This is a genomic window from Rhizobium pantanalense (genome assembly GCF_030182525.1).
Classification (GTDB): domain Bacteria; phylum Pseudomonadota; class Alphaproteobacteria; order Rhizobiales; family Rhizobiaceae; genus Rhizobium.
This window is the reverse complement of the sequence record NZ_JAQJCH010000011.1, coordinates 115,344-173,014: the sequence shown is the minus strand read 5'-3', so window position 1 is coordinate 173,014 and position 57,671 is coordinate 115,344. Positions and strand designations below refer to the sequence as shown.

The 57,671-nt window shown below is 58.7% G+C and carries 52 protein-coding genes and 3 pseudogenes (2 of these 55 cut by a window edge); 42 read left to right on the top strand and 13 right to left on the bottom strand.

All coding sequences use genetic code 11. The features are described from left to right. Both PH558_RS26425 and PH558_RS26420 read right to left on the bottom strand, forming a co-directional pair. On the bottom strand, positions 1-286 hold the 5' end (the start) of the coding sequence (locus PH558_RS26425; protein WP_004129783.1) for a FadR/GntR family transcriptional regulator. Its footprint begins 416 nt before the window's first position; 286 of the gene's 702 nt are visible here — the first part of the coding sequence; its start codon is at positions 284-286; its stop codon lies beyond the left edge, outside the window. Positions 287-386: 100 nt separating this feature from the next. Continuing rightward, on the bottom strand, positions 387-1,181 hold the full coding sequence (locus PH558_RS26420; RefSeq protein WP_004129782.1) for an SDR family NAD(P)-dependent oxidoreductase: 795 nt from the start codon (positions 1,179-1,181) through the stop codon (positions 387-389). Positions 1,182-1,332: 151 nt separating this feature from the next. Between PH558_RS26420 and PH558_RS26415 the strand changes: the two genes are divergently transcribed. The 12 genes from PH558_RS26415 to PH558_RS26360 all read left to right on the top strand — a co-directional run bounded on the left by PH558_RS26415 (position 1,333) and on the right by PH558_RS26360 (position 14,372). Further along, entirely contained in the window at positions 1,333-2,685 is a 1,353-nt protein-coding gene (locus PH558_RS26415) for a four-carbon acid sugar kinase family protein (RefSeq protein ID WP_179613281.1), read from the top strand. Positions 2,686-2,695: 10 nt separating this feature from the next. After that, positions 2,696-3,583 (top strand): beta-keto acid cleavage family enzyme, encoded by an 888-nt coding sequence (locus PH558_RS26410; protein ID WP_179613280.1) that lies wholly within the window; start codon positions 2,696-2,698, stop codon positions 3,581-3,583. A 69-nt stretch (positions 3,584-3,652) separates the two neighbouring features. Next, positions 3,653-5,185 carry a sugar ABC transporter ATP-binding protein gene (locus tag PH558_RS26405; protein WP_037135825.1) on the top strand — a complete coding sequence of 511 codons (1,533 nt, stop codon included), beginning with the start codon at positions 3,653-3,655 and terminating at the stop codon, positions 5,183-5,185. Between the two features lie 38 nt (positions 5,186-5,223). Beyond that, the gene (locus PH558_RS26400) at positions 5,224-6,186 is read left to right on the top strand and encodes an ABC transporter permease (protein ID WP_004129777.1); all 963 of its coding nucleotides are present in this window, start codon (positions 5,224-5,226) and stop codon (positions 6,184-6,186) included. 95 nt (positions 6,187-6,281) lie between these two features. Next, on the top strand, positions 6,282-7,280 hold the full coding sequence (locus PH558_RS26395; RefSeq protein WP_051264136.1) for a substrate-binding domain-containing protein: 999 nt from the start codon (positions 6,282-6,284) through the stop codon (positions 7,278-7,280). A gap of 64 nt (positions 7,281-7,344) precedes the next feature. After that, positions 7,345-8,379: an aldo/keto reductase gene (locus PH558_RS26390; protein ID WP_013984674.1), complete on the top strand. Its 1,035-nt coding sequence runs from the start codon at positions 7,345-7,347 to the stop codon at positions 8,377-8,379. A 5-nt stretch (positions 8,380-8,384) separates the two neighbouring features. Next, positions 8,385-9,668 carry a 3-oxo-isoapionate-4-phosphate decarboxylase OiaX gene (gene oiaX / locus PH558_RS26385; RefSeq protein WP_013984675.1) on the top strand — a complete coding sequence of 428 codons (1,284 nt, stop codon included), beginning with the start codon at positions 8,385-8,387 and terminating at the stop codon, positions 9,666-9,668. 3 nt (positions 9,669-9,671) lie between these two features. Continuing rightward, complete coding sequence (locus PH558_RS26380; RefSeq protein ID WP_179613279.1) at positions 9,672-10,652, top strand: aldo/keto reductase; 981 nt, start codon at positions 9,672-9,674, stop codon at positions 10,650-10,652. Between the two features lie 121 nt (positions 10,653-10,773). After that, positions 10,774-11,730, top strand: coding sequence for an L-threonylcarbamoyladenylate synthase (locus PH558_RS26375; RefSeq protein WP_013984677.1), 957 nt, complete (start codon positions 10,774-10,776; stop codon positions 11,728-11,730). Positions 11,731-11,987: 257 nt separating this feature from the next. After that, positions 11,988-13,031, top strand: coding sequence for an aldo/keto reductase (locus PH558_RS26370; RefSeq protein WP_179613278.1), 1,044 nt, complete (start codon positions 11,988-11,990; stop codon positions 13,029-13,031). After that, positions 13,028-13,534 (top strand): hypothetical protein, encoded by a 507-nt coding sequence (locus tag PH558_RS26365; RefSeq protein WP_234705240.1) that lies wholly within the window; start codon positions 13,028-13,030, stop codon positions 13,532-13,534. Before PH558_RS26370 ends, PH558_RS26365 begins: the two co-directional genes overlap by 4 nt. Continuing rightward, complete coding sequence (locus PH558_RS26360) at positions 13,506-14,372, top strand: N-acyl homoserine lactonase family protein (RefSeq protein ID WP_179613277.1); 867 nt, start codon at positions 13,506-13,508, stop codon at positions 14,370-14,372. Before PH558_RS26365 ends, PH558_RS26360 begins: the two co-directional genes overlap by 29 nt. A 105-nt stretch (positions 14,373-14,477) precedes the next feature. Here PH558_RS26360 and PH558_RS26355 read toward each other — a convergent pair. Then, a pseudogene (locus tag PH558_RS26355) lies at positions 14,478-14,643 on the bottom strand (Re/Si-specific NAD(P)(+) transhydrogenase subunit alpha); the annotation flags it as partial. 223 nt (positions 14,644-14,866) lie between these two features. On the opposite strand from PH558_RS26355, the gene PH558_RS26350 reads away from it, so the two are divergent. After that, on the top strand, positions 14,867-15,640 hold the full coding sequence (locus PH558_RS26350; protein WP_179613276.1) for a DeoR/GlpR family DNA-binding transcription regulator: 774 nt from the start codon (positions 14,867-14,869) through the stop codon (positions 15,638-15,640). 112 nt (positions 15,641-15,752) lie between these two features. Here PH558_RS26350 and PH558_RS26345 read toward each other — a convergent pair whose 3' ends face one another. Then, on the bottom strand, positions 15,753-16,454 hold the full coding sequence (locus PH558_RS26345; RefSeq protein WP_028003124.1) for a RibD family protein: 702 nt from the start codon (positions 16,452-16,454) through the stop codon (positions 15,753-15,755). A 31-nt stretch (positions 16,455-16,485) separates the two neighbouring features. After that, positions 16,486-17,337, bottom strand: coding sequence for an SDR family NAD(P)-dependent oxidoreductase (locus PH558_RS26340; protein WP_028003123.1), 852 nt, complete (start codon positions 17,335-17,337; stop codon positions 16,486-16,488). Positions 17,338-17,786: 449 nt separating this feature from the next. Between PH558_RS26340 and PH558_RS26335 the strand changes: the two genes are divergently transcribed. From PH558_RS26335 to PH558_RS26230, 22 genes are all read left to right on the top strand, one after another. Further along, positions 17,787-18,569 carry an SDR family NAD(P)-dependent oxidoreductase gene (locus tag PH558_RS26335; protein ID WP_179613275.1) on the top strand — a complete coding sequence of 261 codons (783 nt, stop codon included), beginning with the start codon at positions 17,787-17,789 and terminating at the stop codon, positions 18,567-18,569. An 11-nt stretch (positions 18,570-18,580) separates the two neighbouring features. After that, positions 18,581-19,324, top strand: a complete 744-nt coding sequence (locus PH558_RS26330) for an SDR family oxidoreductase (protein WP_028753503.1) — start codon at positions 18,581-18,583, stop codon at positions 19,322-19,324. Between the two features lie 344 nt (positions 19,325-19,668). Next, positions 19,669-20,574: a LysR family transcriptional regulator gene (locus tag PH558_RS26325; RefSeq protein ID WP_028753502.1), complete on the top strand. Its 906-nt coding sequence runs from the start codon at positions 19,669-19,671 to the stop codon at positions 20,572-20,574. A 299-nt stretch (positions 20,575-20,873) separates the two neighbouring features. Beyond that, positions 20,874-22,376, top strand: coding sequence for an aminoacyl-histidine dipeptidase (locus PH558_RS26320; protein ID WP_179613274.1), 1,503 nt, complete (start codon positions 20,874-20,876; stop codon positions 22,374-22,376). A gap of 9 nt (positions 22,377-22,385) precedes the next feature. Then, positions 22,386-22,853: a cupin domain-containing protein gene (locus PH558_RS26315; RefSeq protein WP_179613273.1), complete on the top strand. Its 468-nt coding sequence runs from the start codon at positions 22,386-22,388 to the stop codon at positions 22,851-22,853. Beyond that, positions 22,853-23,257 (top strand): cupin domain-containing protein, encoded by a 405-nt coding sequence (locus tag PH558_RS26310; protein ID WP_028753499.1) that lies wholly within the window; start codon positions 22,853-22,855, stop codon positions 23,255-23,257. Before PH558_RS26315 ends, PH558_RS26310 begins: the two co-directional genes overlap by 1 nt. Before the next feature lie 91 nt (positions 23,258-23,348). After that, positions 23,349-24,419 (top strand): sugar ABC transporter substrate-binding protein, encoded by a 1,071-nt coding sequence (locus tag PH558_RS26305; protein ID WP_179613272.1) that lies wholly within the window; start codon positions 23,349-23,351, stop codon positions 24,417-24,419. A 59-nt stretch (positions 24,420-24,478) separates the two neighbouring features. Continuing rightward, positions 24,479-26,014 carry a sugar ABC transporter ATP-binding protein gene (locus PH558_RS26300; RefSeq protein WP_179613271.1) on the top strand — a complete coding sequence of 512 codons (1,536 nt, stop codon included), beginning with the start codon at positions 24,479-24,481 and terminating at the stop codon, positions 26,012-26,014. Next, positions 26,007-26,981 (top strand): ABC transporter permease, encoded by a 975-nt coding sequence (locus tag PH558_RS26295; protein WP_028753496.1) that lies wholly within the window; start codon positions 26,007-26,009, stop codon positions 26,979-26,981. Before PH558_RS26300 ends, PH558_RS26295 begins: the two co-directional genes overlap by 8 nt. 10 nt (positions 26,982-26,991) lie before the next feature. Further along, positions 26,992-27,696: an L-ribulose-5-phosphate 4-epimerase AraD gene (araD, locus tag PH558_RS26290; RefSeq protein ID WP_179613270.1), complete on the top strand. Its 705-nt coding sequence runs from the start codon at positions 26,992-26,994 to the stop codon at positions 27,694-27,696. 7 nt (positions 27,697-27,703) lie between these two features. Then, positions 27,704-29,320 carry a ribulokinase gene (locus tag PH558_RS26285; protein ID WP_097607814.1) on the top strand — a complete coding sequence of 539 codons (1,617 nt, stop codon included), beginning with the start codon at positions 27,704-27,706 and terminating at the stop codon, positions 29,318-29,320. A gap of 43 nt (positions 29,321-29,363) precedes the next feature. Next, positions 29,364-30,281 carry a LysR substrate-binding domain-containing protein gene (locus tag PH558_RS26280; protein WP_179613269.1) on the top strand — a complete coding sequence of 306 codons (918 nt, stop codon included), beginning with the start codon at positions 29,364-29,366 and terminating at the stop codon, positions 30,279-30,281. Positions 30,282-30,704: 423 nt separating this feature from the next. Next, positions 30,705-31,388, top strand: a complete 684-nt coding sequence (locus PH558_RS26275; RefSeq protein WP_015341888.1) for a GntR family transcriptional regulator — start codon at positions 30,705-30,707, stop codon at positions 31,386-31,388. 88 nt (positions 31,389-31,476) lie between these two features. Then, positions 31,477-32,364: an NAD(P)-dependent oxidoreductase gene (locus PH558_RS26270; RefSeq protein ID WP_015341889.1), complete on the top strand. Its 888-nt coding sequence runs from the start codon at positions 31,477-31,479 to the stop codon at positions 32,362-32,364. A 91-nt stretch (positions 32,365-32,455) separates the two neighbouring features. Further along, positions 32,456-32,884 carry a carboxymuconolactone decarboxylase family protein gene (locus PH558_RS26265; protein WP_004129705.1) on the top strand — a complete coding sequence of 143 codons (429 nt, stop codon included), beginning with the start codon at positions 32,456-32,458 and terminating at the stop codon, positions 32,882-32,884. A 79-nt stretch (positions 32,885-32,963) separates the two neighbouring features. Beyond that, entirely contained in the window at positions 32,964-33,347 is a 384-nt protein-coding gene (locus PH558_RS26260) for a hypothetical protein (RefSeq protein WP_004129699.1), read from the top strand. Next, positions 33,344-34,240: an alpha/beta fold hydrolase gene (locus tag PH558_RS26255; protein ID WP_004129697.1), complete on the top strand. Its 897-nt coding sequence runs from the start codon at positions 33,344-33,346 to the stop codon at positions 34,238-34,240. The genes PH558_RS26260 and PH558_RS26255 overlap by 4 nt, the downstream gene beginning before the upstream one ends. A gap of 25 nt (positions 34,241-34,265) precedes the next feature. After that, positions 34,266-35,432 carry an ABC transporter substrate-binding protein gene (locus PH558_RS26250; RefSeq protein ID WP_015341890.1) on the top strand — a complete coding sequence of 389 codons (1,167 nt, stop codon included), beginning with the start codon at positions 34,266-34,268 and terminating at the stop codon, positions 35,430-35,432. 90 nt (positions 35,433-35,522) lie between these two features. Then, the gene (locus PH558_RS26245; RefSeq protein WP_015341891.1) at positions 35,523-37,076 is read left to right on the top strand and encodes a sugar ABC transporter ATP-binding protein; all 1,554 of its coding nucleotides are present in this window, start codon (positions 35,523-35,525) and stop codon (positions 37,074-37,076) included. Next, positions 37,073-38,047 (top strand): ABC transporter permease, encoded by a 975-nt coding sequence (locus PH558_RS26240; protein WP_015341892.1) that lies wholly within the window; start codon positions 37,073-37,075, stop codon positions 38,045-38,047. Before PH558_RS26245 ends, PH558_RS26240 begins: the two co-directional genes overlap by 4 nt. A gap of 12 nt (positions 38,048-38,059) precedes the next feature. Continuing rightward, positions 38,060-39,079 (top strand): ABC transporter permease, encoded by a 1,020-nt coding sequence (locus PH558_RS26235; protein ID WP_004129685.1) that lies wholly within the window; start codon positions 38,060-38,062, stop codon positions 39,077-39,079. 23 nt (positions 39,080-39,102) lie between these two features. Continuing rightward, the gene (locus tag PH558_RS26230; protein ID WP_015341893.1) at positions 39,103-40,590 is read left to right on the top strand and encodes an NAD-dependent succinate-semialdehyde dehydrogenase; all 1,488 of its coding nucleotides are present in this window, start codon (positions 39,103-39,105) and stop codon (positions 40,588-40,590) included. A gap of 764 nt (positions 40,591-41,354) precedes the next feature. Here PH558_RS26230 and PH558_RS26225 read toward each other — a convergent pair. After that, the gene (locus tag PH558_RS26225; protein ID WP_179613267.1) at positions 41,355-42,461 is read right to left on the bottom strand and encodes an NAD(P)-dependent alcohol dehydrogenase; all 1,107 of its coding nucleotides are present in this window, start codon (positions 42,459-42,461) and stop codon (positions 41,355-41,357) included. Positions 42,462-43,128: 667 nt separating this feature from the next. Here PH558_RS26225 and PH558_RS26220 point away from each other — a divergent pair. From PH558_RS26220 to PH558_RS26190, 7 genes are all read left to right on the top strand, one after another. Further along, positions 43,129-44,217, top strand: a complete 1,089-nt coding sequence (locus tag PH558_RS26220; protein ID WP_004129668.1) for an ABC transporter substrate-binding protein — start codon at positions 43,129-43,131, stop codon at positions 44,215-44,217. Positions 44,218-44,272: 55 nt separating this feature from the next. Continuing rightward, a complete protein-coding gene (locus PH558_RS26215) occupies positions 44,273-45,799 on the top strand; it encodes a sugar ABC transporter ATP-binding protein (RefSeq protein ID WP_179613266.1) in 1,527 nt (508 codons plus the stop codon). A 9-nt stretch (positions 45,800-45,808) separates the two neighbouring features. Further along, entirely contained in the window at positions 45,809-46,750 is a 942-nt protein-coding gene (locus tag PH558_RS26210) for an ABC transporter permease (RefSeq protein ID WP_004129665.1), read from the top strand. A gap of 5 nt (positions 46,751-46,755) precedes the next feature. Beyond that, positions 46,756-47,754, top strand: a complete 999-nt coding sequence (locus PH558_RS26205) for an ABC transporter permease subunit (protein WP_179613322.1) — start codon at positions 46,756-46,758, stop codon at positions 47,752-47,754. Between the two features lie 62 nt (positions 47,755-47,816). Continuing rightward, a complete protein-coding gene (locus PH558_RS26200) occupies positions 47,817-48,917 on the top strand; it encodes an NAD(P)-dependent alcohol dehydrogenase (RefSeq protein ID WP_015341899.1) in 1,101 nt (366 codons plus the stop codon). Positions 48,918-48,928: 11 nt separating this feature from the next. Continuing rightward, positions 48,929-49,240, top strand: a complete 312-nt coding sequence (locus PH558_RS26195) for a putative quinol monooxygenase (protein WP_015341900.1) — start codon at positions 48,929-48,931, stop codon at positions 49,238-49,240. 75 nt (positions 49,241-49,315) lie between these two features. Continuing rightward, positions 49,316-50,578, top strand: a complete 1,263-nt coding sequence (locus PH558_RS26190) for an NAD(P)/FAD-dependent oxidoreductase (RefSeq protein ID WP_179613265.1) — start codon at positions 49,316-49,318, stop codon at positions 50,576-50,578. Positions 50,579-51,663: 1,085 nt separating this feature from the next. Here PH558_RS26190 and PH558_RS26185 read toward each other — a convergent pair. From PH558_RS26185 to PH558_RS26155, 7 genes and pseudogenes are all read right to left on the bottom strand, one after another. Further along, a pseudogene (locus PH558_RS26185) lies at positions 51,664-52,143 on the bottom strand (hypothetical protein). Between the two features lie 219 nt (positions 52,144-52,362). Continuing rightward, positions 52,363-52,962 (bottom strand): annotated as a pseudogene (ribB, locus tag PH558_RS26180) (3,4-dihydroxy-2-butanone-4-phosphate synthase); the annotation flags it as partial. A gap of 15 nt (positions 52,963-52,977) precedes the next feature. Continuing rightward, positions 52,978-53,487 carry an NADPH-dependent FMN reductase gene (locus tag PH558_RS26175; RefSeq protein WP_015341905.1) on the bottom strand — a complete coding sequence of 170 codons (510 nt, stop codon included), beginning with the start codon at positions 53,485-53,487 and terminating at the stop codon, positions 52,978-52,980. 16 nt (positions 53,488-53,503) lie between these two features. Continuing rightward, positions 53,504-54,517: an ABC transporter permease gene (locus PH558_RS26170; RefSeq protein ID WP_015341906.1), complete on the bottom strand. Its 1,014-nt coding sequence runs from the start codon at positions 54,515-54,517 to the stop codon at positions 53,504-53,506. 12 nt (positions 54,518-54,529) lie between these two features. Beyond that, positions 54,530-55,498, bottom strand: coding sequence for an ABC transporter permease (locus PH558_RS26165; protein ID WP_015341907.1), 969 nt, complete (start codon positions 55,496-55,498; stop codon positions 54,530-54,532). Then, complete coding sequence (locus tag PH558_RS26160; RefSeq protein WP_179613264.1) at positions 55,498-57,057, bottom strand: sugar ABC transporter ATP-binding protein; 1,560 nt, start codon at positions 57,055-57,057, stop codon at positions 55,498-55,500. Before PH558_RS26160 ends, PH558_RS26165 begins: the two co-directional genes overlap by 1 nt. Positions 57,058-57,562: 505 nt before the next feature. Beyond that, positions 57,563-57,671 carry the 3' portion of a GFA family protein gene (locus PH558_RS26155; RefSeq protein WP_285207398.1) on the bottom strand. 290 nt of this gene lie beyond the right edge of the window, so 109 of the gene's 399 nt are visible here — the last part of the coding sequence; its start codon lies off the right edge, out of view; it ends in the stop codon at positions 57,563-57,565.

Genomic DNA, 57,671 nt, shown 5'->3' with positions numbered 1-57,671 from the left:
AGCTCTGAAGATAGAGCTGAAACATCGCGAGCGGCATCGCCGGAAGGCCTTCGTCCTTACGGATGTAATTTCCAAAGCCATGACGCGTCTCGACAAGACCCGAGACCGCGAGCGTTTTGATCGCCTCTCTGATTGGAGTGCGACTGATCCCGAGAAGCTGGGCCAGCTCTTTTTCATTGGGAAGTTTGTCACCAGGCCCGAGGTTGCCTTTGGCAATTTCGCCCGTAATGTAGTCGAGCGCTATGTCCAGCCGGCTTGGGATTTTCTTTGGGTCAACAGACAGCATTCCTGGTCACGCTCCAATCAGAAATCGAAAAGGTACGAGGTCATACCGCGTTTTACCGCTTGCGACAAATGCCGAACGTCGAACTGGCCACTTCTCCAGGTTATTCGCTGATTTGTCCCAGCCGCTTCGAGGCTTTTGGATCGAATGGGAACATGAGGCCAGCGGCCAGGAAGCCGCCGTCGACGTTCAGGGTGTGCCCCGTAATATAGGCAGCATCGTCGCTCGCCAGGAACACCGCGGCATCAGCGATTTCCGATGGTTCGCCATAACGGCGTTGCGGAACTAGCCGATGATAGGCGTCACGCGTTTCGACCGTGTGCATGACTTTCGAGACCTCGGTCAATATCGGGCCCGGTGCGATGTTATTCACGTTGATTCCCGATTCCGCGAGTTCGACCGCCATAACCTTCGTGAGGAGTTCGACGCCGGCCTTTGAGGCTCCATAGGCCGAACGTCCGACACCGCCCTTCTGACCGGACAGCGAAGCGATATTGATGATCCGCCCATAGCCTTTGGCGGCCATGATCCGAGCAAAGGCTTGCGCCACGAGGAATGTTCCGGTCAGATTGATCCGGACGACGCGTTCGAATTCCTCCCTTGAGCTTTCGAGAAACAGAGTGGTTGCGCCCACGCCCGCGTTGTTCACGAGTATGTCGACCGTGCCGAACCGGCCAATCGTTTCCTTAACGATCGTCTCAACGTCTTCGTTGACCGAAATATCGGCGCGGACGGCCAAAGCCCGCTCCCCAAGCCGCTCGGCGGCTTCGTTCGCCACTTCCAGATCGCGGTCGACGATAACGACATTCGCGCCTTCGCGAACATAGGCTTCAGCGATTGCCAGTCCGATGCCCCGGCCAGCGCCCGTCACCACGGCAGTGCGTCCAGAAAGTCTCATCTCGTCGTCCTCCAATTTTCTCGATATGAGGTATAAGGTATAAGGTATGACCTTGACAGAGTTATGAGCTGCTTCTATGAGTATTGTCAAGAGTGAAGCCCGGCTGATGTATGGAGGAAGATATCCTCGGCCGGGATATTGGGAGGATCCGATGACATCAGCTGGCAAGCTCAAGGCCGTGTTTTACGGCGACGACTTCACGGGTTCTTCCGAAAACCTGGCGCAGTTCCATCGCAGTGGTGTGAAGGGAAAACTCTATCTCGCACGCCCTTCAGCACAGACGGCGTCAACAGATGCTCTGTCTTATGATGTGCTTGGCTTCGCCGGTACCGCTAGGGCGTTGTCCGGCGTCGAGCTCGACGAGGAGCTTGACAGCGCGTTTTCGATCATGCGCACCCTCAACAGTCCGCTTATCCAATATAAGATCTGTTCGACGTTCGACTCGTCGCCCACCGTTGGAAGCTATGGTGCTGTTCTGGCGCGCGCTGCGGCTCACTTCGGCAAGAGGGACGTTCCAGTCCTCGCCGCGACCCCGGACTTCGGGCGCTACACCTGTTTCGGAAATCATTTCGCGCGCTTTGCCGACAGGATTGAGCGGCTCGACCGGCACCCGAGCATGTCGCGCCACCCCAGGACGCCGATGCACGAGGCGGATCTGCGCATGCATCTGGCTGGGCAGACAGATAAGGAATTCGTCAACGTCACGCTTCCCGCAATCCGGAACCGCTCGGCAATGGAGGAGCGTGTCTTCAAGGCCTTCCAAGAGGGGGCAGGGGTCATTTTCGATGGGCTCGAAAATGCGGATCTTGCGGCTGTCGCCGATCTGCTCTGGGCGCGGTATCCGACACGTCCGATGTTCGCGCTTGCAGCTCAAGGCTTGGCGCAACAACTCGGCGCTCTTTGGGCCCGCTTGGGCCTGCTATCGTCGGCGGAGCCCGTCAAGACGGAGATTGCCGGCGTCGAAAATCTACTCGTCTTATCAGGTAGTTGCGCCCTGCAAACCGGGCGCCAGATTGCGGTGGCCGAAGCTTCCGGGTGGAACCTTGTCCACTTGGATGTCTCGACAGTCCGGTCCGATGATGATGCTGAGGCAGTTGCGCGGGAGGCTGCTTTGAAGGCGATCGAGAGCCTTGTGCGCGGTCGATCTACAATCATCTACACGGCTCGCGGGGAAACCGGCCGTCTGGCCGGCAGCGATGTTCCCGCGGAACGCTTGGGCGCCATCTACTGTGACGTTGCGCGTGCCGTGCGCCGCGCGGTTTCCTTGCCGCGGATCGTGTTTTCGGGCGGTGACAGTTCGAGCTATGCGGTGCGGACAATCGGCGCCGAAGCGCTCGAGATCGCCGTTTTTGACGAAGTTCAAAATTGCCATGTCTGCCGCCTGGATGCGCCGGGCGACGCCGAAGTCGATGGCCTCGAAGTCATGCTGAAGGGCGGGCAGATTGGTGCCGATGACTTCTTCCTGCGGGCAAAGGCGGGCACCTCGGGTTATCTGGCGGCGTAAGGAGCAAAAGATGCAAAAGAAAATCATCCTCGAAGCCAGGGTCAACGAGTACGCGCCGCGCACATCCAACCCTAATATCCCATACACCGCCGACGAGATCGTTGAGGCCGCCGTTGCAGCCCGCAAGGCGGGAGCGGCGATTCTCCACTATCATGCCAGGACAGCCGACGGCGGTGCGACAAACACCGTTGAGGCAAACGCCGAAATCATCCGCGAAGTCAGGCAGGCGACCGATCTACTCATCCTTCCCACGATCGGCTTTATCTCGAATGATGCCGACGCCATGAAGCGCATCGACACGGTCGCAACCCTGGCATTGGACCCTGCTACGAAGCCCGATATTGCGCCCATCGATACCGGCTCGGCCAATCTCGAGCTTTGGGATGCCGAGACGCGCAGGTTCGAAAATCCAGAACGTTTGTATCTCAACACGACCGAAAGTCTCGCGCACTACGCGCGTACCTTGGCCGAAAAGGGCGTAAAGCCGAAGCTGGTTTCCTGGTCTGTTGGGTTCACGCGCCGCGCGATCGCTCTGATGGACGCGGGCCTTGTGAGGGGGCCGGCCTACTTTCTCCTCCACCTGACGGGAGGGCGATACATTACCGGGCATCCGCCGACCGAGGCGGGTCTCATGGCGCATCTTGCATTTCTGCCCGACGACCGGCCGATCGAATGGACGGTCAATTGCCTTGGGGGCAATCTTTTGAACATTGCTCCTGCGATCTGCCGTCTGGGCGGCCACATGGCTATTGGAATAGGCGACTATCCCTATCGCGAGTTCGGCACACCCACGAACGCGGAAGTCATATCGCGCGCTGTTGAGATTGCCCAAAAGGTCGGACGTGAGCCGGCTACACCTCAGGAGGCACGCGCGATCCTCGAACTGGACGCCGCGTAGAACCAATACGGCATGCGATCCGCACACACGCGGCATAGATTTCGATTTTACGAGGTATGACGTCATATCATGGTCAACGCAACTGAGAAGATAACAGTTCAGAGAACCGCGCAGTCGTCTTCGGCACGCGTGGTTCTGCGGGCCGAGGGCGTGGAAAAGTCGTTCAACGGCGTCCCAGCGCTCGTTGATGGCCGACTAACTCTAAAGGCCGGGACCGTCCATGCCTTGTGCGGCGGTAATGGCGCCGGCAAGTCGACATTCCTCAACATCACGATGGGACTGCTCCGCCGCGATGGAGGGATAGTGGAGATCGATGGCGAGCAGGTCGACTTCAAAAGCGCCGCTGACGCCTTGCGTCACGGCATCGCGATCATCACGCAGGAGCTTTCCCCCGTCCCCGAGATGACCGTCGCCGAGAACCTTTACCTTGGCCGCGAGCCGAAGCGACTTGGCGTGCTCGTCGATTTTAGCCAGATGCGCAGGGACGCCCAGGCATTCCTCGATGAACTCGGCTTTGAAGTCGACGCTGCCAAGAAGATGGGGGAGCTGAGCCTCGCCCAGATTCAGCTCGTCGAAATTGCGAAGGCTCTCAGCTATCGGGCACATATCGTCATCATGGACGAGCCGACATCTGCTATCGGCGAACACGAAGTCCATGTCTTGTTCAACGCGCTCCGCAAGATCACCGCGCGCGGTTCCGCAATTATCTACGTGTCTCACAAACTCACCGAAATCTTCGAGATCGCGGATGAGTACACAGTCTTCCGCGACGGCCGTTTCATCGAGACTGGAAACATCAAAGACATCGACCGCCGTCATCTTGTGACACAGATCGTCGGCCGTGAAGTCAAGCTGGTCGAGAAGGGCAAGCCTCTCGAAGACGCGCCAATCCTGCTTTCGGTCTCGAACTTGGCGCGCGGGCCTCATTTCCGAGACATCTCGCTAGACGTGGCGTCCGGCGAAGTGGTCGGAATCTACGGGCTGCTTGGGTCCGGACGAACCGAGTTCCTCGAGACAATATTCGGGCTGCACTCACCAACGGGAGGCGAAGTTGTCTTCAACGGCGGTAAGGTCAAGCCAGGCAGTCCTAAGGACGCAATTCAACGTGGAATGGCGATGGTGACCGAGGATCGCAAGGACAGTGGTCTCGTGCTCTCGGCATCGATCGCCCACAACATCACGCTTTCATCGCTGGCCTTGATGGCCATCAGCGGTTTCATCCGCGGGGACAAAGAGCGCAGCGCAGTTCAAGACATGATCGTCTCACAGAGGATCAAGTCGGCGTCGCCAGATGTTGCCGTCGAAACTCTGTCAGGGGGCAACCAACAAAAAGTCGTGCTGGCCCGGTGCCTTCTGACAAATCCAAAGCTTCTCATTTGCGACGAACCGACGCGTGGCATCGACGAAGGTTCCAAGCAGGAGATCTACGCGTTCCTGCGAGACTTCGCGGCAAAGGGCAACGGCGTCCTCGTGGTCTCCTCGGAGGCACCGGAGATCATGCAGCTCAGCGACAGGATCGCGATTTTCAAACAGGGGCAGCTCCTCAGCATCATCGACGGTGCCGAAGCAACGCAACAGACGCTTATGGACATGGCGAGCTGATGAGCGGTCATAGCCCCATTCACGGGAGGACTTGAGTAATGAATACCATCGCTGCGGCGAAGCCCGGAAACTTCCGCGCCGGGGAAATGATCAGGCAGTTCAGCATCGTTCTCGTGTTTTTCCTGATCGTCGCGTTCTTCGCGTTCGCGAACCAGTACTTCATGACATGGTTGAATTGGCTGAATCTCGTTCGCCAGTCGTCGATCAACGGCATTCTGGCGATCGGAGTGACCTTCGTCATCCTTACTAAGGGCATCGACCTATCGGTCGGCTCCGTAATGGCGCTCGCGGGCATGATCGCCGCCAGCCTCGTAACGGAGACCAACGAGCAGTTCGTGCTTTTCGGTATCTTTGCGGGTCTCGCGGCGGGAGCCGGCCTCGGCTTGGTGAACGGCGTGCTTGTTGCCGCGGTCAAGGTCCCGCCGTTCGTAGTGACGCTTGGCATGTTGAGCGTGGCCCGCGGTCTCACCTTGATCTTTTCGGAAGGACGCCCCATCCCGAATCTGTCGGATCCCTTCAAGTGGATCGGCTCCGGGCAGATCATGTATATCCCGGTACCGATCGTCATCCTGTTCGTCGTGTTCCTGATTGGATGGACCGTTTTAAACTATACGACTTTCGGCCGTTATGTGTACGCAGTTGGCGGCAACGAGAAGGCGGCTCGCACGAGCGGCATTTCCACCAAGGTGATCGTCGGTGCGACCTATGTGATCTCGGGCCTCCTGGCTGGTCTTGCGGGGCTTGTCCTGACGGCTCGCACCACCGCTGCGCTGCCGCAAGCGGGCATCGGTTATGAGCTTGACGCGATCGCCGCCGTCGTGATCGGCGGGACGAGCCTTGCGGGCGGCCGCGGATCGCTGCTCGGCACACTGATCGGCGCGCTCATCATCGGCACGATCAACAACGGCATGGACCTCATGGGCGTGTCTTCATACTACCAGCAAGTCCTCAAGGGCACGATCATCGTGGTCGCGGTCATCGCCGACCAAATCCGCAAATAAGACCAATCCCGAAATTGCCGCCGGGGAAGGCCGGCGACAATGTCCGGCCCAGCGTGTCGCGTCCGGACGTATCTTAAACCAGAGGAGAATATGAAATGCAGATGTCTAGGAGGAACCTGCTCAATGCGGGTGTGGGTATGGCAATCGCCGTAGCGACGTTGGCTGGCGGGAACTTCGCCTTCGCGCAGGACAAAATTCGGATCGCGGCTCTCTCGTTCGGTGAGTCCGGCGAGTACATGAAGGCTTGGTCGACGGAAATCCAGAACCATCCCGCCGTCAAATCGGGCGAGGTCGAGATCACCGTTTTCGACGGCAAGTATGATCCACTGACACAGGCGAACCAGATCGACACAGCGATCACCCAACAATTCAACGCGATCATCATGTCACCGTTCGACCTCGAGGCCTCGGCGCCGCCGATCGAAAAGGCCGCCGAAGCGAAAATCCCGCTTATCGTGTCGGCGCTCAAGACCAAGTCGACGAAATACACCGCGTCCATCATCGTTAACGATACCGAAGGCGGCCAGATCATCGCTGAGGAACTCGCCAAGCGCCTTCCGAACGGCGGCAACGTCGTCCTCATGGAGGGTCCGATCGGCCAGTCGGCCCAGATCGAGCGCCGCGCAGGCATCGACGCTGGTCTCGCCAAGTTCCCGAACCTCAAGCTCATCGAAGACAAGACAGGCAACTGGAGCCGCGCCGAGGGTCAGGCGCTCATGGAGAACTGGTTGCTCGCACACCCGGGTGAGATCAACGGCGTCCTTGCGGAAAACGACGAGATGGCGCTTGGCGCGATCGAAGCCATGAAGAGCGCCGGCATCGATCTCAAGACCGTTCCCGTTCTTGCGATCGACGGCATTCCGGACGCAAAGCGCGCCGTGAAGAAGGGCGAGATGGCGGTCAGCCTCTACAAGTACGCCCGCGCCGAAGGCCAGGGCGCGGTCGACCTCGCACTGCGGGCGATCAAGGGCGAGAGCTACAAGCCGCAGTCCGAAATCTGGGGCTCGCTGATGGAATGGAAGGGCGGCACCGAGAAGGACTACGTCGTGCCGTGGCTCGTGCTCGATTCCACCAATGTCGAGAAGTACATGTAATCGGACAACGGCGGACGGCCCATACGGCCGTCCGCCTTACACCAGGGAAATAGGATCGACCATCATGTTGAAGAGAAAAGTTGGAAAGACCGATGTGACGCTGACCTCGCTAGGGCTGGGTACCTCGCCGCTCGGTGGGTGCAATGTCGATGTGAGCTTCCAGACTTTCGAGGCGGTCGTCCTCAAGGCATACGACTTGGGTGTCCGCTATTTCGACACCGCGCCCCTTTACGGCCTTGGAAAGTCCGAGCATTCCCTCGGCCATGTCCTTCGCAACAACGATCTCATCGGCAAGGTCGTGGTCAGCACCAAGGCGGGGCGGATACTCAAGCCGGAAAGCCGCGCAAAGCGCGCCGAGAGCCTTTACGGCATCGACTGGGTGAAGGCGCTGCCATTCGTCGATGACTACGACTATTCCTATGACGGCATCATGCGCGCTTTCGAAGATAGCCAGCAGCGCCTGGGTATGGACCACATTGACATCCTCTATCTCCACGACGTGAGCGGCGAATGGCACCGCGAGGCGTATAGCACCCACCTTTCGGCGCTGAGATCGAGCGGTTACAAGGCGTGTGACGAGCTGCGCAGCACAGGCTCCGTGAAGGCCATCGGCCTCGGCGTCAATGAAACCGCGTCGGTCCTGCAGGTGGCAGAGGAATTTGATCTCGACTGCTCCATGGTCGCCGGGCGCTACACCCTGCTCAACCACGGCGCTCTCGACCATTTCTATCCAGAAATGCAGCGTCGCGGCATCGGTATCATTGCGGCTGGCATCTACAACTCCGGCATCCTCGCCGAGGGTAGCAAGTCGATGACAACCACCCGCACCTACGATTGCCAGCCCGCGCCTGAAGCGATCGTCCGCAAGGTCGAGGCGCTCGAAGCCGTCTGCGAGCGCCATGGCGTCTCGCTTGCGACTGCAGCGACACAATTTGTCTACGCACATCCTGCAGTGACCGCAGTGGTACAGGGAGCGCTGGCGCCCGAACACGTCGCCGCAAACGTCGCCGCGATCTCGACGCCGGTTCCGGCTGCGTTCTGGGCCGACCTGAAGTCGTCCGGCCTCATCCCTGAAGCCGCGCCAGTTCCGGAGGCATGATAGCGATGGATCTGGCTCAGCGCAGGCCCTCGGACATTCTGGTCACCTATCGGATTGAGACCGCCGGGAGCGCTGAGGCCTTGGCGGTCAAGATCGGAAGCGACCAGTCGACGGGTACATTTGTTGACCTGCCCGGAGAGACGCCGCAACTGAAGGCGCGCGCGGCCGCGCGCGTGGTCGCTTTCGAGAAACTGGACTCTGTCGAGGTTCCCTCGCTCCCTGCAGCGGGCGAAGTCTTCAACCGAGCGGAGACAACAATCGCCTATCCCCTGGAGGCCGTCGGAACTGACCTCGCGGCAGTCACCACGGTTGCATTGGGCGGGGTCTGGTCGATCAAGGAATTCACCGGGCTGAGGGTCATCGGCCTGCAGCTGCCTCCAGAGTTTGAAGGCGTCTACCCGGGGCCTCAATTTGGGATCGAAGGCTCCCGGCGTCTGACCGGCGTCTACAATAGGCCAATCATCGGCACGATCATCAAGCCCGCGCTCGGCCTCACCCCGGACGAAACGGCGCAGGTGGTTGCTGAACTCGTCGCGTCCGGTGTCGACTTCATCAAGGACGACGAGAAACTGATGTCGCCACCGTACTCCTCGTTGGAGGCGCGGGTGAAAGCGATCATGCCGATCATCCGGGATCAGGAGCAGCGCACCGGCAAGAAGGTGATGTATGCCTTCGGCATTTCCGACGTCGATCCCGACGAGATGGTTCGCAAGCACGACTTGGTCGTGCGCGAGGGTGGAAACGCCGCTGTCATCAACATCAATTCGATCGGCATGGGCGCTTTTCTGTTCCTGCGTCGGCGGTCGTCCCTTGTCTTGCACGCCCATCGCAACGGCTGGGATCTTCTCACCCGACATCCTGGTCTTGGGTTCGATTTCTCGGTCTACCAACAGCTTTGGCGACTTCTCGGCGTCGACCAATTCCAGATCAACGGCATTGCCGCCAAATACTGGGAGCCGGACGCGTCTTTCGTTCAGTCGTTCCATGATCTCCAGAAACCGATCTTCAGTGATGCCGACCGCCCGTTACCGGTCGTTTGTTCGGGTCAATGGGGTGGACAGGCGCCTGAGACCTATCGAAGGACGGAGCAGACGCTTGACCACCTTTACCTTTGTGGTGGTGGCGTCGTCAGCCATCCCGGCGGGCCGTCGGCGGGTGTCAGAGCGGTTCGTGCGGCCTGGGATGCCGCGGTCGCCGGAATCGATCTCCATGAATATGCCAAATCTCATCCAGAGCTGGCGCAGTCGCTCGCCAAGTTCGGCTCTAAAACCGTATCAGAAGGAAGATGACAGATGGAATATCGTCAGCTTGGCCGGTCAGGTCTCAAAATTTCGCAACTGGTTCTTGGTTGCATGAGTTTCGGCGTCGCCGATCGCGGCAACCATGCTTGGACCTTGTCCGAAGACGACAGTAGGCCATTTATCAAAGAGGCACTCGAACAGGGCATAAACTGCTTCGACACGGCCAATGCCTACTCGGACGGCACCAGCGAGGAGATCATCGGCAAGCTGCTCAGGGAGATGGTGCAGCGTGATGAGGTTGTCATTGCCACCAAGGTCTACGGCAAGATGCGCAACGGAGCGAATGCGGTCGGACTTTCCCGCAAAGCAATCATCGCGGAGGCTGAGGCCAGCCTCAAGCGGCTGGCGACCGAGTACATCGACCTCTACCAAATTCATTTCTGGGACAATTCGACCCCGATTGAAGAGACGCTGGAAGCGCTGACCGATCTCGTTCGAAGCGGCAAGGTTCGCTACATCGGAGCCAGCAATTGTTACGCATGGCAGTTTGCGCGCGCGCTCTACAAGTCGGACGCTGCCGGATGGTCGCGTTTCGTTTCGATGCAAGCTCAGATGAACCTCCTTTATCGCGAGGAAGAGCGGGAGATGTTGCCGCTCTGTAAAGCTGAAGGGGTGGGGATCATCGCGTTCAGTCCGCTGGCTCGCGGGCGCCTCAGCCGGCCTTGGGAGGAAAGCAGTTTGAGGTCCGAGACCGACAATGTCACCGCTCGGTTCTACGGTCACGCGGACGAGGCGGATCGCCGCGTCGTAGACGTCGTCGCAAAGATTGCAGAGGACAAGAACGTCCCGCGATCCCTCGTTGCGATGGCGTGGCTTAACACAAAGGCGGGCGTGACGGCTCCTATAATCGGCGCAACGAAGCTACAGCATCTGAAGGATGCCGTCGCTTCCTTGGCCGTCAAGCTAAGCGACGACGAGGTCCGCGAACTCGAGGAGCCATACGTGCCGCATAGCGTAGTCGGCTTGAACTGAGTTTGGCTCAGCGGGGACGACGTTGAGGCTGTCAGGAGGCACGCCGAACCGGGCCTCCTGAGCCAATGGCTTTGGTCGTATCGATCTCTGCTCCCTTCCAGAACCAGCGCGAGGAAAAAAGATGGCCACCACCCGTCATTTTGACGTCAGCGACAGCGCGATTGAAGCTGCCGCCCGGCTCATGCGAAATGGCGAAGTTGTCGCGTTTCCGACGGAGACGGTTTACGGGCTCGGCGCGGACGCCAGCAGCCCCGCCGGGATCGAGCGCATCTATGAAGCCAAAGGACGCCCGCGGCATAATCCCCTGATTATCCACGTTTCGGACGTGGAAATGGCGCGCAGGATGGCACATTTCAATCCGGAGGCAGAGTTGGCTGCTGCCAGCTTTTGGCCGGGACCTCTGACATTGCTCCTGCCAAAGCGGGAAGACGCGGGGCTCGCAACCGCAGTTACCGCGGGCATGAAAAATGTCGCAATCCGATTTCCCTCGTCGAGTGTCGCCCAACGGCTGATCCGGGCCGTCGGATTTCCGGTGGCAGCGCCTTCAGCCAATCGTTCCGGGAAGGTCACCTCGACCCGCTTCGTGGAAGTTGTCCGCCAGTTGGACGGACGGATTTCGGGAATCGTGGAAGAAGACATATGCGATCACGGCCTGGAATCGACTATTCTGTCTTTGGTCGGATCTCCGATCATTCTACGCCACGGGTCAGTTCCGCGGGAGGCACTGGAAGCTTTACTCGGCCCGATTGACGAGGACACTGGGCCCCAAAAAGTCTCGGCACCAGGCCAGCTAAAGAGCCATTATGCTCCGGAAGCCGCCGTTCAGATGAATGTCGACCGTCCTGCCGCCAATATGGTCTGGGTCGGTTTCGGACCGGAGTGCGAGGGCTGTCAATTGACGCTGTCTTCTTCCGGTGACCTTCAGGAAGCTGCCCGCAACCTCTACACAGCCATGAGTGAAGCCGACGCCTTGGCCGGCGCGAGTGACGTGATTGCATTCGCCCCTGTGCCTCTGATTGGCCTTGGCAGGGCAATCAACGATCGGCTGAGACGAGCTGCCGCGCCCCGTTGCGCGTAGGCGGCATTTTTAAGCAATTCGCAAAATGCGGATGGCGGCATGCAAAAAACGCTTGCCTCTATAGGTATGACCTTATACCTTACACCTTGCCGATTGAGGAGTCAGGCCACGGAGGTCCATCAAGCATTTCTGGTGTGGTTGGCGGCAGACGCCGGCGACATGACGCGCATTTGGGACACGGGCTTTACCCGAACAATGACGGCATGGCGGAAGCTACATCGCTTCGACGCCTCCTATCGACATCTAGGGATGATCACATGACCGAACTTGAAACTAGGCCGCTCGGAAAAAGCAAAGTGCAGGTAACTTCGCTTGGGCTAGGCACAGTGCCGCTCTCTGGCTTCAACGCCGATGTCTCCTACGACGAATTCGAAGCGACGATCCTCGCCGGGTATGCGGCCGGCATCCGCTATTTCGATTGCGCGCCGATGTATGGATTCGGCAAGTCGGAGCATTATCTTGGCCATGCCCTCAGGGCGAACAAGCTGCGCGAAAACGTGGTGGTAAGCACCAAAGTCGGACGCGTATTGAAGCCCGCAAGCAGGACGAAGAAGTTAGAGACCGTCTACGGCATCGAGTGGATCGACCCGCTTCCGTTTCTCGATACCTACGATTACACCTATGACGGCGTGATGCGTGCATTCGAAGACAGCCAACAGCGCCTCGGCCTAGACTATATTGACGTTCTTCTCGTGCATGACGTTGGTCGGGCATGGCACGGCGACCAGAGCGAATTCTATTGGAACCAGTTGCGGGCCTCCGGTTACAAGGCACTGGACGAACTTCGCTCCAGCGGAGCCGTATCGGCCATTGGTCTGGGTGTCAACGAGACCGAGTCTGTCGTGGGTGTCGCCCGTGAATTTCCGATCGACTGCTCGTTGATCGCCGGCCGCTACACCCTTTTGAATCATGCCCCGCTTGAGGCCGCGTTCGACGAGTTGCTCCAGCGGAACGTCTCCGTGATCGCCGGCGGGATCTTCAATTCCGGGATCCTCGCGACCGGCGTAAGCGGTCCCGCGGCCACTTACGATTACGGCAAGGTTCCGGCGGACGTCGTCGAAAAGGTCAAGGCCATCGAGAGCATTTGCTTAAGATATGCGGTGAGCTTGCCTGCAGCGGCGATGCAATTCGTCTATGCGCATCCGGCAGTGGCCACGCTGGTCATGGGTGCAAAGAGCGCATTGGAAGTCGAGCAGAACGTCAAGGCGATCAACGAGACAATACCCGCTGCATTTTGGGACGCTTTGACTGAGGCGAGCCTTCTTCCGTCAAACGCTCCGCTGCCGACGGCTGTACGATGATGGCCAGCGGAGGCACCGTTTTCGGCGGCTTCCGCTGTGAAGCGCTCGTGGGTTCGGTTCCATCGCCGGAGGCGCGCGCATGCCTCGAGGCGCTCGTCAGGACATATGGCGAGCTCCTCGCGATCTACTCCTTCATGCATATGGCATTGAGGGAGAAGAGCATGCGCCTCTTGATTGGAGAACTCGCCAATCGCGCCACAGAGATAAAGCGATCCGTCCGTTCCTCGCTTGCGGGCTTGCGCGGTCTCGCGGGGCAGGGCCACGCACTCTCCCATCTTGGACGGGCAGATGGCCTGCTTGTCGAGGCGGAGGAGCACCTGCAGCGCGGTGTCCTGGTTTCAGATGCACCCCTGCTGGGGCTGCTTTCAAATGCGGCGATCGAGCTGAAACGATCGGCCGCCATCTTAGGCACGTCGACCTTCGACACGACAGCATGCTGTGGAGGGTCCCTACTTGGACATGGGGAGGAAGACCATGGGAACGCATTCGATCTGGGTGCTTGAATACTCTCGAAGCCCGGTGCACCCGGTCAGCGGGGTTTTTTACGGCGCCCATAATCAGGGCACGATGAACCTGCCGTTCGCATACATACTCATCAAGTCAGGAGATGCAGTCGTTCTGGTCGATGCCGGTCACGACGCCGCCGATTTCGGAGGCCAGATCGCCAACTCAATCGGCGTTACCGGTTGGACGCCTCCGGAAATCGTTCTCGGGGAATGCGGGATCAGGCCCCAAGACGTCACGTATGTCATCCTCACGCACGCGCACTTCGATCACATTGGCGGCCTAAAGTTCTTCCCAAATGCTAAGATTTTCATTCAGAAGAAAGAATTGGAATCCTGGATGTGGATTCTGGCAAAGGGTCGGCGCTTCCGTTCATTGCAGGCCGGACTGAATCCGGCGGATATCCTCTATCTGACCCAGGCAAATATCGAAGGCCGCCTGGAACTGGTGGAGGGAGAGCGGGAAAACCTAGTGCCAGGCGTTCATGTCTATCCGGCATTCGACACCCATACCGCAGGGTCGCAATATGTGGTGGTGGAGACGGGCGGTGGAGACGGCAAGTTTGTCCTGTCCGGCGACGTCATCTACACCTACAGCAACCTCACGGGTGAGGACGCCACCGATCCCTGCTTTGTGCCGCCGGGCCTTGCCAATGGCAGCCAGACACGTCTGATCGAGTCCGCCGAGGAGATGCTCAAAATCGTTGGTATGGACGAACGACGAATCGTTCCCATGCACGAGGAGCAGCTGTCAAAAATCTATCCGTCGCGCCTGACGGATCGCCAGCTCATGCTCGTCGAGATTTGTGTGGCCGACGGAGACGTATCAAGAGTTTGATCGATTTGAAGCAGCGCGAACACCAAGCTGCATCGTTCACAATCGTCCTCCCAAGGCGATAAGCAGAGAAAAGGCCGGGTGTCAGTGACACAGGCCTTTACCAAACACCTTGCCCGCTGCGGTGATCTGCCCGGTGAAGAAGCCCTATATTCGCGCCCGCTTTGATGACGGCCCGGTAGCCCGCGATGTTGACCATGGAGGACAAGGCCTCCATCTTCCGTGCGCGGCTGACGCGCGGGACCATCTCCATGGCGATGACATTTGCGCTTGAACCCCCAAACCATCCTGTTTCGTTACAAAATGAGCGCCTTCGGCCATGCATGGAGCGGTGCAATCGCGCCATCATGCGTCTTCACGTGTCCCAGTATGCCAGCAGCGTCAGTGGCGTTGTCGAATAGAGCAAGACAAACTAACGAAAAATGATGTTTGCATGTGATTTGTAGCGGCGGATCTTGATGTTAAAGGATCGGATTAGTGCGCCGGAGGACTAAAATATGAAGAGAGATGATCGGAGGCAGGCCATTATGGACCTGTTGGTCGCGCAGAGGGTGGTGGATCTCGACGACCTATCCGATCGGTTCGCTGTATCCAAGATGACCATCCACCGGGATCTAGATGATCTTGAGCGGGCAGGGATGCTTCGCAAGGTCCGTGGCGGGGCAACGATCGAGACAGGAGGCCATTTCGAAAGCGATTTCCGGTTTCGCCAGCAGCAGGAGGGCGAGGCCAAGCGCCGGATGGCCGAGGCCGCCCTTGAACTCGTCGAGCCCGGCATGACGGTGATGGTCAACGACGGATCTATGGCGTCGGTGCTCGGGGAATTGCTGCCACAGAGGAGGCCGCTGACGGTGATCACCAACAATGCGGCGGTCATCGATCGGCTCAAGACGGAATCAGGGATCAACCTGATTGCGGTCGGTGGACGCTATTCGATGAAGTTCAATGGTTTTTTCGGCGTCGTCGCCGAACAGGCACTGTCGCGTCTCAGCGCCGACATCGCCTTTATCTCAACGCCGGCAGTTTCTGGATTGCGCGTCTACCATATGGATGATGACGTTGTCCGCTCGAAGCGAGCGATGATTGCAAGCGCCGCGCGTCGCTGCCTGCTCTTAAACCATAAGCGCTTCAATCATACCGCTCTTCATGTCCTGGCCACCATTGACGAGTTCGAAGTTATCATCACCGACCAGGAACCGTCAGTCGACGTCCGCGCGGCTTTGGAAGGAGCCAATGTGCCACTTCGAGTGGCATCGCAGGAGAGCAAGTGAATATCGCCAACAATCCTTCGGATAGATGCCGCGCAAGGCGGCACCTGTCCATCTCAAGCTGGGCCCTCCGATTGGGGGGATCCCTTCTACAGTCTTCTCCTATGGACGTCTCCTACGGACGTCCAACGCGATATCTCAGATGGACGGAGCCGAGGCCAGCGGCTTCGGCGCTGATAAACGTGAGCCTCGCCCCGCCGGCAAGCCCATCCTCACCGCCCTCGAATATGGCCGGTGTATTCGACTTGCCTCCGATCGCAGGGAAGATGACTAGGCTGACCTCGTCAACAAGACCCGCATCCAAGAAATTGCCATTAGTTTGCGCCCCGCCTTCCAGCATCAAGCGCTTCACACCGAACTCGGTTCCGAGAACGTCGAGCGCGTTTTTCAGATCGACGCCATCTTTCTCCGATACGATATAGGAAACGCCAGCCTGGGTGAGGCCCGCCAGGTAAGCATCATCCACGTCAGATCCTGTCAGGACGACAAGGTGAGCCCCCTCAATGTCGTTCTTGTCCCAGCGTAGCCGACCGTCCTTATCAACGATAACAGCGAACTCGTCGGCATCCGGGTTGGCGATATGGATCGGTCGCGCGGCCGTGCCGGTTGTTTGATAGGGATGGTCGACGGCGTCCGCGAACTCTTCTCCCGTCGCTCTTCCCGAAAGCCAGGCGTCGGCGCCGATCTTCTCATGCAGGTCGTCATAGATCTTCACGAGCTCATCGACCGAATGGCCGGTTGCCTCGGCCCAATCATTGACGATCAATCGGCCATCCAGCGGCGACATCATGTGACAGATTACATAGGGTCTAGGCATTGGACTACGCTCCTCTACAAACATTCCACCGTCAGTGGCCTACCTTCAACCAGGCTGCAAATTTATCCATCCAGTCGGGGTGCCAGCGTGAAAGCGCCGGCCGGTTCAGGATCATGTCGTCGGCCGCCCAGCGGATCCGTCTGGCATCGATCGCAGACGTGACCGCGTTATCAGGACAAATGATGTAAAAGTCCTCGTCGAGCAGACGGGCCAGGAAGTATTCCACCAGCTGCTCTGCGGTCCATGCCTCATCGGGCCTGGCAGCGCCCTTCGGCTTGAGTGCGATGTTCATGGGTGTCCACGTGTAGCCAGGGACGAGGAGATGAGCCGATACACGACCTCCCGTCTCCTTCAAAAGCTCGTGCGACAGCTGTTCGGTCAGCACCTTGACAGCTGCCTTTGCCACCGAATAGGCGGCATTGCCTGGAGGAGTTGTAATTCCTTCCTTGGAGCCGAGGTTGACGACCGCCGATGGTCGGGCTGCCTTGATCAGGTAGGGCACGAAGACGTGTTGTGCGGCTAGAACACCTCCGAAGTTTACATCGATCTGGCGTCGCCACTTTACAGGATCATCCCAGGGGCCGGCTCCTTGCGTAATGCCCGCGTTGTTTACAAGGATGGCCACGTCGCCAAACCGAGAGAGCGTTTCGTCCTGCAACCTCGTCAGTGTCGATAGATCCGAGACGTCGCCGCTCACAACCAGAGTGTCCGTATCGAGTGTCGAGGTAACATCATCAAGTGCGTGGGTGTCGAGATCCAACAATGCGAGCTTCATGCCGCGGGCCGCGAGAGCCCTCGCGATTGCCAAGCCGATGCCCTTCGCGGCTCCCGTGATGACCGCAACGCGGCCAGGAGCAACGATACTGTTCATTCTCTCGCTCATCTTTGTCTTTCCCGTCATTGGACGTCACCGCTGGAAGGTGTGCCGGACACGCCGTCGCGGTGGATTTTCTCGGCCGAAGGCACCAGCGCAAGAAGCGCACCAGCGCTACGCGGGCGCTTGTGTGGTCGGACCATATCTGCTGGCTGCGAACGACAGCTCATCCTCCTAACAACATAGGCCACTCCGCCGACCACTTGAAGTGAGCTGGATCGCACGCACCGATGAGGGGTGTTCACTCTTGGGTGCCTTCGTGACGTCGGGAATGCCTCGTCAATTTGGCTGCGGACGCGACCAAAAGGTCCCTCACTCCTGGTATCTGCCAGATCGGTGGTTGATTTTTGCTCACCGCCCCGATCGATTTTGCTCATGTAACCAACCGGCTCCACGGGCATTAGGTCACCAGCGCCTCGAGGCGATCGTGGTGCTGATAAAACCAAAGGAGTGAAATCATGACTGGTAATAAACCACTCGCAATGGTCACGGGCGGTTCATCTGGAATAGGCTTCGAGCTTGCCAAACAATTCGCCAAGAATGGATTTGACGTTGCTATTTCAGGCTCAAGCGACAAGGTAAACGAGGCCGCCGATGCGCTACGAAGCCTTTACGCCGAAGCGTATCCGTTCAAAGCGGATGCCTCGACATACGATGGCGTTGAGGGGTTCTGGACTTTCACGCAGGGGCTGGGGCGCCCACTGGAAGCCGCGGCTCTGAACGTTGGTATCGGTATCGGCGGCGCCTTCGTCGATAACGATCTCGAGGATGAGTTTCGCCTGCTTGCAATCAATGTCACTGGGACCGTCCATATGGCCAAACGCGTCGTCCAACATATGGTCAAGAACGGCCGCGGCAGGATCCTCATCACATCCTCGGTTTCGGCGACCCTGCCCACGCCATACGAAACCGTCTACGGCCCGTCGAAGGCATTCGGTTACATGTTCGCGGAATCTCTGCGCGAGGAGTTGCGCTCGACCGGGGTCACGGTGACGGCACTCCTTCCGGGCGCCACCAACAGCGACTTCCACGCGAACGCTGGGATGGGCGATACGAAGCTCGGTGGCCAGCAGAAAAACGACAAGACGCTCGTCGCCAAGCAGGGCTTCGAGGCCCTCATGAACGACATCGACCATGTCGTCGGCGGAGACCAGAAAACCAAGCGGCAGGTGTTGGAAAACCGGACAACCCCAGAGCCTGTTAAAGCCGCCCGGCAAGCCGAACTGACCCAACCGCAGTGAAGGAGCACATCATGGCACATCTGAAAGACAAGGTCGCAATCGTCACGGGAGCTTCCTCGGGCATTGGAGCAGCGACCGCCAGAGGATTGGCGGAAAAAGGTGCGCGCGTTGTCCTTGCCGGCCGCAATGAGGAACGCCTCAGTCAGATTGTCGAAGACATCGCCGGTTCGGGAGGTATTGCCAGCTACAAGGTTGCCGATGTCACGGATTTTGAGAGTACCAAGGCCCTGGTCGCATTCGCCACGACGACGTACGGCCCGGTCGATATATTAGTCAACAATGCGGGCCTCATGCTCTTTTCCTATTGGAAGGATGCCGCGGTCGGCGATTGGAACAAGATGATCGATACCAACCTACGTGGCTATCTGCATGCGATTGCCGCCGTTCTGCCGTCGATGTTGGAGCGCCGGTCCGGCCGCATCCTGAATATGAGCTCTATCGCCGGCGTTCATGTCGGCGAGGCGGCAGGCGTTTACGGAGCCACGAAGTTCTTCATACGCGGTATCACCGAAAGCCTCAGAAAGGAGGTGGGCGTGGGAAGTGGGATCCAGGTGTCGATGATCAGCCCTGGCGTGATCGATACCGGCTGGGCCGATAAGGTTCATGACGAGACGGGCAGAAAGATCGCCGGAGAGCTCAACAAGCAGGGTATTCCGCCGTCGTCGGTGGGTGAAGCCGTGGTCTATGCCCTAGATCAGCCCCCGGAGATCACGATCAACGACATTGTCGTCCATCCAACCCGGCAGGACTGGTAGCCGGCGTTTTCGAAAGCTCAGAACTTGAACCTCCGGGACTGCCAGGCCGCCCGCGCGGAGGTGGTATTCGTTCCGACCGGTGCCGTTTCTCGTGGCTGTGGACAAGAGGATCTTCATTGCATGACCATCTAATCCCGGAGGTTCGCATTATTCAGCGACCCGGCCCATCTCCCGTCGTCGCTCCCAGGATCATCAACTAAGATCAAATTTTTGACTGCTTCCGTGCTCATCACATACCAAAGACAGGGTTAGTTGAATTAGGATTGAAGACGCCAGCCGCCTGAAGCAAGGTCGGCGTCGGCAAGGACGATCTTATTCAGTACAAGTGCGAGTATCCATCACTCATGGTATCGACGCGGGCCGATCTGGCCGACCTTGAAACTTTCGTCGCGATCGCGCGGGCGGGGGGGTTCCGAAAGGCCGCCGCGCTTCGCGGCGTTTCCGGCTCCGCTCTCAGCCACTCGATTAGGGGTTTGGAGGCCCGTCTCGGCGTCCGTCTGTTTCATCGGACAAGCAGGAGCATCAGTCTCACCGCCGCCGGCGAAGTACTGCTTGCCGAACTGGAGCCGCATTTCCTCGGCATCCAAGCTGCGATGGATCTCCTGGATAGTTTCAGGAGCGGGCCTACGGGCAGGGTGAGAGTGACCACGCTGCGTGACGCCGCCGAGCTGTTGATCGCACCTCGACTGCACAGTTTTCGCCGCAACTACCCCGATGTCGAGATCGAAGTCAGCGTCGAGGATCGCTTTATCGATATGGTCGCCGAAGGTTTTGACGCGGGCATCCGTTATGGGGGAACAGTTCCCGAGGGGATGATCGCGTCGCGTCTGACGTCCGAACTTGAATGGGTCGTGGTCGGTTCTCCAACCTATCTCAACGAACGAGGGCGGCCCGAGCGGCCGGAAGATCTCTTGACGCACGAGTGCATCCGGATCCGAACCGGTACGGACCACGTCTGCAAATGGGAACTTGGCGACGGCGATCGCATGGTTGCGCTTGACGTTCCCGGACTGCTCACGCTCGGGGATTCAGAACTATCCATCCGCATGGCGCAGGAGGGGGGCGGTCTCTTTTACTGCCTGCGCGCACGCGTCGAGGACAAACTCGCGGCTGGTCTGCTCGAAGTGGTGCTGCCGGACTGGTCGTCTACTGGGCCGGGTTTTCATGCATACTATGTTTCGCACCGACAGGTGCCGTCAGCGCTCCGGACGTTTCTCGACCACCTTAAGGCGCCGCTTTCGGACGATTGAAGTGACGGCTCAAAGCCAGCCCCAAATCGCTGCAGGTGAGAGTCCATTCTTGCCGGGCCCGCGTCAATGGATACGTTAGCTTATACCATAACAGATTCAGATGAAAAAAGCTCATCTATTTTATGAAATATTGCGTTTGAATTAGGAGCTGAAAGCGGAGATGGTTCGATGCGTGGAGGGCATCTGAACCTGGATCGCCTTAGCGCGTAAGATGATCGCGATACGGTTTACGAGGTCGCCGGACTATGTTCGGCGAGCAAAGAAGTATTGCTCAGATGCTGTATTGGGAGGAGGGCCGAATGAGTTTCCCCGCTGGAAAAACTGTAGATAAACGCGATAATTCTATTCTTGCTGGTCTCGAGCCGGCGACCTTCTTTGGTTTTTTCGAAGAGCTAAGTGCGATCCCGCGCGGTTCTTACAACGAGAAGCAGGTTAGCGATCACATCGCCGATTTTGCCCGGGCGCGCGGCTTCGAGGTTTACCAGGACGAGATTTACAATCTCCTCATTAAGAAGCCGGGAACGCCCGGCTACGAAAACTCGCCGACCGTCATTCTTCATGGGCATACCGACATCGTCTGCGAGAGCGACGAGGGTGTTGACCACGACTTTGAGAACGAAGGCATCAAACTTCAGGTTATCGGCGATTTCATCCATGGGACGGGGACAACCCTTGGGGCGGACAACACCGTTGGTGTGGCTTTCGCAATGTCGTTGCTGGCATCCGACGATATCCCGCATCCGCCGCTTGAAGTCGTCCTGACGGTTCAAGAAGAAGTCGGCAAGGGCGGCGCACAACACTTCGACGGCACAAAGCTTAGCGGTAAGCGCCTTCTCGACATGAACTGGCACGATCCCAAGTCGCTTTTCGCAGGCTGCGCTGGCGATATTTCAGTGCGCTTCAAGATTCCGGTTCAGTGCGAACCGCGCGTTTCGGGGCAGGCCGCCCTTTCGCTGCGGATCTCCGGCCTGAGCAGCGGTCATTCCGAATTCGACATCCATCTTGAACGCGCTAACGCCATCGTCCAGCTCGGACGGCTGCTCCGGATTGCCATCCGGGATGCTGGGGCCAGCGTAGCCGAAGTCAAGGGTGGCGTGAACCGTTACGTTATCCCGGGTGAGGCGGAGGCGATCATTTCGATCGATGCCTCGCGGATTGTCGATCTCAGACAGAGAATTGAAGCGGAAGCGGCTTCGATTGCGCTTGAGTACAAAGCAAGCGATCCCAACCTCAAGGTCACAGTCAGCGAGTCAGGGAGGCAGATTACTGAAGTCTTCTCGGCTCAGTCCGCCCGGGCGCTGGTCGATGCCCTGAACCTGCTTCCCAACGGCGTCCAGAGCAAAAGCCTTCAAGTCGAGGGCCTCGTCGAGAGCTCCAACACCGTGGCGTTGCTTTCAAGCGATAAAGAGGCCATCGAAATCGTCAATACGGTCCCAAGCGCCGTCAGCTCCCGTCGCTACAACATCGTCGACAAAATCCGGCAGCTGTCAGAACTCATCGGCAACGGCGCGAGCGTGGAGACATTCGCGGATTGCCCGGAATGGCCATACAATCCTCATTCGCGAATGCTCAACGCCGCCAAAGCCGCTTACGAGCGCGAGTTCGGCGAGCAGCCACATGTGGAAGTCTCTCACTCCAGTCTCGAGCTCGGCCTTTTTCGAAAGAAGGTTCCTGACATTGACATGCTGTCGATCGGACCGGAAGCGTTCGACGTCCACACCACGCGCGAGCGCCTCAACCACACGACAGTCGATCCGACCTGGCGGCTTCTCAAGTCGCTGCTCCGCGAACTCCGGACCTAAGGTACTAAAATGCCAAAACTGCCAAGCTACTTCGGCAATTTCCCACATCCGCCCAGCGAAAAGAAGCCGGTCCATCTGACGCGCGATAGCTACAAGATATTCATCTATACGGGGACGAAGCCGTACTCGAGCGACCTCAACTACCTGCTCGCCAGCACGGACCAGCAGACCACTGGCATCTATCAGCTCGCGCCGGGAAGCAACTTCGACCCGGCCGACATTCACGCGGGTGACGAGGTGTACTATGTCCTCGAAGGTGTTGTACATCTCCTAAACCCCGGAACCGGGCAGACCGAAGAGCTCGGACCCGGTGACGCGGTGCTTATCCCCAAGGGCGCTCCGCATCGCGGCTATAACTTTAGCGACAAGGCTGCAGTTATCCTGTTTTGCATCGCACCGCGTATCTGGGACGAGAATGGCCCTCCGACCTGTTATGACGGGCCGACGCGCCTCTATAAGCACGAAGGGAGAGCGTGATGAGCCTTGAGAAACTCGGAACCTATCCGGTAGACGGCGCACAGGCGCGCAAGAGGGGCGACCTGGTGAAGGTCGCTAAAAGCGATCGTCTGAACATGGTCTCCGGCCGCGATCATCCCGTTCTTATACAGTTCTGCGTCAGCAACGATTACATGCACGTCGGAGAACTGACTATCCCTGTGGGTGGCGTTGGACCGCGCGCGAGCGAGCCCGACAGCCATGAAGGGGACGCAGTCTTCTACGTCCTGCAAGGCCCCGCGACCTTCTATTTGGCGGATACCGACGAAACCTTTCACATCCGTGACGGCGAGTCTTTCTTCCTGCCCGGCGGCATCAGCTACCAGTGCCTAAACTACGGCTCCAACCCAATCCGGATGGTCTTCACGATCGCACCGGGACTGTAAGCCGAAGATTGAATCTCAGATTGCCAAGCTTCGCCGCGGACCCGTTCCGCGGTTGGGAAAACTTTGTCTTGTCACCACCAGGGAGGATCATGTGACAATTTTCAGACGGACGTTAATCTTCGGTACTGCTCTCGGGCTCACCGCTTCGCTTTCCTTCAGCCCAGCGCTTGCACAGCAGTTGGATTATTCGAAAGTGTTTCCTGGCATCTTGATGGACAAGGACATCAAGCCCACAGGCCAGGAAGTCAAACCCGCTAAGAAGGATAACCGCCCGCTCAAGGTCGGCTTCCTGCCGACGGCGATGGACACCTACTATCAGCGTGTTCTGGCTGGCGTGAAAGAAGAAATCGACAAGCGCGGTGGCGACGGCACTATCCAGCTTCTCGTGCAAGCTCCGAGCAGCCAGTCTGCCACGGACGACCAGATCAGGACCATGGAAGCCTGGATTAACGACGGTGTGGATGCGATCGCCGTTGCCTTATACAACGAAGGCGCGTTGCTGCCCTCCATCCGGCGCGCCACCGATGCGGGCATTCCGATCTTCCTCTTCAATTCACCCGTCGCGGATAACCCATATTATGTCAGCGATATCGGCTACGACCAGAGTGACGGTGGTCGTGCGCAGGCGCAATGGCTGGTTGACACCTATGGCGACAAGGAAGTCAAGCTCGGGATCCTGGAGGGCCTGCCCGGTCCGCATACGAGCCAGCGCATGAAGGGTTTCAACGAGGTCATCTCGAAGCACCCCAACTTCAAAATCGTCGCTCAGCAGCCGGCTGGCTGGGTGCGTGCCCAAGGCTTGTCGGTGACTGAAAACATGTTCACCGCCAACCCCGATATCGAAGTCCTCGTCGCGCTCTACGACGAGATGGCCCTTGGCGGTCTGCAGGCTCTCAAGGCTAAGGGGCTGAACGGCAAGGTGGCAATCGTCGGCTACGAAAATATGAAGGAAGCCAACGACGCGATCCTCACCGGCGACTTTGCAGCAACGGTCGACACCGGGGCCAAGGAAGAAGGTCGCAACATCATTCGAGCGGTGGATGAGTTCGTGATGAAGGGCACCGCCCTGCCGAAGAAGATCTTCGTGGCGCCCAAAACCTACGATGCGAAGAACATCAAGACCTTCGATCAGAACGACTACGTCTACGTCCAGCAGAAGTAGATGTGACAGTACGCGGCCCCGCCTCGCGCGGGGCCGCCCACTCAAAAAGGGCGACCTGAATGACAAACGCTCCGCTGCTCGAGATGAAAGGCATTGCCAAACGCTTCGGCAACACGAAGGCGCTTAATGGCATCGAGCTCGTACTCAATCCCGGCGAGGTTCTCGGCCTGGTCGGCGAGAACGGCGCAGGCAAGTCGACGCTCATGAAAATCCTCTCTGGTGCATATGCACGCGACGAAGGCACCATTTCTGTCAGAGGTAAGGTGGTCGATCTGAACAATCCCAAAGACGGGTCCAGGGCCGGCATCGCGATCATTTACCAGGAGCTGAGCCTGTTTCCGGACTTTGACGCCGCCGAAAACATATTCGCGGGCAGGGAGCTGCGCCACGGGCGTGCAAGTGCATCACCGCTTGACCATTCGGCCATGCGGGCAGCCGCCTCGCGTATCCTGAAGGGCGAGTTAGGCGTGGACGTACCTCTCGACAGGCCAGTTCGAGAGCTTAGCCTCTCGCATCGGCAGATGATCGAGATCGCCAAAGCCATTAGCAGCAACGCCGACATCATCATCATGGACGAGCCGACCGAAGCGCTCGAGGAGGTCGAACGCAAACAGCTGTTCGCCATCATCAAGAAGCTTCAGCAGGCCGGTAAAGCTCTCATATATGTATCTCACCGGATCCAGGAACTCCTCGGCATCGTCAGCCGCGTGTTGGTCTTGCGCGATGGCAGCGCGGTCGCAGACCTGCCCGTATCGGAGCTCGACGTAGACAAGGTCGTCAGTGCGATGATCGGCGGCTCTCTCGCAAAACAGTTTCCTCCCCGCGTCCCGGCAAGGTCCGAACCCTCGTTGGACGTTCGCGGTTTGACGAAAAGGGGTGTCTTCGAAGACATCACCTTCTCGGTAGCCCAGGGTGAAATCCTCGGCGTCACGGGTCTCGAAGGATCAGGCAAGAGCGCGCTCCTGCGGGCGATCTTCGGGCAGATCCCGCATGAGACCGGCTCGATTCTGATCGACGGAAAGCAAGCGGCGATTTCGGACCCGACGGACGCTATTCGTCAACACGTCGCCTTCTTGCCCGCCGAACGTAAAACCGAGGGGATTTTTCCACAACACAATGTCGGCTGGAACCTCTCTATCGCCAACCTTCGAACGCTCGGCAAAATCACGTTGATGCCGAAAAAGGAGCGCGAGATTGCCTCCGGCTACATCGCCAAGCTCGGCGTGAAATGCGACGGCCCCGGTGCCGACATCACATCGCTGAGCGGCGGTAATCAGCAAAAAGTCATGCTTGCTCGCTGGCTGCTCACCCAGCCAAAGGTGCTCATGCTTGAGGAGCCAACGCGTGGCGTCGACGTGCGTGCCAAGGCCGAGGTCTACACCCTCATCCAGGCTGCCGCGAAAGACGGCTGTGCTGTCATCGTGGTGTCCGCCGACAACGCGGAACTGCTTGGATTGTGTCACCGGGTCGCGGTCATGTTCGAAGGACGAATCTCGGCGGTCGTCGATGCTGCGACCTCCAAGGAAGAAACACTCGCTCTTCATTCGGTAAGGCCGCCGCAAGGCCATCATCTTCAGGGAGGTACCCATGGCTGATATTGCAGCTACACGCCCGCGCTCGCCCCTTACGCTCGCACTCAACGGCGGCAATGCCGGCGTTTATCTGGCCTTCGTCGTTCTTCTGGTGGCGCTCGGCTTTGCCGCTCCGCGGTTTTTCACCTTTGGCAACTTGACTGACGTTCTTCGTCAGGCGGTCCCCATTGCCGTGATCGCGTTTGGAGCGACCTTTGTGATCGGGATGCGGGGCATCGACCTCTCCGTCGGTTCGACACTCGCGCTGAGCGGTCTTGTGACCGCAAACCTGATTGTGCTTGGCTATCCCGTTCCTCTGGCATGCGCAGGCGGGATTGCGGTCGGTGCGGTGATCGGACTGGTGAACGGAATCCTGATCACCAAGGTCGGGATCACGGACTTTATCGCCACAATGGCCATCATGGTCATCAGCCGCGGTATCGTGATGGTCTACACTCAGGGTATTCCGATCGTCGGAGCCTCCGACCCCGCCTTCCGAATGATCGGCCAGAGCTATGCCGGCGGTGTTCCTGTTCCGGTCATTCTGACCGCCATCGTCTTCGCGATCGCCTTCTACCTTCTCTATTACACGCGTTTCGGCCGTTTCGTTCTCTCGATCGGCAGCAATCCGGACGCTGCCCGGCTGGTCGGCATCCCCACGGACAAGGTCAAGATCGCCGTTTACGTGCTGGTCGGGGTCCTCTCGGCCTTCGCGGGCATTCTGCTCACCTCGCGCCTTGAAGCCGCCATGCCTGAAGCCGGCCAGGGGTACGAGCTGGATGTCATAGCTGCCGTCGTAATCGGCGGAACGGGTTTGTCTGGCGGACGCGCCACTCTGTTTGGAACTGCCGTGGGTGCCGTTTTGATGGCGGTCGTCCGCAACGCGCTCAACCTGCTCAACGTGAACACCTTCTGGCACCAAGTCGTCATCGGCACGATCATACTGATCGCCGTGGCAGCCGATCGTTTCAGTCGCCGTCAAAAGGCCTGAGGAGGCGATAATGAAATATATCGAGCTCCGCAAGTCCGTTCTTGATGCAAATGCCGCGCTCTACGACCGCGGTCTCGTCATCTCGACGTTCGGTAACGTCAGCGCTATCGACCGCGCAAAGGGTGTTGTCGCCATCAAACCGAGTGGCGTTTCCTATAAGGCAATGCAGGTCGCAGATATCGTTGTAACCGACCTCGATGGCAATATCCTAGAGGGCACGCTGCGACCATCGTCTGATCTCGATACGCACCTGGAACTCTACAAAAGCTTCAAGTCTATCGGTGCCGTGGTCCACACGCACTCGTTCTTCGCGACGGTGTGGGCCCAATCCGGCCGGGGTATCCCTGCCATGGGAACGACCCATGCCGACTATTTCAACGGAACGATCCCCGTTACTCGCAAGCTGCGCGACGACGAAATCATAGACGGTTACGTCCGCAACACGGGCAAGGTCATCGTCGAGGCACTCGGAAACAATGCGCCGCTCTCCGTCCCCGCAGCCCTGGTTAACGATCACGGCCCCTTCTCCTGGGGCAAGGACGCAGCCGCCGCCGTTCATAACGCGGAGATGCTCGAGGCTGTCGCCAAGATTGCCTTCCACGCCCGGCAACTGAACCAGGACGATCCAGAAATTTCCGACGCTTTGCTGGACCTCCACTATCAACGCAAGCACGGCCAGTCGGCGACCTACGGCCAGCCAGACAGTTCCAAGTAGGATTATCATGTCGATTGTAGCAGGAGTTGATTTCGGAACCTTGAGCGTGCGGGTAACGCTAGCTGATTCCGAGAAGGGTTCCCTTGGAACCTGCGTCGCGGAATATCCTCTCGAGCGGCGTCGTTCCGATCCCGACCTGGCAACGCAGTCCCACGTAGATCATATGGAAGCGCTTGTGCTGGCGATGCATCGAGTGATCGACGAATGCGGCGTAGATTCCAAGGAGATCCGTGCGATTGCGGTCGACACGACCGGGTCCTCGGTGTTGCCTGTCGACAAAAATATGCAGCCTTTGGGGGACTACTACCTCTGGTGTGACCACCGCGCCAAAGCGGAAGCCGAAGAGATAACGGCGATGGCGCACGACATGCACATTGAAGCAATTGAATGGTGCGGCGGAACCTATTCCCACGAGTGGGGCTTTGCCAAGCTTCTCCACTGGATGCGCCACAACCCCGACCAGCGCGAGCGCTTTGGGACCGCCGTGGAACATTGCGACATGGCAGCCGCCGTCCTCACCGGAGTGACCGACACGGCTCGCATGGTGCGCAGCGTCTGCGCCATGGGACACAAGTGGATGTGGAACCCGAAATGGGGTGGCTTGCCCTCGCAGGCTTTCTTGTCCCGCGTCGATCCGCTTTTCGACGGCGTGCGCGAGAAGATTGGCGGAACATATCAGACCTCTGCTTCGATCGCAGGTGGGCTCAGCACATACTGGGGCGAACGACTCGGCCTGACCGCCGGGATACCAGTTCCCACGGGTGCGTTTGATGCCCATTGGGATGCAATTGGCGCTGGCTGCCGTCTGGGGGACGTCGTCAATGTGATCGGTACGTCGACCTGTATCATTGCCGTTAGTGAACGTGTGAAGCTAATCCCCGGTGTTTGCGGCGTCGTCCCAGGGAGTGCACATCCAGACCTTGTGGGAGTTGAGGCAGGCCTGTCTGCGACAGGCGACCTGTTCGACGCAATAGCACGACGTGCCGGCACGACGGTGTCCAGGCTCGCTGAAGGCCTGGAAAGCATCGAAGGCGGAAAGACCGGTCTGATGCGTCTCCCCTGGGACAACGGGGACCGGACGGTTCTCGTCCGCTCCGACCTTGGTGGAATGACGCTTGGCTGGCATCTCGGCCATACAGCGCAGGACGAACTGTATGCCGCGATTGAAGGTACGGCTTTCCATACACGGGTTGTCCTGGAGCGGATGGAGCAGCACGGCGTTCCAGTCAACCGCGTCATTAATGGGGGAGGTATCCCGCAAAGGAACGACATCCTCAACCAGATCTACGCCAATGTTATAGGCAAGCCCATATTGGTCCCCGACGGTATTCCGACCGGTCTCGGTTCGGGAATATTCGCCGCTCTTGCATCCAAAGATCATGGATCAATCGAGAGCGCTCAGGCAGCCATGTGCGTGGGCTACAGAAAGTTTGAGCCTGATCCGAGCACGCGCGGACGTTATGAGACCCTCTATCAGCTGTTCAAGCAGGTCTATATGGGCTTTGGCACCTCGAGCCTCGCAGACTTCTCGCAAGTTCTCGGAGACATCAAGCGGATTGCTGCAGGTGAGAGTATTCGGTCCGAGTTTGGCCACCGTGCCGCGCGCAAGGTAGCATTGCTATGACCCGCTGTGCTCTTAGATCAGATGTCTATGGATCGAGAACGTGATGGCGTCACTTCCATCCATTCGTGCAATACAGTCGTTCGTCGCAGCCGGCAGAAAGGGTTCATTTCTCGAGGCTGCTGCCCAGCTGCAGCTTACTCCCTCGGCGATCAGCCACCAAATCAGGCTGATGGAAGACGACCTTGGGGAAAAACTCTTTCACCGCATTGGAAGGAACGTGTCGCTCACCGAGATTGGCGAGCGATACCACCGTGATCTTTCAGAAGCGCTTTCGATGATTGAGCAGGCGACCGATGAGGTGTGCCGGCGCAACAGCGTCGACGTCCTGAGCGTCGGCTGTGCTTCAAGTCTGGCTTCGCTATGGCTTATGCCAAGATTGCCTCGGTTCGAAGAATTGTATCCCTCGATCGAAATCAGGCTTCTGTCTACATCGGATCCTGCAAAATTGTCCGATGGCTCGGTCGATGTCGATATCTGCTACGGCAGCGCTCCTCGACTGGGCTCTATCGCGGCGGAGGAGTTCCCCCTTGAGACAATCGTCGTAGCCTGCTCTCCCGAGGTGGCGAATGGCGAGCGGCCCATACGCAAGCCATCGGATCTGGTGGGCCACACCTTGATCAAGTCGGAGCAGACGCTTTACAGCTGGCAACAATGGGCGAAGGACCACGGCTTGGCGATTGACGTCAATCGCGGCGCTCGATTTCGCGATGCGTTTATGGCGATCGCGACCGCTGTCGAAGGACGCGGCGTGTGCCTGGAGAGCTACCGGCTTCTTGAACGGGATGTGGAAAGAGGTAACCTCGTCCTTCCGTTCGGGATGACAGGCCCCAACCTTCGTTGCCACACGCTCACATATGTCCGCTCGCGGCTCAGATCAGAAAAGGTCAACGCGTTCAAGCAATGGCTGGAAAACGTATGGCTTGAAGACACTGCCTCGGCTGAAATGCGGGCGCGAGGCTGATCGAACCTCTGACGGGCAGCAAGATCGTCCGGCGTTCTTTAAAACGCCGAGACAGCAATATGCGTGATGCCCAACCTTCTCTTAGCCATGCCTCGAGATTTTTTGAAGTTTTTGCGATTGCGAGGCGAGCGGCCACCGAGCACGATATGCGCCGTCTTCTGTCCTTCTCACCAGTCTATGCGCTGACGACTTCAAGGCCATAGCTGTAGGACCGTGTCAGATCGCGCTCCGGGCGGCGCTATCCGCGACTTAAGAGCCCGCAAGTCTATGGCTGTCAGACACGACGAGCAGGCAAAGCTGTCGCGAAGAGATCAATTGAGGCTGGCAGCTCTCAGACAATCTGGATTGATATTAAGAGCGAATGCCTCCATATGTAGAGAATGATTTAGCGCGGCGTGAGCCGATTACAGGTGTTGGCGGGCGATGCAGACGGACCTACAGATATCCAGACAAAGTGCGACGTTGCGCGTAAAAGTTGAGGAGACTCTACGTCAGGCGATAGCCAGTGGGCGATTTAAGCCCGGCCAGCGATTGGTAGAGCGAGAACTTTGCGAAATGCTGGGCGTCGGCAGGACCTCGGTTCGCGAGGCAATGCGACAGCTCGAAGCTGAAGGCATTATCACAAGCTATCCCCATAAGGGACCGGTCGTCAGTACGATCACCTACGAGGAAGCGCAGCAACTCTATACCGTTCGGGCTCTTCTTGAAGGATTCGCGGGCCAGCAGTTCGCTGAGCATGGCACTGCCGCCGACATAGCGACACTTCTAGCCGCGGTGGTCGAATTCGAAGCCGCTGCCGAAAGTGGCGTCGGTGCGCGCCTCATAGATGCGAAAAACGCGTTTTACAACTGTTTGATGGACGGCAGCAAAAACGTGTTCGTAAGGCAAATGCTGACAGCTCTGCATAATCGGATAAATCTCCTTCGAATGACAACCATGACGCAACCGGGACGGCTTGCGCATAGCATTGCCGAAATTAGGGATATTGCGAACGCAATCCAGAATCGCAACGGGCCGTTGGCGGCGGCGGCCTGCAAATTCCATATCGACCAGGCTGCCAAGGTCGCACTTGAATACCTCCGGAAGAACGCAGCGCCAGAAACTTAAAATTTCGATTGACAGATTGTCTGATAATCTTTTTAATCCTCTCTGAAGGAAGGCGGGTTTCATTGCTCGCACGCGTCCGGAGGAAAAAATGTCATCGACACTCAACGCAACGCGCGTGGCCTTTATAGGGCTGGGCGCGATGGGCCAGCCTATGGCTCAACATCTCATTTCGGCGGGCTTCGATGTCGTCGGTTTCGACCTCTCGAAAGACGCCAAGATAAAGCTCGCTGATGCGGGCGGGCGAGCCGCCGAAACGATTTCTGACGCCATGGTCGGGGCCAGTTTCGTGATCACCATGCTTCCGAACGGCAAGATCGTGCGCGAGGCGCTGCTGGGCGAAAACGCCTGTGGCGGCCTGAAGCAGAATGCCGTCGTCATAGACATGAGTTCGTCTGCTCCAAACGACACAAGGGAACTCGGTCTCGAACTTGCTTCTCGTGGCCTTCGGCTGGTTGACGCCCCGGTCTCCGGAGGCGTCAAGCGCGCCGTTTCTGGCACCTTGACAATCATGGCCGGTGGGGAGGATGCTGATATCGAGGAGGCCGAGCCGCTGCTGAAGGCAGTGGGACAACAGGTGTTCCGGACGGGGCCAGTTGGCTCGGGTCACGCGATGAAAGCGATTAACAACTTCGTATCCGGTGCAGGTGTGCTGGCGGCGATCGAGGGTGTCCTTCTTGGACGCGCCTTCGGCCTGGAGCCGGCGACGATCGTCGATATTCTCAACTCGTCGTCTGGAAAGAACAACGCCACCGAAGTGAAGATGAAGCAGTTCATCCTCTCTGAGACGTTCGGGTCGGGATTTGCCATTGGCCTGATGGCCAAGGATATCCGCATCGCCGCCGATCTCGCCAAGACGCTTGGTCTTCGCCTCGATGCTCTCGCCAGCACGGCAGACGCCTGGGATGCTGCACAGAAGGCGCTAGGCCCATCCGAGGACCACACCCGCATCATCCGATACATCGAAGATCACAATTAGCCTCGGAAACTCGCGAATTCGGGCTAAACAGACAGATTGTCTGATAATCAGTTGATCTTGTCGTAGACAGTAAAGCTAGGAGCGTTGTCGAATGACCGCCACGAAAGAAACGAAAGTGAAAACACACGGCAAGGAGCGGCCTGTCCCTTCGAAACAGTTCGCTCAAGGGCTGGCGACGCGTCGTGAAGTCATGGGCGATGCCTATGTCGACGCAGCACTCGGTAAGGCGACCGACTTCACCTGGCCTATGCAGCAGCTCGTCACTGAGTATTGCTGGAACGAGATCTGGAATCGACCAGGCCTCGACAGGCGCGCGCGGTCCATTCTGAACCTTGGCATGATCTCTGTCCTCAATCGTCCGCATGAGCTCAAGGGCCACGTGCGCGGCGCGATCAACAACGGCCTCACCAAGGAGGAAATCCAGGAGATTTTCCTGCAGGTCGCGATCTACGCCGGCGTACCGGCGGGCATCGACAGCTTCCGAAACGCCCAGGAGGTCTTCAACGAAATGGGCATCTGAAGCCGCCGCCGCTGGGCGTGGCGGAAAATTTTGAAAGGCGTGGATCGGCCGCGCCGTTTTAACCAGGGAGGAGCCGAACTTGGCCATCGATCTCGAGAAGTTCAAAAAACTGGCGCTGGAGGACTTCGAGTTCAAGCGCGAAACCCGTTATCTCAACGGCATTATCAAATGCGATTTTCCGAGCCGCAGCGTCGCACTCCACTTCGAAGACGGCAAGATGGTGAAGGTCGAAGAAGCCGCCTACGACGACGAGAAGTGCAAGATCGTCATCCGGGGCACGGGTGAACAGTGGGACGCGCTTCTCCAGAAGAAGCCGCGGCCGTTTTATCAGTGCCTGCAGTCGTCAAACATCAAACACGGTCTGTTCCTTAGCAACAATAACGAAACCTTCGCGTATCTCCCTGCGCTCAATCGCATGACGAACCTGATGCGCGAAGCCCGCCCGGAAGGAGTAGCAGCATGACCAGGCATGATCCAATCACGGGCCGTTACGTCTACCTGACGATCGAAGGCATCGAATATCGCGTCTATTACGAGGAAGCCGGAGAGGGCATTCCCTTGCTTGTCGGTCACACGGCGGGCTCCGACGGCCGGCAGTACCGCCACACGCTCTGCGACGAAGACGTGACCAAGAACTTCCGCGTTATCGCGTTCGACTTGCCCTATCACGGGAAGTCTCTTCCTCCACACGGCGTTCGCTGGTGGGAGAAAGAGTACAACATGACCAAGAAGTTCATGATGGATTTCCAACTGGAACTCTCTAAAGCTCTTGGTCTGGACCGCCCCGTTTATATGGGTAGCTCGATGGGCGGACATCTTGCTATCGATCTGGCGTCGAATTACCCCGACAACTTCCGCGCTACTATCTCCGTCGAAGGGGCACTGCGCTCGGCTGCCGAATATGTCGATGTCGGCATGGCAGGCATTAGGAAAGAATTCGACAACCCAAACGTGAACCGCACCTCCATCGGCGCGGCCATGATGCTCAATATCTCGCCCTACTCACCAGAAGCCAATGTCCGCGAAATCCAGTGGGAATATAGCTGCGGCGGTCCGGGCGTCTTCGCAGGTGACCTCTATTACTACTACTACGACCACAATGTCTCACCCGAAGAGGCGAGCAAGATCGATACGTCGAAGTGCATGCTGTACTTCCTGACGGGCGAATACGATCCGAATACCTCCCCGGCCGACACCAAGATCGCCGCCGATCTCGTCAAGGGCAGCAAGTTCTGGACGATGGAGAAGCTCGGTCATTTCCCGGTCACCGAAGACTACACCGAGTTCAGAAAATACCTGCTGCCGATCCTCGAGGAAATCCGGCAGGCATCCGCAACCAGGGCGAAAGTCGCCTGAAACAATCTCTTGGGAGGAGCATCCAATGAGACGGAGTTTAACCGGAACCATGGGGGCGCTGATCGCGGTCAGCGCCCTGACGACCACGGCCTGGGCTGACGGCGTCGACCAGCTCCCCGCCAACGAGAAGAAAATCTACGAGGTCGTCGACCCGCAGGTTCCGCTCGGAGCGAGTGCCTACAAGGACTTCAAACCGAAGAAGGGACCGCCCTGGAAGATCGGCTACGCCAGTAGCTATGCCGGCAATACGTGGCGCGCAGCGGCCCTCGATGCCGTCATGAATGACCTCTTGCCGCGCTCCAAAAAAGCGGGGCTCGTATCTGAAGTCGTGGTCACTCAGTCCGACCTCAAGGACGCCGTCCAGATTCAGCAGATGCGCCAGATGGTTGATGATGGTGTTGATGCCATCATCATCTGCTGCTCGAACGTCACCGCTCTCAATCAGACGATCGAGTACGCCTATAAGGCAGGCGTTCCTGTCTTCTCGTTTTCGGGATACGTGACGTCGCCTTACGCGATCAACGGCGCTGCCAATCACGCGCAGGGCGGCGGCGAGATGGCGATCTGGCTCGCAGACAAGATCGGCAAGAAAGGCAACGTGCTTCTCGTGTCGGGCATCCCTGGCTTCGCCTCATCCGACAGCTTCGACAAGGCCGCCAAAGACGCGCTGGCAAAGTATCCCGACATCAAGATTGTCGGCGAAGTGGCTGGCAAGTGGACCGACCAGGTAGCACAGGTCGAGGTGCAGAAATTTTTGGCGACGAACCCCATCCAGATTGACGGTATTCTGACACAGGGCGCGCAGGAGAACGGCGTGTTGAACGCCATGCTCCAGTCGGGCCGCGACATGGTGCCTATTACGCTAGGCGGAGAGGCTTCGGCGGCATGTTACTGGCGCAAGAATCCGGAATGGATCGATGCCGGCTTCCATATCTGGCCGCCGCGCCGCGAGATGCAGCAGATGTGGGAGATCATGCTTCGCACGCTCGAAGGGCAGGGGCCAAAGGTGCAGTCCTTCCTGCGCCCAGTCCTGCCGTTCACAATCGATGACGTTCGCGCTGCGATCCCCGAGGATTGCGATTTGAACTCGACTGATTTCGTCGAACCTAAGGCGGACGGATGGTTCCCAAGTGCGATTGCCGACCAGTACTTCGAGCGTCCTGCCGATCCCTGGAAGCCGGTAGCCCAGTAAGCCGGATCCGCCCGGTGGCTTAACCGCCGGGCGGGACCTTGGATGATCGTAAAAGCCGCCTTGGCGGACGTTGCGGGTGGGAGGTCTGCGATGGGCAGCGAGATAACAGTCAGAATGATAGATGTCGCCAAGGCGTTCGGGGAGACGAGGGCACTCAAGAAGTGCGACTTCGAGGCCCGCGCCGGAGAGGTGCACGCCATCGTCGGCGAGAACGGCAGCGGCAAGAGCACGATGGCCAAGATCATGTCGGGCGTTTTGCACCCGGACGCTGGCAAAGTCACGATCCTGGGTGAAAAGGTTGCCTCGCCCGTCGACGCCAAGCGGGTCGGCCTGACCACCATCTTCCAGGAAGTACTGGTTGCCGACGAGGCCAGCGTGTTCGAGAACCTCTATGTCGGTCGTGACGGTGTCTTTCGTTCGCAGTCGACCGGCGATCGGCGGACAGAAGCGGCTGAAATCGTGGCGCGGCTCGTCGGAAAATCCGTAGACCTCGATCAACTGGCAGGCAGCCTCCCACTCAGCATCAAACAGTGGATCGTCATCGCCCGGGCTATCCTTCGCAAGCCGCAGGTGCTGATTCTCGACGAATCTTCGGCCGCGCTCGACCTCGACTCGACCCTCCGGCTCCATGCGGAAATCGACCGCCTTCGTGCCGAGGGCGCGACGATCCTCATCGTCACCCACCGGATCGCGGAACTCGTGCGTATCGCCGACCGTGCGACGATCCTGCGTGATGGGATAACTGTCGGTACGCTCGGAAAGGACGAGATCACCGAGGAAAACCTGCTGTCCATGATGACGCCGGCAGATCGGCGCGCCAGCGATGCGACAGAATACGCCTCCCGAAAGAAGGCGCTCTCGGCCCCTCTAATACTAACTGCGACTGGTCTCGCCGCACACCGGTCGGCGCGCCTGTTCGATTTCGACCTTCCCAAGGGGAGCATCGTCGGCGTGGCCGGGCTTGATGGGCAGGGGCAGGACGCTTTTATCCGCGCCTTGGCCGGCATCATCCAGCCGTTCGGTGGCGAGGTGAAGGTCCGCTCGGTGGATACGGACAAGATGGTCCCGCTGCGATCGCTCGACGATGCTGCAAACCTCGGTGTTTCCTACGTCTCCGGGGACCGCAAGCGCGAGGGTATTTTCCCGCAACAAAGCATCTTCGAAAACCTCGCCATCGGTGTCTACAGGAAGAAGCTCGGCCCCCTGGGTGTGATCCGCAAGCCCACGCTGAAACCGATGTTCAAGCGCGAAGTGGATCGTCTGCGCATCAAGATCGGCAGCCCGTCGAACAGGATCACCTCACTGTCGGGTGGCAACCAACAGAAGGTGCTCATCGGGCGCGCCTTCGCAAACGATCCCCAAGTCATCCTCCTGAATGACCCCGCCCGCGGCGTCGATCTCGGCACCAAGCGCGACCTCTACCGCGAACTCCGCCTGTTTGCTGAAAAAGGCGGCAGTGTCATCTACCTGTCGACTGAGATCGAGGAGTTCATCGGGTTTGCCGATCGCGTCGACGTGTTCTTCGGGGGAACGTTGTTTCGATCCCTGACCGGCGAGGAAATCGCCGAGGCACCAATCCTCGCCGCTATGTTCGGGAAAGCCCGGGACGCTTCCGTTGATTTCGATCTGGAAAGGACCGCATGATGTCTGCAACCGCTTTCCGTCAAGTCACGCAGGACCGCTCGCTGTACGTTCCGGCCGGGCTTTTCCTTGTCCTCCTTTGCGCCGTCGCCTTCCGTGGCCAAGGTCTGTTCACGAACAATGGTCTGGCCGGAGCCATTCTGGTTGCAACGCCGCTGATCCTCACCGCGCTCGCGATAACACCGATCGTCATGGCGGGCCGCGGAGCCGTGGACCTTTCCGTCGGACCGCTGATGGGCTTCGTCAACGTCACGCTCATTACGTGGCTGGTCGGCAACGGCATCACGCACCCTGTGGCCATCATTGCCTGGGCGGTGGGATTGGGAGCGGCGTTCCAGTTGGTGCAAGCGCTCGTGATCATCTACGTGCGCGTCGCGCCCATCATCGTCACGCTCTCCGGTTTCCTCGTTCTGTCGGGCGTCAACCTGATGGTCATGTCGCGTCCCGGCGGTGTCGCTCCAGACTGGATGCTAAGCTGGGGCGCGGGAACGAGCGTATTTTCGCCTGTCCTGTTGCTTCTGCTCGGCGCTTTCGCAATCTGGGGCGTCCTGAGGGGCACGATGTTTTACCGCAACCTGCGGATGACAGGCGCTGACGAGCGGATGGCCTATACCAGCGGTGTGCAGGTCGACGTCGTGCGCATCATCGCCCATATGGTCGGCGGCGTTTTTGCTGGGCTCGCCGCATTGAGCTACACCGCGCTGATCTCATCCGGCGACCCGACCCAGGGCAGCACCTACACGCTGCAAGCGGTCACGGCGCTGGTCCTTGGCGGCGCCAGTCTCTCCGGGGGGCGCGGCGGTGCGCTCGGCTCGACGCTCGGCGCGATCAACATGTTCCTCATCTCGTATCTTCTGTCCACTTTCAACTTCGGTACGGTTTCGGGCTTCGTTACGCAAATGGCCTTTGGCCTGATCCTCGTTGGATCACTTCTCGTGAACGTCTTCGTCATCAGCCGCCGCACTGTCGCGTGAGGGAGTAAGGAAATGATCTCCACTGTCTTGAACACAGAAATCGGCGCGGCCCGTGGCGCCAGCCCTTTGCGCAAGCACAAGAGTATTTCGATCGGCTTTTGTCTCCTTGCATGTCTGCTCATTCTTGGAGCGCTGCTCGTGCCGGGCTTCGTGTCGCCGCAGAACGCGCGATCGATCCTCCTGCTCGCCGCCTTCCTGGGGCTGGCGTCTGTCGGGCAGACGCTCTGCGCGCTCGTTGGAGCGCTGGATCTTTCCATCCCATACATCATCGGTGGCGCCAATATCCTGCTTCCAAGCCTCATGGTGGCGGGTCTTCCGGCGCCCGTCGCCATGATCGTCGTGCTCGTCCTTGGCACTTTGGTCGGGGCTTGCAACGGCGCCCTCAGCTTCCGGCTGCAGGGTCAGGCGCTGATCATGTCGCTCGGCCTGGGTTTCGCGGCCGTCGGGGCGGTCCAGATCTACACCTCGCTCGGATCGCAGTTCGGCGGTACCGTCTTTGCGCCCGTCCCCGGATGGCTTCGCAACCTTTCGGCGTTCAACGGCAAGTTCTTCGGTCTGCCGTTTCCACCGGTTATCGTCATATGGGCTTTCATCGCCGTCGCCCTGGGCTGGATAATGCACAACACCTGGTTTGGCCGGAGCCTCTATGCTGTTGGCGGGAGCCGCACGGCCGCCGCCCGCCTCGGAATCTCGGAATTCAAGATCTGGACAGTGATCCACAGCGTCAGCGGGGCGATGTCGGCACTCACCGGAATGCTGCTCCTCGGTTTCTCCGGCGGCGGTTTCGTCGGGGTCGGTGATCCCTATCTGTTCACCACCGTGGCGGCGGTCGTTATCGGCGGAACATCTCTTCTAGGTGGTGCCGGCGGGTATGGAGCGACGGTCCTCGGCGTCCTCGTGCTTACTGTCCTGACCTCGCTTCTCGTCGGCCTGGGGCTCAGTTTCCCGGCACAACAGGCCGTCGTAGGGCTGCTGATCGTCCCCATGGTCGCGATCTACGCCCGCTCACCACACATCCGTAATCAAATTTGAACGTTGCATCGAAAGGAATATCAATGGCTATCTCCACCGCTCTACTGGATCGCCTGAAAGACCCCTCCCTGGTACGCGAGGAAATGCTGGTAGGAGGCGACTGGCGAAAAGAGGGCGCGAGCGGCAAGACGATCCAGGTCCACAATCCCTCGACTGGGGACGTGATTGCGAGCCTGCCGAGCGCAGGACTCCAGGACGTCCGCGAAGCCATCGACGTCGCCAAACTCGCCCAGAAAAAGTGGGCCGCACGATCGGGCAAGGAACGTGCCGGCGTCATGCGGAAGTTCTTCGACCTCGTCACGGCCAACACCGAGGACCTCGCGATCATCCTGACGTCCGAGATGGGCAAGCCTCTGGCCGAGGCACGCGGCGAGATCGCCTACGGCGCTTCCTACATTGAATGGTTCGGGGAAGAAGCCAAGCGTGTTTACGGGGACACCATTCCGGGGCATCAGGCCGACAAGCGCCTAATAGTCATCAAACAGCCCGTCGGCGTGGTGGCGGCCATCGCGCCCTGGAACTTTCCTTCCGCCATGGTCTGCCGCAAGATCGCCCCGGCGCTGGCATCCGGCTGCGCCATCATCTTCAAGCCGGCCGCCGAAACCCCATTGTCGGCCCTTGCTCTTGCCATCCTCGCTGAGCGTGCGGGAATACCCGGCGGCCTGTTCAGCGTCCTGCCGACAGACAACGCCCGGATGTTCGGTGAAGAAGTCTGCTCGAACCCCGTCGTCAAGAAGCTGACCTTCACAGGGTCTACCGAGGTCGGGCGCATCCTGATGGCGCAGGGCGCACAAAAGATCATGAAGCTCAGCCTCGAACTCGGCGGCAACGCTCCCTTCATCGTCTTCGACGATGCCGACCTCGACGAGGCCGTGGAAGGAGCGATGCTGTCCAAGTTCCGCAATGCCGGCCAGACCTGCGTTTGCGCCAACCGTCTCTACGTCCAGAGCGGGGTTTACGACCGCTTCATTGAAAAACTGGCGGCGCGGGTTTCCGCGCTCAAGGTCCTTGACGGGTTCGAGGATGGAGCCACCATCGGTCCGCTGATCAACGAGGATGCAGTAGCGAAGCTCTACAGCCACATCGATGACGCTGTCGGTAAGGGTGCGAAGGTCGTTGTCGGCGGAGCAAGGGACGAGCGTGGTGGCACCTTCGTCCAGCCGACGCTTCTCTCGGAAGCCACAAAGGAAATGAAGGTCGCACGAGAGGAGACCTTTGCGCCGCTCGCCCCGGTCTTCAGGTTCGAAACGACAGACGAGGTCATTGAACTGGCCAACGACACCGAGTTCGGTCTCGCTGCCTACTTCTACGCCAACGACCTTCGAAATGTCTGGAAGGTTACGGAGGCCCTGGAGTACGGGATGGTCGGCGTCAACACCGGCCTGATCTCGACGGAGGTCGCACCGTTCGGCGGCGTCAAGCAGTCGGGGTTCGGCCGCGAGGGCTCAAAATACGGCATGGATGACTTCCTTTCGATGAAATACGTCTGCATGGGCGGCATACAGTCGTAGTCCAACGGTTGGTGGCGCGTCTTAAGGCTCGCCACCCGCAATTTGAGCTGGTCACGGAGGCCCGATGACACATTCTGCAGTAGGCGGGGAAACTCTTGGTCAAGACCGCGCCGACAGCCTTCAAAAAGAGGCGGTCGACCGCGAGCAGGACCCGGCCGATCACGCTGCCCAGGCGAACGTGGAGGGCAGAACGGCAATGGAACGTCGGAACGTGCGGAGAGAGGCAGGCGCTAGACTCACCTTTGTGCTGGGTCTGTGTGCTTAAGGCTCGCGTTGACGCAACGTCTGATGACCCATCTCGATAGTTTCGTAGGTATTTTTCGACGGGACGAGGACAGCGCGCCACCGGCCACTCGCTGGCAAGATCATCACCGGTTGTCTGGCATTTTCCTGGTGGCACCTTGACGCAAGGCGCACGTGTCGGGACGCTCGTGCCTGCCGGCCCCAGTGCTCTTATGACTCAAGGGCAGCATCAGTTGAACCTCACTTCACATTTGCAGATTCTGCAATGGCTTGCGGCCGTCAACTGCCGCAAGGCCCTGATGCGGCGGTCACAGATCGCCGAGAGATTGCGCGGTCGCAGACTAATATTTTGACCTGGAAGAGCCCACTATCGTTACCGCGACTTGGTCGCGTTGCAATGATGAAACGGTGTTGCGCCTCACACCTGCGTTCCAGAGTGTCCGGGCGAGACCGTGACGACCACGGCCCCGCCGGACGTTGCCTTGGGAGGCTGACTTCTGGACAATGTTCGTGACGAGAGCTTAGTGCTTCATGCGCAGGATTGGCTTGATGACCTTGCCGCTCTCGGAATCGGCCATTGCCTCGTTGATCTTGTTGAGATCGTAGAACTGGACGAGCTTGTCGAACGGGAACCGTCCCTGCTGCCAGTATTCGATGAGCTCGGGTATGAATTTGGAGGGAATGCTCTGGCCTTCGACCACACCGACGAGCGTACGGCCGAACAGAAAGTTGCCGATATCGACGATCCCTTCCGTTCCGAGCGCGGACGATCCGACCAGTCCACAGGTTCCTGGGGTGCCGAGGCAATCGACCGCTTGGCGAAACACCTTCGGCGAGCTCGTGCATTCGAGACTGAAGTCTGCGCCTTCGGGAATGATTTCCCTGATTGCCTTGACGCTATCCCCATTGCGGGCGTTTATGATGTGGGTTGCACCCAGTTCAATCGCCAGTTCGAGACGTTCATCGTTAAGGTCGATCACGATGATGGTCGAGCATCCGGCGATCTTCGCCGCCATTACGGCTGCCATGCCGACCGCACCCGCGCCGAACACTGCAATGGAAGATCCCGGTTGGGGCTTGAGGCAGTTGAGAACCGCTCCGGCGCCCGTTTGCAGCCCGCAGCCCAGCGGTCCCATGAGTTCGAGCGGAACATCTTTGGAAACCTTGACCGCATTGCGCTCGCTGGCGATGGCGTAGGTGGCGAAAGAAGACTGCTCGAAGAAGCACCCGCTGATCTGGGTACCGTGTGAATCATGTAGCGGGCAACTGCCATCCGGCCGGGTGCCACGGAAATTTCTGCCGAAAAAGTCTTCACAATAATAAGGCGTGCCTCCCTGGCACTTTTCGCATTTCCCGCAATATGCGTAGCTTAGAGCCACGTGGTCACCGGGCGAAAGCCCTTTTACATCGGCCCCGACCACTTCCACGACGCCGGAGCCTTCATGGCCGAGAACCACGGGCTGCGGTACGTCATATCCTTGGTCGCGAACAACCATGTCGGTGTGGCAGACACCGCTCGCCACGATCCGGACGAGGATTTCGTCGGGGCGAGGTTGATCGATCCCGATGCACTCCAGAACAAGAGGCTTTGCCTTTTCGCGCGAAATTGCAGCGTATGCTTCTTTCATAAAATGACTCCTTAAGTGCGCGCTCGGCCGGTGGGTGACACTTGTAGGCGTTAGCAGACAATCAGTCAATTATCTTCAGTGAACGAAAATGCTCGCTGAGGCCAATGCCAACGCGCTACACGGACATGTAAAGAAACAAAGCGATGTAATATCAATTGCTTCCTCGGGGTATGCGGCCGATCTAGATCTTGGCCCGAATTGTTGGCTGTCTTAAAACTGGAATTTGCTTGACAGATTGACTGAGTCTGACGTGACGTTCATCGAACGCTCCGGCTGACGGTAGTGCCCGTATTTCCTGCGCCTCGCAGCCTCATTTTCCGGGCAATGGTAGCGATAATGGCGCCAAACTTCCTTTTCATGAACCTCGCCGGCGAGGCGCGGTCTCCTCTGTTTCCTGTTGCGCGCTCGTGGGGTGAGGTGACGGACGGTTGCTTTGTCTTATTGCTATATCGAACCGAGCCGCAATAAAAGAATAACTAAATCAGCGTGATAACACAGACGACACGTCGAAAATCCGAAATTCAAGATACTTTATTGACAGATTGTCTGCTTATTCATAATGATGCGATCTGCCGTTTGGGGAGAATTCGGCGATGGCTGGAAGATAACGGCGCTCCAGGTCGCAGACAAAATGGCCGCGTTGGGTGGCAAGAGGAGGAGAATTCTGATGAAAAGACGTACATTCCTGCAGACGGGCAGTGCCTTGATTGCAGCGGGCGCGTTCGGAATACCGGGCATCCTGCGGGCAGACGATACTATCGCCCTGCTGCCCGACACTTGGCCGTCCGAAGGGGAAAACCCCGTCGTCGAAGCTGGTAAGTTCGCCAAGGCAGGTCCCTGGAAGATCGGTCACAGCCACTATGGCCTGGCCGGTTCAACGCACACCTATCAGACCGCGTTCGAAGCCGAATACGAGATTAGCAGGAACAAGGCCCGTGTCGCAGACTATCAATTCCGAAGCGCCGACCTCAACGCCTCAAAACAGGTCGCCGACATCGAAGATCTGATCGCACAAAAAGTCGATGCAATCATCATTGCGCCGCTTACAACAGGCTCGGCCGTGGAAGGCATCAGGAAGGCAAAGGCCGCCGGCATTCCGACGGTCGTCTATCTCGGTCGCGTCGACACCGAGGATTTCACGGTGCAGGTCCAGGGCGACGACTTCTACTTCGGTCGGGTGATGGCTCAGTTCCTGGTCGACAAACTAGGCAACAAGGGAAAAGTGTGGGTGCTGCGCGGCGTCGCCGGGCATCCGATCGATGCTGATCGTTACGCCGGGGCGATGGAAGTCTTCAGCAAGTCCGGTCTCCAAATCACCTCAACCCAGCACGGCAGCTGGTCCTACGAGGACTCAAAGAAGATCGCCGAAAGCCTCTATCTCTCTGATCCCGATGTCGCCGGGGTTTGGACTGACGGCGCAAATATGTCGCTCGGGGTCCTGGACGCGCTGCAGGAAGCCGGGGCTTCCACCATTCCACCGATCACGGGAGAAGCCCTGAACGGATGGATGCGTCGTTGGAATGATGAAAAGCTCTCTTCGATCGGGCCCATTTGCCCTCCGGCTCTTTCGACGGCAGCCCTGCGTGCGTCCTTCGCGCTTCTCGAAGGCAAGCCGATCCAGCGCAACTGGACCAACCGGCCCAAGCCGATCGTCGACGAAAATCTTGCACAGTTTTACCGCTCCGATCTCACGGACGCTTACTGGGCCCCGACAGAAATGCCGAATGAGAAGCTCCTCGAGTACTTCAAGGCCTGACGCATTGAGGGCGCGGACAAGCGCGCCCTCTTCACCCTCGCAGATGGAAGTGTTCATGAGTATGCTTGTCGAGATGGTCAGCATCAACAAGTCCTTTGGTGCGACCAAAGTCCTGTCGAATGTTCAATTTTCGCTTGAACGCGGCTCCGTCCACGCGTTGATGGGCGAGAACGGGGCGGGAAAATCCACGCTGATGCGAATTCTGGCCGGCGTCTATCAACAGACCGCTGGACGCATCCGTCTGCGAGGAGAAGAGGTGACCTTCCGGTCCCCCAAGGAAGCGCGTCTCGCCGGGGTGTCGACAGTGTTTCAGGAGTTCACCCTGATCCCCAATCTCACGGTCGCCGAAAACATGTTTCTTGGACACGAACCGCGGCGTGCCGATGGGTCGATAGACACCGCCGAGGTCGTCGAGCGATCCCGCAAGCTGCTTGCCGACGTTTTCCCTCAACTGGACGCGACGGCGATTGTGGAAACGCTGACGGTTGCCCAGCAGCAGGCAGTGGAAATCGCCAAAGGCCTGACATCCAATGCCGATGTCTTCATTTTCGATGAACCGACCGCGGCACTAAACTCAACGGACGTCGCTCATCTCTTCAAGGTCATCCGCGATCTGAAGGCGCAAAACAAGGCTGTCGTCTACATCTCGCATCGGATGAACGAGGTGTTCGAACTGTGCGACACCATCACCGTCATGAAGGACGGGGCTTGGGTAAAGACAGCCAGGGCAGAAGACTTTAATCTCCAAACGCTCGTGGCAACCATGGTTGGACGCGAACTTCAGAGTTTCTTTCCGCCGAGGGCACAGGCCATTGGATCGCCGATGCTCGTCGTGGCAGGGCTTCGTCTCAATGACCATGGCCCGCCAGTCGGTTTTTCCGTACGCACGGGCGAGATCATGGGGCTCGCCGGGCTGGAGGGCCAGGGGCAGCGTGAAATCATGCGTGCGGTCGTCGGGGTCGAACCCGCCGCAGCTGCGAGCGTCCAGCGTCGCCGCGACGACAGCATGATCGATGTGAACGTATCCTCAGGCTTTTCGAGTGCCATCTCAGCGGGCATTGGTTTCATTCCTGAAGACCGCAAGCAGGAAGGCCTGTTTCTTCGGCTTCCGATCTACGACAACATCGCACTTGGCAAGCAATTGAACCGGAACATGGCGAGCGTTGCATGGCGTTCCATCTCCAGGGTTCACGATGTCATAAAGTCGCTCCGTGTTGCGGCTGCCGACCCCGCCTCGCCCGTCGGCAAACTTTCGGGCGGAAACCAGCAAAAGGTGCTTCTGTGCCGCTGGCTGCTTTCGGGGGTCGATATCCTTGTCATCGAGGAGCCGACACGGGGCGTCGATGTCGGCGCGAAAGCGGAAATCTACAAGCTGCTTCGCGATTTTGCCGATCGTGGCGGTGCAGTGATCGTCTCGTCGCGCGAGCACGCCGAACTGATCGGGCTGTGTGACAACATCCTGGTCGTTCACGACAAAAAGATCGTCGGGCAGATGCCCGCGCTCGATGCCACAGAGGAAACCATCCTGGGAACCGCACTAGGTTCGAACTTCGCGCACGATCCGCGCGCCGCTGTTCATTGAGGAGGATACATGAATACCATCGCAAACTTCCTGAAGACTCCTTACCGGGCGGGTGCGATCCGGCTGTCGATCGGGACGCTATTCGTGCTGGTGGTCGCCTCGGTCATCCTGCTTCCAGAATTTCTGGCGCCGGAGAATCTGTCGAACCTGCTGGCCCAATCTACTGTTCTTGTCATTTCTGCGCTCGGCCAGACCTTTGTGATCCTGACGGGCGGCCTGGACGTTTCCGTTGGTTCGATCATCAGCGTGACGACCACGATCATGACACTCGACATGCCAGAGGTTGTCCGTGTCGTGCTTTGCATTGCGGTTGCGATCGCATTCGGACTGGCCAACGGATACGGCGTAGCCAGGCTTAACGTCCACCCGATCATCATGACCCTGGCAACCATGGGGATCGGCCAGGGACTGGCGCTTATCATTCTCCCGATCCCCGGCGGGAAGGTGCCTGATTGGCTGTCGGCGTCAGTCGCGGGTTCGGTCGGGCCCGTGCCGAACTCGCTGCTCTGGCTGATCGCCGCCACCGTCGTTGCTGCCTGGATGCTTTATCGCAGGCCGTTTGGCCTTTACCTGTTCGCTTCGGGGGGTAACGATTTCAATGCCCGCATGAATGGCGTCCCGGTCGAGCGCACAGTCATCAAAGCCTACATCCTGTCGGCGCTATTTGCTTGTGCTGCCGGGATGTTCCTCGCGGGCCGCCTTGCCTCAGGCGATCCCAAGGGGGGTGCCACCTTCGGAATTGAATCCGTTACCGCAGCAGCGCTCGGGGGTGTTCACCTAGCTGGCGGTATCGGTAGCATCCTCGGCACTGTCGCCGGCGCGGCTATCCTCGGCATCGTCAACAACGTGATGAACCTCGCCAACGTCTCGGCATTCCTCCAGTCGGTCGTGAAGGGCCTTCTGCTGCTGGCACTCGTCGTTTCGCAGCGTCGCAAAACGATCGGACTTTGAAAGAGATGGACCTCTCGATGACCACAGCAGATGCGAAAATTGAGACGCCATCCCGCACTCTCACCGCCAAGCGCACACTTTCCTGGGTGCTCGGCTTGCCCCCGGCATATTACGTGCTCGCAATCCTGATCGCTTTGGCCCCCGCGGTAAGTGCGACGCTGATCAATCCGAACTATTGGTTCGTGATCCTGAAACAGTCAGCGCCGCTCGGGATCGCGGTGCTGGCGCAATCTCTTGTCATGCGGGTGCGTTCGATTGATCTCTCGGTCAGTGGCGTGTTTGCTTTTTCGATCTATCTCGCCAGCTCCGGGCTCCTCAACAGTTACCCGTCCTTCGTCACGGTCCTGATGACGATCGTCATCGGCCTTGCCGTCGGTCTGATCAACGGCGCCCTCGTGGCCTATGTCCGCGCCTCCGCGGTCATCGCGACGCTGAGCGTATCGGCGATCCTCATCGGGATCGTCCAGTTCATGAGTTCCGGCCGTGCACCGGGTTCGACACCAAGCTGGCTTCGCGTCCTGACGAGCGGGAACATCTACGGCCTGTCTTACTCCGTTATCGTCTGGATCGGGATTTCCGTGGTCGTCGCACTAGCGTTCCGCTTCCTGATCCTCGGGCGCTACTTCCGCGCTGTCGGCGACAATCCGAGGGCGGCGGAGATAACAGGCATACCTCTGGCTCGAACGATTTTTGTCTCGCATACGCTGGCGGGCACGCTGACGGGCATCGCCGCCCTGGTTCAGGTGTCGGCGCTGGCCGTTGGAACGATCAAGCCCGGCTTCGACACCTTCATGAACGCTCTCGCCGCGACGATTCTCGGTGGGGTGACGTTCGGCGTCGACCGCGGCGGCGTCGCGGGGCCTTTCGTGGCGGTCGTCGCCTTCAGTTTCCTATTTGCGATGTTGACCGTGTTCGGCATCCAGGAGCCCGGCAAGCTTATCGTCCAGGGCGGGATCATCGCTCTTGCGGCGATCATTTACGGCGCACGGGTCGGTCGCGTCTAGCCCGCACAGGATGCCAGACAGGTCATTCCCGGTGTCAACGCGGGAGAATGCAGGAGAAAAGCATGGTGAAGATAACGGCGGCTGTGGCCGTAAAACCGAAAGCTCCGCTGGAGTTTCGTGAACTTGAGCTGGCGGATCCCGAAGGCAATGAAATTCTTGTGCGAACGGTCGCGACGGGCATCTGCCATACGGACCTGTTGCTCCGTGATGGGATTTTTGGGCCTCCCGCCCCGGTCATACCGGGACATGAAGGTGTTGGCATCGTCGAAGCCATCGGGGCGGACGTCCAGGGTTTAAGGGTGGGCGACCACGTTGCGCTCAGCCAGAGTTCATGTGGCTTCTGCGGCGATTGCCGGCGCTCTCACCCGATGAACTGCCAGAACTACACCCAGTACAATCTGACGGGGCTTCGTCCGAACGGCAAAAAGGCCTTGCTTTGTGATGAAGTCGGCATCGGCAGCAACTTTGTCGGCCAGTCATCCTTCGCGACCCACATCCTGGCGACTGAGAACAACGCCGCGCAGCTTCCCAAGGATTTCGACCTGACGAATGCGGCCCCGCTCGGTTGCGGCATGGCAACGGGGGCAGGTACCGTCATCAACGCCATGAAGCCGGAGATCGGACAAACCATTGCCGTGTTCGGCGCCGGAGCAGTGGGCATGGCTGCGGTGATGGCCGCCAAGGTCCGGCGGTGCAGCAAGATCATCATCATCGACCTGAACGAGCAGCGTTTGGCGATGGCCAAGACGTTGGGCGCGACCCATGCTATCAACGGCAGGGACCCAGACGTCGTGGAGCAGATCCACGCCTTGACGGGCGGCGGTGCCGATTTTGCGATCGATGCGGTGGGTATCATTCCCGTCATCCTGAATACGATCAAATGCACGCGGGCAGGGGGCCATGTCGTCCTCCTCGGGCTCGACGCGCTCGGCAAGGATATTCCAATCCCGCTGGACCTCATGGTCTTCAACCGGAAAATTCAGGGTGCCATTCTCGGAGACCAGATCCCCCAGCTCTTCATTCCCCAACTGGTCGAGCTGAACCAGGCCGGCCTATTCCCGTTCCAGAAGCTGATCACAAAGTATCCGTTCGAGAAAATCAACGAGGCCATCGCCGATGCCGAAGCTGGCCGCGTGATCAAGCCCGTCATCGTCTTCAATTAGGAGCTTCCCACATGCCATCGAGCAAGTCCGACGAACAGCATCTCATTGTTGAGTTTAAAACATCGACGCGTAACCGGGACCGTGTCAACACACTGCTCCAGGAGTTTGTCGGCCCTGCCCGCGAGGAAGAGGGCTGCCTCTACTACAATCTCTACCAGCGCTCCGACGAGCCGAATACGTTCTTCATTCTCGATGGTTGGGCAAACGAGGAGGCAGCCGCGCGTCACGGAGAATCTCCGAACGTCAAGCGTGTTCTCGAACCGTTGCTTCCGTTGCTGGTAAGCCCCCCTTCCATCATTGTGAGCAGTCGCATCAGCGACTGAGCTTGCGATTGTGCAACACCGAAAGACGCGCTTGATCCGAGGCGGGTTTTTTCCAAAGGCTCGCGGGAGGACGAAATGGAGCATCGAGTTGTCATCGTGGGAGGTGGTTTCGCCGGCCTCCAATTGGCCAAGGATCTCAAATGTCCAAACCTCTCGATCACGATCATCGACAGACGCAATCATCACCTGTTCCAGCCGCTGCTCTATCAGGTCGCCACGACCGTCCTGGCGACCTCCGAGATTGCCTGGCCCATTCGCGCAGTATTTCGTGGAAGGAAAGATGTCACGACGCTTCTTGGCGAGGTCGTGGGCGTCGATGTCGAGAAGCGGCTCGTCTCGCTCAAGGGCGGCCATGCCATTCCCTACGATACCCTTGTTCTCGCAACGGGGGCCCGTCACGCGTATTTCGGCCGGGATGAATGGGAGCCCTTCGCGCCCGGACTGAAGGCGTTGGAAGACGCCACCACGATCCGCCGTCGCCTTCTCCTGGCGTTCGAAAAAGCGGAGCTGGAAACCGATCCCCAAGCGCGGGCGGGCCTGCTGACCTTCTCGATAATCGGCGCCGGGCCGACAGGCGTCGAAATGGCCGGGATCATCGCCGAACTGGCTCGAAGGACGCTTGTCGAGGAATTCAGAAACATCGATACGACTTCGGCGCGCATTCTTCTTGTAGAGGCAGGGCCGCGTATTCTGCCTGTTTTTCATGAGGCGTTATCGCATTACGCCGAGCGATCCCTTGCGTCGATGGGCGTCGAGGTTCGCACGGGAAGGCCCGTGACCGACTGCACCGAGGAAGGCATATCGATTGGGGACGAGTTTGTCCCGAGCCGCACGGTCATATGGGCGGCGGGCGTGCAGGCATCCAAGGCCGCCGTGTGGGTGGGGGCGGAGACGGATCGAGCGGGGCGTGCTATCGTGCAGCCCGACCTTACGGTCTTCGAACACCCGGACATCTTCGTTGTCGGCGATACTGCTAGCGTTAAGACCGGCGAGGGAATGCTGGTTCCTGGTATCGCGCCCGCAGCAAAGCAGCAGGGAAAATACGTCGCCCAAGTGATCAAGGCCCGCCTCAAGCAGCGCTCAGCGCCGCCTCCTTTCAAGTACAGGCATCTTGGTAATCTTGCGACCATTGGACCAAGCTCCGCGGTGATCGATTTCGGCAGGCTGCGGCTCAAGGGCTCCATCGCCTGGTGGATCTGGGGCCTTGCTCACATCTACTTCTTGATCGGAACAAGGAGCCGCATGGCGGTTGCGCTGAGCTGGCTTTGGGCATTTGCCTCCGGCCACCACTCTGCGCGCCTTATTACCCAGAAGGAGACGCTGAAGGAGGAGGTCTAGCAGCATGGGCAAAGCGCTGAACCACATATTGAAGAAGGGTGGGCAATTATCTCGTTCATGGCACATATCAGTATCAAAACGAAAATGCTGCTTTTGGTCGTTCCCATTTGTGTGATCGGGATCGCCGGACTGACGTTTGATTCACTCAAGCACCGGGGCGCCTCCCAAAGCTACGTGAATTTCATCGCAGAGGATGGGGCCGATGCGATTCACATAGCGCGCGCCAACCAGCATTTTACGGCAGTGAGCTATAATGCCTACCAGACCTGTCCTACGACATCAAAGACCTCAACATCAAAAAATTTGCACTCTACTACGAAAACAACAAGACCAAGCTGCTCTTGGAACTACGTTTGGTCAAGCGACTGCTGCCGGAGCACAAGACTTCGATGGAGAGCTTCGTTGAGGCTGCAAACGATATTCTTCAGCTTTGAACCCGGCTTGTACAGCCGGCGGTCCAAGGCGACGGCTGCCCATCACTACCGCCCTGAAGCGCAACCCAGAGCCGATCGGCCGGTGGTCAGTTGAGTTCAAGCAGGGAATTTTGGCCTTCGTCTATGAGCATCAACTAAATTCCTAACGCCTCGATCGAGTACGAGATGGTAGTTCTAGAATGACAATATCGAACCTTTGTCCTCTCCAGATGGCATCCTTGCGATGGCTGGCACGAGGGAAGACGATTCCTATGATTGCCCAAATAGAGGGCAGGAGAGTGGACGATATCGAGCGCTGCTTGAACGATGCCTTGCTACTGCTCGAAGTGGAGACTCTCGACGATGCTTTTCGAAAAATCGAAATAGCTCGCTGTGACAGAACTTAAAGGGATTTTAGCATGCAATTGACACTATTTGGAATTGCCCGGGGGCGTTGAGTTCCATAATAGATATTATCTGATTTTTGTTACGAGATTGATTTAAAAGAATAAATCCGCATAGAGAACTGAACGTCCTGGCGAGTCCCTCTCGGTGGAACATCATATTCCGTGACGCATGGACGGGGCAATTGACTGGCGAGGCCAGCCCTCGCCGTGGTTTCGACGGGGCATCGTGAACTCAACGGTAAAGGGTCGAGCCCGTGACGCGGGGCTATTTTGTCAGCCATGCGCAAACGATTTGCGCCCATAGGTTCATCGCTGCTGCCCCCAGTTCGCGACATGGCTCGCGGTGAGGTGATGGGGGGATTGTGGAACATGTTAGCAATCGGGTCATGGATGGAGACGAAGCGCCGCAAGAGTCGTTGTGACCTGAAAGGCTACTTGATCCGCTGTTGCCGTCGGATTGGCTGGTGCGAATTCTCCGCTCGATTGTTCAAGCCCTTGTGATGCCGATGCGCGACAGCCGGCGTGATGTCTCGTTCGGTGTTGTAGGATTGAAGCTTGTCGTTGGCGAACGACCAAATTCTCTGCCCGGCGGATCGTAGGGTGCGACACAATGATCCCAAGAGCGGCCAGCATATCCTCGACCATCCGGAGACTGAAAAGGGAAACGGAACTAAAGCGACATCGCGTGGGCCGATAATTCAGCAGGAAAGCAGTGGCGACGATAAAGTGGCTCACGGTTTGTTATGCCCGATCATCGCGCAGCTAACCATGGTCAGTTAGCGTCACGAGGCTCCCCGTGGGCACCTTCAAACGCGCTTTCCTTCGCGTGTATCGGAGGCCACCAACGCAGGAGTTCGCTCTCCGTCTGAGGGCACGGGGAAAGTCTGCTTGTCAGATACGAAACATTGGCCATCGCCGCCTCCCTGGCTGCGTGATCTGCACAAAGGCCGCTTTTATCGATCTCGCGGCAATATTCGATCAGGGCTTCGATGGTCACCATGAGGAGGCCATGCCGCTCAGCGAATTCGCTGAGCTCGGGAAGACGCGCCATAGTGCCGTCGTCGTTGGCGATTTCGCAGATGACACCCGCTGGCTCGAGCCCGGCCAGCCGCGCGAAATCCACCGCGGCTTCCGTATGGCCGGGGCGGCCGAGGACACCGGACGGGTTTGCCCGCAGGGGGAATATGTGGCCCGGCCGGGACAGGTCCTCCGGCACCGTTGATGCGTCAGCGAGCGCCCTGATGGTCTTGGCGCGGTCTTCTGCGGAGATGCCGGTCGATACGCCTTGTATCAGGTCCACTGAGACAGTGAACGCTGTCTGCATGGAATCCGAGTTACGCTCCACCATGAGCGGGATATCCAGTTCGTCCAGCCGGTCCCCGGTCATCGGAACGCAGATCAGGCCGCGCGCATAACGCATCATGAAGGCAACATGATCGTTCGTCACCTTGTCCGCGGCAACCAGGATGTCGCCTTCGTTTTCCCGGTCTTCGTCGTCCACGACGATGATCATCTCTCCGGCGGCGATTGCTTTAACTGCGCTCTCGATGGGAGCAAACTTCATGGTCTTCTCCTTGAACTAAACATGGCCCAGAGTGCGAGCGAGTTGGCGGTCGACCCGCTCCCGGAGTTCCGCAGACGGTGCCGAATCTGGAAAGTCGCCGTCCATCGCATAGATGAAGTCACCGCGAACCTCGGCTTTGAAGAAGCCCATCAATGAGCGCAGGTGAGCCTCGACGTGCTGACCATGGGCTTCGGCTTTACCCGTTGCGAATATCAACACGGGTTTCCCCTGCAGGGCTGTCATTTCGAAGAGGTCGAAAAGATGCTTGAGAAGGCCGGTCATCGAGGACTTGAAGACCGGCGTGCCCACGATGAGGACATCTGAAGACTGGATTGCGTCAAGAACGTTCGCGAGTCCAACAGGAGCCTCCGAACGCCACAGGGTGGTTCCCAACACCGGGAGAACATCGACCAGGTCAAACAGATACCGTGTGTGACCGGGCGAGACGCTCGAGAGTGCGTATTCCCCGAGCGCCCGCGTCTTCGAGGGGCGCGAGACATTGCCAGTTATCGCGACAATCTTCAATTTGCCGGCCTTTCGATCAGATCTGGTTGCGGATATGCGGGGTACGAGCGTAGACGGCCACCATCGGCACGATCAGCAGACCCACGATCGCCTGTTGCGCGGCAAAACTCAGGCCCAGCCCAACCAGCAGGGACGTCATTACCGTCAATACGAGTACGCCGAGAACGGTTGCCCCGTATCCGCCTGCGCCTCCAAGCAACGAGGTGCCGCCGATCACAACGGCCGCAACGGTGGTGAAGAGATATGGATCTCCGACGCCAACGAATCCGCCGCCGGAAAACCCGAGCAGCAATACGCCCGTCAGTGCCGACATCGCTCCACTGATACCGTGAATGCTGGTCCAGACCTTGGTTTCGGAAATGCCAAGCCGTGCCGCTGCAGTCCTGCTGCCCCCCACCGCGTAGATGGAGCGGCCAAACCAGGTGTTGTACAGAGCCCAGATGGTCGCAAGCGTTATGAGCAGCCAAACCAGCACCACCGGCGGCAGGGAAAGCCCGAAGGTCTTCCCGTTGAACGCGGCGAAATTCCGGAGCCAGTTCGGTACGGGCGCGAAAACCGTGCCGCCGTAGTCGGAACCGATGGAGGTGTACAGCTGTACCGCACCGACAAATGCGAAGCCGACCCCCAGGGACATGATGAGAGCCTGGCCCTGCAGCCTGAAGCTCAAAAAGCCGTTCGCGACCCCGATTGCTGCTCCCAGGATAACGACCACTATTGCGGCCAGCCAGGCAGGCATGCCGGTGACCAACAGGCTTGGGAAGAGAATGTTCGCTCCCCCGATGACATAGGGAATGGAGAGATCAAGCGCGCCGACCATGGCACATAGCGTCTGTCCCAACGATGCAAGCCCCAGGAAAGCGGCAAGCAGCAATATCGAACGCGCGTTACGGGGGGAGATGAACCCCGGAACAAGGATCGTACCCAGCACGAGAAGTGCGGCAAGCAGACCAAAGCCAATCACGATGCTGCGCTGCAGTTTTACCGATCGTCCTGTTTGGCTCATCGTCTGTTCCGTTGCGAGTAAAGTCATTACAAGTCCTCCCTAGAAAGCCGGGCGCCGGGCCGTCATGAATACGTTGACGAGGAGCGATGCCACGAGGATCAGGCCGAAAGCCATTTGCGTCACGAACCCTGTCACGCTTCCGAAACTGAAGGCGGAAAGCAGGTACGAGATGAGGAACATGTTCAGCGCACCAAGCGTCGACCCCAAAGCCCCCCCTCTCCCGCCAGCCAGGTTTGCGCCACCGAGCACCAGGGCGGTAACTGCCTGGAGCGTGTAGCTGCTTCCCTGGGTAGGATCGCCCGAAGAGATCAATGCCGTATAGCTGAGCGCGGCAAGGCCAACGAAGACGCCGCCGAGGAGATGGGCGCAGATGCGTACGGTGTCGACTTTCACTCCGCTCGTGTAGGCCATCCGTTCGTCGGCGCCTGTCATGCGGAGGTGGGAGTAAAAGGTGGTCCGGCGCATAACGGCCCAAAGAGCGAACGCCGCCAGGACGATAATCAGCACCGGAGATAAGATCGTGGTTCCTGCTCCCCACGTCATCATCCAGTCCGGCGCGACGCCGCCGGGCCTTGACATGACCATGAGGTTCACGCCTGAAAGGACGAGGAAGCTGGAAAGCGTGACGATGATGGGGGCGACCCGGACATAGATGATGATGAGCGCCTGCAGCAACTGGTACAGCGCGCCGACTGCTACCACCCAGCAAACCACCGCGAGTGGCGACGTGTAACCACTTGCCGAGAGCCAGCCGATCAGGGTGACGTTCACGAAACCCATCAAGGGGCCAACGGAAAGATCAACCGAACCGCGTCCTGCCATCACGATCGGTGTCAGGGCGAGCGTTGTGAGGATCAAAGGTGCTGCGACGATGATTGCTCCGCCTATTCCGGTTGCGGTGAACAGCCGCGGCGACAGCAAGGCTGCAGCGACGAGCAACACTCCGAAAAGAACGAACGGTACGGTCAGCGACCTGTCGAGCGCAGGAAATCCAAAACGTTGCGACATCAGTGTGCCTTTCTCTCTTTGGAGAATTCCATGGTGTCGGCAACCGAGCGGCCGAACATTGCAGCGAGAATGGTTTCTTCGTTGATGTCGGGGCCGTCGAGGGAGCGATGGATGCTCCCTTTGTGAAAGACATCGACGCGATCGGCGAAACCAAGAAACTCCTCGATCTCGCTCGAAAGGTAGATTACCGAGCCGCCACCTTCGGCAAACAGCCGAAGCTCGCGATACAGGTCGCGTTTGGTGTTGAGGTCCACGCCCCGAGCAGGGTCGTTAAGAACGATCACTCTGGGATCATTGGCGAAGGCGCGGCCGATCAGGACCTTCTGCTGGTTACCACCGGAAAGGGACGTAATCCGGTTGTCCGGGTGGCCGATCTTGACGCGGAGCCGCTCGACCTCCCGGGCAAACGTCTGCTTCAGCTTTTTCCGCCTGATGACACCGAACGGCCCCAGGTTCTTCTGATAGATACCGATGGCGAGGTTCTCGAAAATGCTCTGCTGCGGGAAAATTCCTTCCCGCTTCCGGTCTCCGGATACGTACACAATGCCCTTGTTCGCGGCGTCGTCGAGCGTGCTGACTTTGACGAGACCGGTGCTTTCCCTGTTCAGGATCCGGACCTCCCCTCCGAAGGGCGAGATAATCCTTGCGACCAGTCGCACGAAGGCGTCCTGGCCCTGGCCGTCCAGTCCCGCGACGCCCACGATAGAACCCTGCGGAAGGACGAAGTCGAACGGTTGCGATGCCTCCTGGGCGCGCGCGCCATGGACGGAAAGAGCTTCCTTGCGATCACCCGGCAGGCCCGGTGCAGACGTTGAAGCAGCGGCGGAAATCTGGCGGTCTTGAGGGGTCATCATGCGCAGGAGATTGGCCTCGGTGATCTCGGATTTCTCAAGGACACCGACAGTGAAACCGTCTCTCAGTATTGTCGCCCGATCGGCGATCCGGACGAGCTCGGCGATGCGGTGCGTAACGATGATTACCGCGCACCCCTCGGACCGGAGTCGATCGATCTCTTCGTGGAGGCGGACGGTCGCGTCGAGATCGAGTGCCGCCGAGGACTCGTCTAGGATCAAGATCTTGGGGTTCCTCAGAACGGCCCGGGCGATAACGATCCATTGCTTGATGCTGAGCGGAAGATCACCGACGTTCTGCCGGAGATCGACAGGCTTTCCCACCAGGCGGTCGAGGAGGCTTTGCGCAGCGCTTTCACATTCCCTGGAGGCTTTCCGAAGCGAGAACAGGTCCTCGCTTCCTACGAAAAGGTTGTCGAGGACACTCGCTTCATCGGCGACAAGGACTTCCTGGAAGATCGTAGCGAGACCAACCCCTTTGGCATCGACTGGCGAGGTGATGGACTTGCCAAGGATCAGGACAGATCCTGCATCGGCAGCGATAACGCCGGACATGATCTTCGCCATGGTGCTCTTGCCGCTGCCATTCTCGCCAACGATCGCGTGCACCTCCCCTGCCTTGGCGGCAAAATCGCATTTCTTCAATGCCTTCGTTTCGCCAAACGATTTGGCAACGGCCGTCATGCTTACGGCGACGTCTTTCGTCATGCCCATCCTCCCTTTAGGCAGCAGCAGATCGCGCCAGGACATCCGATGCCCGGGCCTCTTGCCGATTGTGACTGCCGTCTTTGAACGCTCCGAGAACTCGCTCAGTGAACTACAGAATGACAGATTGTCTGATAATCTGTCAATAGTGCCGCCATGCCCATATCGGGATGTCGGGTTGATTTCGATGAAACCGGTTGGTCGCTCGACGCCCTCAAAGTTCCAAAAGCATGTTGTCACGCAACTGACGTCGGTCGGAGGTTCTCGAGCGGAGTTCCGCCCGATCTGAAGCGATGTGGCAGCCATCGCGATCAGGACAGGACCAAAGCACTATTGAGGGTGTCCGGTAATCCGAAGAGGCAACCGTTTTGATTGGGGCATACGGAACATCCCAACCTCCGCGCGTCGAACGCGGCAAGTGCCATTCGATCATCCAGCCTTCCCCGCTGGGGAAGCGGGCAGATCGAACTCATCGTCGATCGGCCCTTGGCGCGCGCAACCGTGGAGATCACGGGAACTCTTCGAAGTTTTCCTTCGCGGGGTCGTGAGCAAGCCACGGCCTGGCGTGGGACAGCCAGACGTTGGACATAGGAACCGAACCAGGATCAGTGTCAAAA

What these genes read in the sequence shown, in the direction of transcription:
- PH558_RS26420 (WP_004129782.1), bottom strand. Translation starts at nt 1,181, where the DNA reads ATGAGACTTTCTGGACGCACTGCCGTGGTGACGGGCGCTGGCCGGGGC.
- PH558_RS26415 (WP_179613281.1), top strand. Translation starts at nt 1,333, where the DNA reads ATGACATCAGCTGGCAAGCTCAAGGCCGTGTTTTACGGCGACGACTTC.
- PH558_RS26410 (WP_179613280.1), top strand. Translation starts at nt 2,696, where the DNA reads ATGCAAAAGAAAATCATCCTCGAAGCCAGGGTCAACGAGTACGCGCCG.
- PH558_RS26405 (WP_037135825.1), top strand. Translation starts at nt 3,653, where the DNA reads ATGGTCAACGCAACTGAGAAGATAACAGTTCAGAGAACCGCGCAGTCG.
- PH558_RS26400 (WP_004129777.1), top strand. Translation starts at nt 5,224, where the DNA reads ATGAATACCATCGCTGCGGCGAAGCCCGGAAACTTCCGCGCCGGGGAA.
- PH558_RS26395 (WP_051264136.1), top strand. Translation starts at nt 6,282, where the DNA reads ATGCAGATGTCTAGGAGGAACCTGCTCAATGCGGGTGTGGGTATGGCA.
- PH558_RS26390 (WP_013984674.1), top strand. Translation starts at nt 7,345, where the DNA reads ATGTTGAAGAGAAAAGTTGGAAAGACCGATGTGACGCTGACCTCGCTA.
- oiaX (WP_013984675.1), top strand. Translation starts at nt 8,385, where the DNA reads ATGGATCTGGCTCAGCGCAGGCCCTCGGACATTCTGGTCACCTATCGG.
- PH558_RS26380 (WP_179613279.1), top strand. Translation starts at nt 9,672, where the DNA reads ATGGAATATCGTCAGCTTGGCCGGTCAGGTCTCAAAATTTCGCAACTG.
- PH558_RS26375 (WP_013984677.1), top strand. Translation starts at nt 10,774, where the DNA reads ATGGCCACCACCCGTCATTTTGACGTCAGCGACAGCGCGATTGAAGCT.
- PH558_RS26370 (WP_179613278.1), top strand. Translation starts at nt 11,988, where the DNA reads ATGACCGAACTTGAAACTAGGCCGCTCGGAAAAAGCAAAGTGCAGGTA.
- PH558_RS26365 (WP_234705240.1), top strand. Translation starts at nt 13,028, where the DNA reads ATGATGGCCAGCGGAGGCACCGTTTTCGGCGGCTTCCGCTGTGAAGCG.
- PH558_RS26360 (WP_179613277.1), top strand. Translation starts at nt 13,506, where the DNA reads ATGGGAACGCATTCGATCTGGGTGCTTGAATACTCTCGAAGCCCGGTG.
- PH558_RS26350 (WP_179613276.1), top strand. Translation starts at nt 14,867, where the DNA reads ATGAAGAGAGATGATCGGAGGCAGGCCATTATGGACCTGTTGGTCGCG.
- PH558_RS26345 (WP_028003124.1), bottom strand. Translation starts at nt 16,454, where the DNA reads ATGCCTAGACCCTATGTAATCTGTCACATGATGTCGCCGCTGGATGGC.
- PH558_RS26340 (WP_028003123.1), bottom strand. Translation starts at nt 17,337, where the DNA reads ATGAGCGAGAGAATGAACAGTATCGTTGCTCCTGGCCGCGTTGCGGTC.
- PH558_RS26335 (WP_179613275.1), top strand. Translation starts at nt 17,787, where the DNA reads ATGACTGGTAATAAACCACTCGCAATGGTCACGGGCGGTTCATCTGGA.
- PH558_RS26330 (WP_028753503.1), top strand. Translation starts at nt 18,581, where the DNA reads ATGGCACATCTGAAAGACAAGGTCGCAATCGTCACGGGAGCTTCCTCG.
- PH558_RS26325 (WP_028753502.1), top strand. Translation starts at nt 19,669, where the DNA reads ATGGTATCGACGCGGGCCGATCTGGCCGACCTTGAAACTTTCGTCGCG.
- PH558_RS26320 (WP_179613274.1), top strand. Translation starts at nt 20,874, where the DNA reads ATGAGTTTCCCCGCTGGAAAAACTGTAGATAAACGCGATAATTCTATT.
- PH558_RS26315 (WP_179613273.1), top strand. Translation starts at nt 22,386, where the DNA reads ATGCCAAAACTGCCAAGCTACTTCGGCAATTTCCCACATCCGCCCAGC.
- PH558_RS26310 (WP_028753499.1), top strand. Translation starts at nt 22,853, where the DNA reads ATGAGCCTTGAGAAACTCGGAACCTATCCGGTAGACGGCGCACAGGCG.
- PH558_RS26300 (WP_179613271.1), top strand. Translation starts at nt 24,479, where the DNA reads ATGACAAACGCTCCGCTGCTCGAGATGAAAGGCATTGCCAAACGCTTC.
- PH558_RS26295 (WP_028753496.1), top strand. Translation starts at nt 26,007, where the DNA reads ATGGCTGATATTGCAGCTACACGCCCGCGCTCGCCCCTTACGCTCGCA.
- araD (WP_179613270.1), top strand. Translation starts at nt 26,992, where the DNA reads ATGAAATATATCGAGCTCCGCAAGTCCGTTCTTGATGCAAATGCCGCG.
- PH558_RS26285 (WP_097607814.1), top strand. Translation starts at nt 27,704, where the DNA reads ATGTCGATTGTAGCAGGAGTTGATTTCGGAACCTTGAGCGTGCGGGTA.
- PH558_RS26280 (WP_179613269.1), top strand. Translation starts at nt 29,364, where the DNA reads ATGGCGTCACTTCCATCCATTCGTGCAATACAGTCGTTCGTCGCAGCC.
- PH558_RS26275 (WP_015341888.1), top strand. Translation starts at nt 30,705, where the DNA reads ATGCAGACGGACCTACAGATATCCAGACAAAGTGCGACGTTGCGCGTA.
- PH558_RS26270 (WP_015341889.1), top strand. Translation starts at nt 31,477, where the DNA reads ATGTCATCGACACTCAACGCAACGCGCGTGGCCTTTATAGGGCTGGGC.
- PH558_RS26265 (WP_004129705.1), top strand. Translation starts at nt 32,456, where the DNA reads ATGACCGCCACGAAAGAAACGAAAGTGAAAACACACGGCAAGGAGCGG.
- PH558_RS26255 (WP_004129697.1), top strand. Translation starts at nt 33,344, where the DNA reads ATGACCAGGCATGATCCAATCACGGGCCGTTACGTCTACCTGACGATC.
- PH558_RS26250 (WP_015341890.1), top strand. Translation starts at nt 34,266, where the DNA reads ATGAGACGGAGTTTAACCGGAACCATGGGGGCGCTGATCGCGGTCAGC.
- PH558_RS26245 (WP_015341891.1), top strand. Translation starts at nt 35,523, where the DNA reads ATGGGCAGCGAGATAACAGTCAGAATGATAGATGTCGCCAAGGCGTTC.
- PH558_RS26240 (WP_015341892.1), top strand. Translation starts at nt 37,073, where the DNA reads ATGATGTCTGCAACCGCTTTCCGTCAAGTCACGCAGGACCGCTCGCTG.
- PH558_RS26235 (WP_004129685.1), top strand. Translation starts at nt 38,060, where the DNA reads ATGATCTCCACTGTCTTGAACACAGAAATCGGCGCGGCCCGTGGCGCC.
- PH558_RS26230 (WP_015341893.1), top strand. Translation starts at nt 39,103, where the DNA reads ATGGCTATCTCCACCGCTCTACTGGATCGCCTGAAAGACCCCTCCCTG.
- PH558_RS26225 (WP_179613267.1), bottom strand. Translation starts at nt 42,461, where the DNA reads ATGAAAGAAGCATACGCTGCAATTTCGCGCGAAAAGGCAAAGCCTCTT.
- PH558_RS26220 (WP_004129668.1), top strand. Translation starts at nt 43,129, where the DNA reads ATGAAAAGACGTACATTCCTGCAGACGGGCAGTGCCTTGATTGCAGCG.
- PH558_RS26215 (WP_179613266.1), top strand. Translation starts at nt 44,273, where the DNA reads ATGAGTATGCTTGTCGAGATGGTCAGCATCAACAAGTCCTTTGGTGCG.
- PH558_RS26210 (WP_004129665.1), top strand. Translation starts at nt 45,809, where the DNA reads ATGAATACCATCGCAAACTTCCTGAAGACTCCTTACCGGGCGGGTGCG.
- PH558_RS26205 (WP_179613322.1), top strand. Translation starts at nt 46,756, where the DNA reads ATGGACCTCTCGATGACCACAGCAGATGCGAAAATTGAGACGCCATCC.
- PH558_RS26200 (WP_015341899.1), top strand. Translation starts at nt 47,817, where the DNA reads ATGGTGAAGATAACGGCGGCTGTGGCCGTAAAACCGAAAGCTCCGCTG.
- PH558_RS26195 (WP_015341900.1), top strand. Translation starts at nt 48,929, where the DNA reads ATGCCATCGAGCAAGTCCGACGAACAGCATCTCATTGTTGAGTTTAAA.
- PH558_RS26190 (WP_179613265.1), top strand. Translation starts at nt 49,316, where the DNA reads ATGGAGCATCGAGTTGTCATCGTGGGAGGTGGTTTCGCCGGCCTCCAA.
- PH558_RS26170 (WP_015341906.1), bottom strand. Translation starts at nt 54,517, where the DNA reads ATGACTTTACTCGCAACGGAACAGACGATGAGCCAAACAGGACGATCG.
- PH558_RS26165 (WP_015341907.1), bottom strand. Translation starts at nt 55,498, where the DNA reads ATGTCGCAACGTTTTGGATTTCCTGCGCTCGACAGGTCGCTGACCGTA.
- PH558_RS26160 (WP_179613264.1), bottom strand. Translation starts at nt 57,057, where the DNA reads ATGACGAAAGACGTCGCCGTAAGCATGACGGCCGTTGCCAAATCGTTT.